Raw genomic sequence first — 40,769 nt, 5'->3', positions numbered from 1 at the left:
TGGTGTTCGTGGGCTGCGTCTTTTGTGAATATGAGCCTGGAGCCTTGGTCGGGGGGGCGGCGCGGAGGTTGGCTCAATCGCTCTAATCCCACGAAATCTCTCTCGTGTAGATACAAGGTGGCGCTGCGAAGCCGAGACGGAGTGGGGGAAGCCGGTTCTTAAGGGCAAAGCCGCTGATAAGTGAGCGCGACCATGCTGGTCCGATATCGGGGAGTGGTCGGAAGCGCAGACAATTGCTCCAGACGGCCAGCCTCCCGAATTCTCGAACGATCTCAGGGTTCGAGTTCGACATCCCAGTACAGATAATCCATCCAGCTCTCATGCAGATGGTTGGGCGGGAACAGGCGGCCATTGTTGTGCAGATCGTGCACCGTCGGCTGGAAAGGCTTCTGCAGCGGCCACATCTTGGCATGCGCCGGCATCATGCCGCCCTTCCTCAGATTGCAGGGCGAGCAGGCGGCAACGACATTCTCCCATGTCGTCGCACCGCCGCGATGGCGGGGGATGACGTGATCGAAGGTCAGGTCCTCCGGCGTGCCGCAATACTGGCACTGGAAGCGATCGCGCAGGAAGACGTTGAAGCGGGTGAAGGCCGGGTGCCTGGAGGGCTTCACATAGGCCTTCAGGCTGACCACGCTCGGCAGCTTCATCGAGAAGGTCGGCGAGGAGACGGCGTGCTCGTATTCGGCGACGATGTTCACCCGGTCGAGGAACACCGCCTTGATGGCATCCTGCCACGACCAGAGCGACAAGGGGTAATAGCTGAGCGGACGGTAATCCGCATTCAGCACCAGTGCTGGAAGCCCATCCGGAGATACGGCAACCGTCACGTGTTCACCTCCTTGGTTCTAGACCCGAACGGCGCGGATACTGTAAGCCCGACATGACAGGGATGTGAAGCGGATTGTCGCGTCGCTGAAGCGCCAAAAATGCATGATTTTTATGATTTTTCGCGGATTCAAGCCGGCGGCGCGGCGTCCCGCCCCCTGGTTTCACGATAATAGGACCAGAAAAGCCGCGATGCGACACCTCGCCACGGGCTCCATGATTCGGCCAATGCGATCAGGGTTTTCTCCGGCGGACGCGGCTCGATGCCAAGCGCGTGGCCGACCGCGCTCTGCAGCGCGACGTCGCGCGCGGGGAAGATGTCGGGATGCCCGGCGGCGAATAAGAGATACACTTCCGCCGTCCACGGGCCGATGCCGGACACCGCCGTCATCGTCGTGATCGCCTCCTGGGCATCGAGCGAACAGAGGTGATGCAGGTCGAGGCCGTCGACCACGGCCTGGGCAACAGCGATCAGGCCGCGCTGTTTGGGCCGCGACAGGCCGGCTTCGCGAAACATGTCCTCGCCGGCGGCCAGGATCGACTGCGGCGTCAGCGGATCGACGAGTTTGGTCAGCCGGCCGAAGATCGCATCGGCACTGGCGCGGGAAACTTGCTGCGAGACGACGATCGACGCCAGGCTTCGAAAGCCCGGCTCGGACAGCCGCAGCGGCACCTCGCCGGCCATGCCGCGCACCTTTTCCAGGCGCGGGTCGATCACGCAAAGCGCATCGAGCCCCCGGGCAATGTCGTCTGATGTCACGATACGGCGCATGCTTTCTTGTTCCTCGACCGTCGACAGGGTAGCAATTGGCGAAGCGCCGCAAAACATGATTGCCGCCTGAGAGATGACACTCCTGACATTCCGCTTCGCGCCCAGCCCCAACGGCGACCTGCATCTCGGCCACGCCTATTCGGCGCTGCTCAACCAGAAGCTGGCGGCACGGGCGGGCGGACGCCTGCTGCTGCGCATCGAGGATATCGACACGACGCGCTGCACGCCGCAATTCGAGGCCGGCGTGCTTGCCGACCTGAAATGGCTGGGGCTTGGCTGGGAAGAGCCGGTGCGCCGCCAGTCCGAGCATTTCGCCGAATACCAAGCGATGCTCGAGCGGTTGATCGCGGAGGAACTCGTCTACCCCGCCTTCATGAGCCGTGGCGAGATCCGCGCCTTCATCACCGACAGCGAAAAGCGTGGGCGCGACTGGCCGCGCGATCCCGATGGCGTGCCGCTCTACCCCGCCGTGGACAAGGCGCTGCCGCTGAAGGAACGCCAGCGGCGGATAACCGAGAATGCGCCCTTCGCCTGGCGGCTGGATGTCGAGGCCGCCATGGCGCGTGTCGGCAAGGACCTGTCTTGGACAGAGTATTCCGACGAGACGCTTTCCACGACGCGCTCCGTCGAAGCCCGCCCGCAGGACTGGGGCGACGTGATCTTGGCGCGCCGTGACATCCCGACCAGTTACCACCTCGCCGTCGTCATGGACGATGCGCTGCAAGGCGTCAGCCACGTCGTACGCGGCCAGGATCTGTTTTCCGCCACCGGCGTGCAGCGCCTGCTGCAGCGACTCCTGGGGCTGCCGCAACCGGCCTATTTCCATCATCGCCTCATCCTCGGGCCCGACGGACGAAAGCTGTCGAAGAGCCTGGGCGATACCGGCCTCGCCGCGCTGGGTCACGCCGGCGCATCACCTGATGACATCAGACGGACGGTCGGGCTTTGACCAGGCGAGATCACCTGCCAAATGCGCCGGCCGTTGAATTTCAGTGATGTATGGATCAATGGTTTCGCTTTGCGCGTCGGGTTGAAGCGCATTAGAGCAGCGCCACGGTCAACTCTCCCCAGTACGGCGGCCTCCGGAACATGCACAGCATCAAGCGGTTCATCCCCGCCACCTTCGTCGTCTTGTGGGCCACCGGCTTCATCGGTGCGCGCTACGCCATGCCGTGGGCGGAACCGTTCACCTTCCTCGCCGCGCGTTTCGTCCTCGCTGCTATCCTGCTGGCCGTCCTGATGCTTGTGCTTGGCTCGAAAAGAGCCACCCGCCAGGAGGCGCTGCATGCCACCGGCGCCGGCATCCTGATGCATGGCGTCTATCTCGGCGCCGTCTTCTGGGCCATCCACAGGGGCATGCCGGCCGGCTTTTCAGCCCTCATCGTCGGCCTGCAGCCACTGATCACGGCGGTGCTTGCCGGTAAGTTTCTCGGCGAGGCGATCCTGCCGCGCCACTGGCTTGGCCTTGGCATCGGCCTCATCGGTATCGTCATCGTGCTGTGGCCGAAGCTCGGCGCGCTGGGCGGCGGCGTGACCGCGGCGACATTGACCGCCTCGCTGGTCTCGGTACTTGGCATGAGCGCCGGCACCATCTGGCAGAAGCGCTTCGCCTCCGGCGGCGACCTCGTCGCGGCGACCATGTGGCAATATGTCGGCGGTGGTTCGCTGATGCTCCTCGCCTCGCTCGCTTTCGAAACCCACACCGTCGTCATCAATGGCGAGCTGATCTTCGCCATGGCCTGGCTGGTGCTGGTGCTGTCGCTCGGCGCCATTTTCCTGCTGATGGTCATGATCCGCGACGGGGAGATGTCGAAAGTGGCCTCGCTGTTCTACCTGGTACCGGCGGTGACGGCGGTCATCGCATGGGCCCTGTTCGACGAGCAGCTCAACGCCCTGCAGATCGTCGGCATGGCGATCACGACCTTCGGCGTTGGCTTGGCAACAGCGCGGCAGACGAAGGGAAGAACTGTGGAATTGAGGAATTGAGGAATTGAGGAATTGAGGAATTGAGGAATTGAGGAATTGAGGAATTGAGAAAGAAGCACAGACAGCGCCGGATATGGCCCGCTTTTTCTCCAATTCTTCAGTTCTTCAATTCCTCAATTCGACCTGTCATCCCACCCGCGCACGTGCCTCCAGATAGCGGCTGATCGCGGCATTGAGCTCGCCGCCAAGGATGAAGATCGCCGAGACCATGTAGAGGAAGACCACGGCGATCATGATCGAGGCCAGGCCGGCATAGGTCGTCACATAGGACGAGAAGTGGTCGAGATAGGTGGCGAAGATGGTCGAACCGATAAGCCATGCCGCCAGCGTGAAGACGATGCCCGGCACCAGCGAGACGAAGCGGCGCTTGCCCGCCGGCAGCCAGAAATGCACGGCAAACAATCCGCCGACAATGACCGCCGAAGCGATGACGTAACGCCACAGCGTGATGGTGCCCATATAGGGCTTGATCCAGTCGATATGGGCTTCGGCGATCCGCGCCAGCAGCGGCGCGAACACCAGGAGCACGCTGATCGCCAGGAAACCGGCCGTGGCGATGAGAACGAAGATGATGCTCTGCACCCGGCGGTAGATGATGCCGCGCGTTTCCGAAACGCGATAGGCGCGGTTGAGCGACGTGCGCAGCGCCTCGATGCCGTTCGACGCAAAATAGGCAGCAAGCACCACACCATAGGTCAAAAGGTCGGTGCGCCGGACGGTCAGCACATTGAGCACTTCGCGCGCGATCGGCTTGGCGATCTGTTCGGGCCAGGTGTCGAAGACCAGATGCACGGCGGTGTCGGAGAACGCCTGCGCGCCCAGGAAGCTCGCCAGCGTCGTCGCGAAGATCAGGAACGGGAACAGTGCCATCAGCGATGTGATCGCCAGATGGCTGGCCATCGCCCAGCCGTCATCGGTGTTGAAATGGCCGAGCGCGTCGTAGAGGACCCGCTTGAGGGCTACGATCTTCCGCAACAAGAACCGCGCCCTCCAATTGTCTCCACGCCGGGAATATGGGAAGGGATTGCGGCAAATGGCAACCCTTGGCGAAACCACGAACAGTCCGGCGCAGAAGTTGCGCTCGATTATCATCACCGGTGCGTCTTCGGGAATAGGCGCGTACTGCGCCCGCGCGTTGAAGGCGGAAGGCTGGCGGGTGTTCGCAACGGCGCGCAGGCCGCAGGATATCGCCGCGCTCGAAGCCGATGGCATCGAGGCCTTCTATCTCGATTATTGCGAACCGGACTCCATCGCCGCGCTGGTGACGGCGGTGCTCGACCGCACCGGCGGCCGGCTCGACGCCCTTTTCAACAACGGCGCCTATGCCCAGCCTGGCGCCGTCGAGGATCTGCCCGTCGCGGCGCTCAAGCAGCAGTTCGAGGCGAATTTCTTCGGCTGGCATGATTTGACCCGCCGACTGGTGCCGGTGATGCGCCGCCAGGGTGACGGTCGCATCGTCCACTGTTCGTCGATCCTTGGCCTCGTGCCGGTGCGCTTTCGCGGCGCCTATTCAGCGTCGAAGCACGCACTCGAGGCCTTGATGCTCTGCCAGCGCCAGGAACTGGCCGGCAGCGGCGTCCACGTTTCGCTGATCGAACCGGGGCCGGTGAAGTCGAAGATCGCCAGCAATGGCCTCATTTGGTTTCTCGGCAACATCGACCACGAGAATTCCGTGCACCGCGTGGACTATGCGGCGCAACTCGAGCGGCTGCGGGCCGGCGGCAGCCAATCGGCCTTGAAGCCAGGGCCGGAAGTCGTTCATGTGGCGCTGCGCCATGCACTTCTGTCGCGGCGCCCGCGACCGCACTATGTGGTAACATTGCCGGCCAGGATCGGTGCGGTGCTCAAACGCATCCTGCCGGCATCGATGCTTTACCGCCTGATGGCCAAACGCGCCTGAACGCCAAAACAACTGGAACGAAACAATGGCAACCGTCTTCAACATTCTCGCCATTCTGGTCATGGTCGCCGTTGCGGTCGTGCTTGTTCGTGGCCTCATCAATATGATGCGCGGCGGCTCCGGCGTCACATCGAACAAGCTGATGCAGGCGCGCGTCATGCTGCAGGCCGTGGCGCTGGTGCTGATCCTGCTTGCGGTGTATTTCACCCGCAAGTGAGGGATGTCGGCGGGGAGGCGAAATGGTCAAGCTCAACAAGATCTACACCCGCACCGGCGATGATGGCACCACGGGTCTCGGCACCGGCGAGAGGCGGCTGAAATCCGACCTGCGGGTAGACGCCTACGGCACGGTCGACGAAGCCAATGCCTGCATCGGCATCGCCCGGGTCCACACGGCCGCGATCCATCCCGCGATCGACGCCATGCTTTCCCGCATCCAGAACGATCTGTTCGATCTCGGCGCCGATCTCGCCGTGCCCGACGACGGCAAGCCGCTCGGCTATGAGCCGCTTCGCATCGTCGCCGTGCAGACCGACCGGGTCGAAAAGGACATCGACCTTCTCAACAAGGAGCTTCAGCCGCTCAAATCCTTCGTGCTCAATGGCGGCACGCCGGCAGCGGCGGCACTTCACCTTGCCCGCACCGTGGCGCGGCGGGCCGAAAGGCTGATCGTGGCCCTTGCCCAGGATCCGGACGAGCACGTCAACCGCGACGGTCTGAAATACATCAACCGGGTCTCGGATTTCCTGTTTGTCGCCGCCCGGGCGGTCAATGACAACGGAAACGCCGACGTGCTATGGGTTCCCGGCAAGAACCGCTGATTGTCGAAAGCGGAAGAGGGCCTGGGGCATGTTCATCCCGCTTTACGACACCAACAGGCTGCGGCACATCAGGCTGCAATATGTGACCATCGGGCTGATCGTGGTCAATGCCCTGGTCTACCTTGCCACCGCGCTCGGCGGCGAGAGTTTCTCCAATGCCGCCGTGCTTGGCCTCGGCTTCATCCCGTCGGTCGTCCATGACACCGCCGAGCTTGATCCGCGTTTCATCGTCATCCCCGAAAGCCTGAGCTACCTCACCTATTCCTTCCTGCATGCAGACATCTTCCATCTCGGCGGCAACATGCTGTTCCTGTGGGTGTTCGGCGACAATGTCGAGGATGCGCTCGGCCACATCCGCTACCTCATCTTCTACCTGTTGTGCGCGATCGCCGGCGCCGCCTTCCAGGGCCTCGTTGCCTGGGATTCGCAGGCGCCGCTGATCGGTGCCTCCGGCGCCATCGCCGGAGTGGTCGTCGCCTATCTGATCCTTTATCCCAGGGTGAAGGTCTGGGTGCTGGCCTTTGCCCGCATCCCGCTGCGCATCCCGGCCTTCATCCCGCTCATCTTGTGGGTGCTGTTCCAGGTGGTGATGTTTGCCGCCGGCGGCGAGGACCAGATTTCGTGGGCCTGCCATATCGGCGGCATCATTGCCGGAGCCGTTCTTGTGCTCGTCCTGCGCAGCCGCGGCGTGCCGCTGTTTGCCGGCGCCGACGAGGACGTCGCGCCCACCGCTCCCGACCAACCGCCGGTTGCCACGGAACCGCTGATCCCCGACCCGCCCGCCGCGACGCCGCGCTGGGGGCGAGGAAACACTTCCAGTTCGGACTGAACCGATTTGAGCCGCTTGCAGCGTATTGACGTGCAGGGTTGCCGCAACTACGGAAACGTCACCGCCGCAACCTAAGGCGGGCAAACACCAGAATTTCCATCCGGCCGGAATTCCATCCGGCCAAAATTCAGTCAGGAATGTCGGCTTTCGACAACTCAGAACGGGCGCAGGCTGCTATAGCGCGCCCAACTAGCGTGAAGAGGTGACAGGCAAATGAAGATCCTTGTGCCCGTGAAGCGGGTTGTGGATGCGAACGTCAAGGTTCGCGTGAAGGCTGATGGTTCGGCGGTGGAGCTCGCCAACGTCAAGATGGCGATGAACCCGTTTGACGAAATCGCGGTGGAAGAAGCAATCCGGCTGAAGGAAGCCGGCAAGGCTGAAGAAATCATCGTCGTCTCGATCGGCCCGCAGCAGGCGCAGGAAACACTGCGCACCGCGCTCGCCATGGGCGCCGACCGCGCCATCTTGGTCAAGACCGAGGAACAGACCGAGCCGCTCGGCGTCGCCAAGGTGCTGAAAGGCGTCGTCGACGCCGAGCAGCCCGGCCTCGTCATTCTCGGCAAGCAGGCCATCGACGACGACTCCAACCAGACCGGCCAGATGCTGGCCGCACTGCTTGGCTGGGCGCAGGGCACCTTCGCTTCCAAGATCGTGCTCGACGGCGACAAGGCCAAGGTGACGCGCGAGGTCGACGGCGGCCTGCAGACCGTGGAACTGAAGATGCCGGTGATCGTCACCGCCGACCTTCGCCTTAACCAGCCGCGCTATGCCTCGTTGCCCAACATCATGAAGGCCAAGAAGAAGCAGCTCGACGAGAAGACCCCGGCCGACTACGGCGCCGACGTCAAGCCGCGGCTGAAGGTCATCAAGACCGAGGAGCCGAGCGGCCGCAAGGCAGGCGTCAAGGTCAAGAGCGTCACTGAGCTGGTCGACAAGCTCAAGAACGAAGCCGGCGTGTTGTAAGCGATCGGGAAAGGAACAGAAAAATGGCTATTCTCCTCATCGCAGAACACGACAACGCAACGCTTTCCGACCAGACCGCCAAGGCGCTGTCGGCGGCGCTGCAGATCGGCTCGGACGTGCATGTGCTGGTTGCCGGCAAGGGCGCCAAGCCGGCAGCCGACGCTGCCGCCAAGCTGAAGGGCGTGAGCAAGGTGCTGCTGGCCGAGGCAGACGAACTTGCCGAGCGCCTGGCCGAACCGACGGCAGCGCTCATTGTGTCGCTGGCGGGCGCTTACGACACCATCATCGCGCCGGCGACCTCGTCGGGCAAGAATGTCGCGCCGCGCGTGGCTGCGCTCCTCGATGTCGCGCAGGTGTCCGAGATCATCGAAGTCGTATCGACCGACACCTTCAAGCGGCCGATCTATGCCGGCAACGCCATCCAGACGGTGCAGTCGAGCGACGCCAAGAAGGTGATCACGGTGCGCACGGCCTCGTTCCAGGCAGCCCCCGAGGGCGGCTCGGCGGCGGTCGAGACCGTCAAGGCCGCGGCCAATCCCGGCCTGTCCACCTTCGTCGAGAACAAGCTTTCCGAGACCGACCGTCCGGAGCTGACCTCGGCCAAGATCATCATCTCGGGTGGTCGTGCGCTGGGTTCGGCGGAGAAGTTCCAGGAGGTCATCCTGCCGGTCGCCGACAAGCTCGGTGCAGCCGTCGGCGCCTCCCGCGCCGCGGTCGATGCCGGCTATGCGCCGAACGACTGGCAGGTCGGCCAGACCGGCAAGGTGGTTGCCCCCGATCTTTACATCGCGGTCGGCATCTCCGGCGCCATCCAGCATCTCGCCGGCATGAAGGATTCGAAGGTCATCGTCGCCATCAACAAGGACGAGGAGGCGCCGATTTTCCAGGTTGCCGACTACGGCCTCGTCGGCGATCTCTTCGTCATTCTGCCGGAGCTGCAAAAGGCGCTTTGACGCTTTCTGCCAAAGCGTATTAAATGGTGAGGGTGGGGTAGACGAAGTCGCCCCGCCCTTTTAGTTTGCACCGCACAAAAAGCAGGCCGCAAAGGCGAAAAGCAATCCAGCAAAAGTGCGCAGCGGTTTTGCGTCCGGAATTGCGGTAAAATAAAAGGTGGAGCGCTTTCGCAGTTCAAGCGGAAGGGCTCAGGACGGGATCGGTGTAATGAGCAAGATCGAGACGATCGGCATCATCGGCGCGGGCCAGATGGGCGGCGGCATCGCCCATGTCTCCGCGCTTTCGGGCTACAAGGTGCTGATCTACGATATTTCGCCCGACCGCATCGAGAAAGGCATCGCCACAATCAGCGGCAACATGGCCCGCCAGGTGGGGTCCGGCAAGCTCGACGAGAAGGTGCGCAACGACGCGATGGGCCGCATTTCGGCCGCGCCCGCGATGGCCGATCTTGCCGGCGCGGATCTGGTGATCGAGGCGGCGACAGAGGACGAGACGGTCAAGCGCAAGATCTACGCCCAGCTTTGTCCGCAGCTCAATCCCGAAGCCATCCTGGCGACCAACACCTCGTCGATCTCGATCACGCGGCTTGCCGCGCAGACCGACCGGCCTGAGCGGTTCATCGGCATACATTTCATGAACCCGGTGCCGCTGATGAAGCTGGTCGAGCTGGTGCGCGGCATCGCCACCGAGGACCAGACCTTCGAGGCTGCCAAGACCTATGTGAAGCAGCTCGACAAGACGATCACGGTCTCGGAGGATTTTCCGGCCTTCATCGTCAACCGCATCCTGTTGCCGATGATCAACGAGGCGATCTACACGCTCTATGAGGGTGTCGGCTCGGTCGACGCCATCGACACCGCCATGCGGCTCGGCGCCAACCATCCGATGGGGCCGCTGCAGTTGGCCGATTTCATCGGGCTCGATACCTGCCTGTCGATCATGCAGGTGCTGCATGACGGCCTGTCGGACTCGAAGTATCGCCCTTGCCCGCTGCTGGTGAAATATGTCGAGGCCGGCTGGCTCGGCCGCAAGACCGGGCGCGGCTTCTACGACTATCGTGGCGAGCATCCCGTTCCGACGCGCTGAGCGCATCGTCGACGCAAATCAGGGACAAGCCTTCGGATCGGCGGTTGACAGGCTCGATCAGGAGGCCGCCGCCAGCGGCTCTGTCCGGCCCTCCACGATCCGTGCGTCGGACGCCACGGAGACACAGCCGCGGCCGGCCGCCTTGGCCGCATAGCAGGCCGCATCGGCTCTCGCGATGATCTCGTCGACCTCGCCGCAATTGGCATTGATCGCAGCCAGTCCGATGCTGGCGCCGATCACGTGAAGACGGCCGTCCCAGGTGAAGTCCAGCCCGCCGATCGCATCGATGATGGAGCGTGCCGCGATCTTGGCGCCGGCTGCCGAACCCGATTTCAGAATGACCGCGAATTCGTCGCCGCCGAGGCGAGCGACGATATCGTCTGGACCAAGCACGCCGCGAATCGCCTCGGCAACCCGCTTCAGCAGCGCGTCTCCCGCCGCGTGTCCGCCGGTGTCGTTGACCAGTTTGAAGTGGTCGAGATCGATGAACATGAACTGATGTCCGGCGCCTCCGACCGACTTCGTCGTGTCGGCGGTGCCATCCTTGCGGGCCTGGCCGACCAGGTCTTCCATGGCGCGGATGAAGCTCGAGCGGTTGGCAAGGCCGGTCAGCGCATCGTGTGCCGCGGCATGCGCCAGCTGGCGCTGCAGCGCGCGCGCATCGGTAAAGTCCTGGAAGACGATGACCAGCCCGCAGAATTCGTTCCGTTCGTTGATGATCGGCGACACCACCTGGCGGATGCTGCAGCGCGTGTCGTCGCGCCGGATCAGGACGGCGCGGCTGTTCTGGTCGGCGGGCGCATGAACGCCAACCGCGGGCCGGGTGACGCCGATCCTGTGCCCCGTCTCCTCGTCGACCGCCCAGTAGACATGGCCAAGCATCTTGCCGAGAGCCTCGCCGCCGGCAATCCCGGTCAGCTTTTCGGCGACCGGGTTCATGAAGGTGATACGGTTTGCGGCATCGGTGCAGATGACGGCATCGCCGATCGATTGCAGCGTCACCCTCAGCCGCTCCTTTTCGTCGGCAAGCATTGCCGCCGACACAGTAAGGCGCTCTTCGGCCTCCTTGCGACGGGTGATGTCGGTCAGGCTGCCGATGGCCCTGATCAGCCGTCCATTCTCGTCGCGTTCGATAGCCTTGCCGCGGTCGAGTATCCACATCCAGTGGCCATCCTTGTGGCGCATCCTGAACTCGGCCTCAAAGAACGGTGTCTTGCCCTCGAGATGGGCGCGATCGGCTTCGGCGACAGTCTCGCGATCGTCGGGATGAATCATCTCCAGCCAGCGGTCGGTGTCGCCATCGAGCTCGCCATCCGCATAGCCCAGCATCTTGACCCAGGTCGAGGAATAGGTCGTGCCACCCTTGCGCATGTCGAGGTCCCAGACGCCTTGGCCGGCACCGGCGAGCGCGAAATTCCAACGCGTCTCCGCCTCGGCAATGCGCGCCTCGGCCTGCTTGCGCGCGTCGATGTTCTCGATTTGCGAGACGAGATAGAGCGGGCGGCGGCTGGTCTCATCGCGAATGACCGAACCGGCAAGATGGGCCCAGACGGGCGTTCCGTCCTTCCTGAGATAACGCTTCTCGAAGTGGAAGGAATTGACCGTGCCCGCCTTCAGATCGTCCATCGTCTCCCGCCCGATCAGCAGATCGTCGGGATGCGTGATCTGGAAGAAAGTCAGCGCCTCGATCTCTTCGCTCGTGTACCCAAGCATGGCGGCGAAGGCCGGATTGGTCTGGCGGATGCGACCGTCGAGACCGACAACCACGATGCCGATCGCCGAATCCTCCATGGCGCGGCGGAAGCGCAGCTCGCTCTCGGCGATCTGCTGGCGATCCCTGCTGATCCTGCGGATAGACAGGGCGGCGAGGAACAGCGCGCCCGCCGCCACCGCCACCGCGATCTGCAGGCAGAGCCTCAACGCTTCGGTGCCGAATTCCAGGCTCGACAGCAGGATCGAGGTCGCCAGCACGCCCAGGCCGGCGACGAGCAACGCCAGCCCTGCATGCCCAAGAGATTTTCGGCTGGTCAATCCTCGCCACATCACGATACGTGCCACCCCCGTGCGCAAACGCATGTTCTCGCATCAACCTTGGCGGATCGATTTTAAGGAAAGGTTGCGTCCGGCATGCCGGCGTGGTCGCTAACCGGCAAACAATTGCCGGCATGATTAAGGATCGGTGCACGGGTCCGCGATCGTTACGAAACGCTACCAGCGTATCAAAAACCGTCCGCCGAGCGCACCGAGCAATGCGAGCCCTGCGATCGCTGCCGTGTACCAGGTGGCGACGAAAAGCGGCGAGTCGTCGAAGCAGTGCGCGGCATAGAAGGTTGCCGCCAGCCCGCCGGCGAGCAGACCCGCCACCGCACCGGCAAGCACCGGCCGTGTCGGCGCGCCATAGCGCAGCATCCACAGGAAGATGGCAAGCGGGCCAATACCGATCAGCGGGATAAAGCCCATGCAGAGCATCATGTTGGAGCCGACCATCCGTGTACCCCACAGCGCCTCCGGCACCATGAAAAGCTCAAGAAGCACCGCCACGGCGACCAGCACCGGCGCCGCAGCCATCCAGGCCATTGCCCGGCCCGTCGAGGCGCCCGGCGTCGACAAGGCGCGGATCAGGGCGAAGGCGCTGACGGCCAGCACGATGGTGAAGACGAATTTGGAGAGGAAGCGCATCGTGTGAGCGGCCGCCACGAAGTCCGGGCGCGGACCGATGGTCAGCAGGAATACGACGGCCGCGATCACCGCCCCCGCACCGGCGGCCAGCCACCAGGCCGACAGCAACGGGATTGCCTTGCTGCTTGCGTCGGCGTCCAGCGCCTTGATGAGATCATCCGTCCTCATGTCATTCCCGCCCGAACCGCCCCTGCCCGAATCGCTTGGCTATCGCGGCAAGTCCGCGATGCAGCGACACACGCACCGCCGTCTCGCTGATGCCGAACTTCGCCGCCGTCTCACCGATGGACCGCCCTTCCACCGACACGGCCGAGACCACGGAGCGCTGTGCCGGCGACAGGCTGTCCAATGCCCGGTTGATGTCTCGCTCGCTGACGGTCTCGGTTTCCGGCTCGGCGAACGTCTCGGCGATATCGTCGACATCAATCTCGATGCGCCGTCCTCGCCGCCGGAACGCATCGATCAGCTTGAAGCGGGCGATCGCGTAGATCCACGGCAACACCGGCGCATCCTGACGCCAGGTATGTCGTTTTACATGAATAGCCAGCAAGGTTTCCTGCACGACATCCTCGGGATCGACCCCGCCCTGCACGATCTTGCGCCTGGCAAAACCGCGAACCAGCGCGGCAATCCGGTGCAGAAAGTCGGCGTAAGCCCTTTCATCTCCCGCGATCGCGGCCCGCATCAGCCGGGAAAGTTCGGCCTCGTCCTTGCCGCTCACAAGAGTTCACTCCCCCGAATTTCGCGTCTCGGCACTGATTTGTTACGTGGCCGGCGAAATAATGTCCAAGCCAAACTATCGGCAAATCACGAAAGATTGCGGCACACCGCGCGCCGATCGCCAGTGCGATATTGCCCCGCGCTCTTGTTCGAGAAATCAAGGCTTGGCGCCGAACATGGCGTCCCGGAAAGACCTGAAGCCCTTTCGAACGGTCAGCTTCATCCGTCTGCGACGGTACTTGTTTTTCAGGCGGCCCAAGATCTGGAGATGTGTCTCATCGATAACCGGAGTGGATAGGGGATCGTTAGCATACGGCAGCTGTGCCAAGGCATCTGCATGCATGTTGGCGTAAGGCAACGAATCGTATCTGTCGAAGGGTGTGGGCGGGTCGTTCAATACAGTGGGATTGGTGTTGATCTCGAAAACCTGGATACGACCATCGACAATGGTGTAGTCGATCCTGCCATATGAGATCCCCGCCTTCTCGAAAATCGGCATCAGCTCTACCGCATGCGGATTGTCGCGCACAAAGGCGGTATGCTCGACCCGATGTCGCCCCGACATGCCGCCTCCCTGTACCTTTATGAACCACTCCTTGCTGGCGAAGCAGTGTTGCGCATAACTGCGCTCGCCGATCCGATATGCCGAGTATTTTCGGTAGCTGCCATCGGCACCAGCCTTTGCTCCAAACTCCACCACCATGGGGCGAACAAAATTCATCGTACCCAGGTTCGAGAGCGCCTCGCCGAGTTCCGCCGGCGATTGCAACAGCGGCGGCACTTTATAAGCGGCGCCCGTCTCATCACGCAGAAAGACAGGGAAACGCATTCCCGCCGGCAGACTTTCGGGTCTGTATACATTGAAATCATTGATGCCGTCCGCGAACAGCATGCGCAATAGATCGAAACGCTGAAGGCTTTTTCGGGGATGGTTGAGTTGAAACAGGTCAGGCTGCTGCGACTTCATCCGCTGGCTGAGATTGGAGCATGCTTCAATCTCTGCTTCGCTCAGTCGGTCCAAATCCGTCCAAAGAACGGTGCCTCTGGAAATCTCAAGCAGATGCTCCCGTTCGTCATAGGGGACAAAGCGCACAGAACCCTGCAAATCTGTTCGAAAATAGAGTAGCAGGCTTGCCAGGGTATAGGCATGCAAGCGATGGCAAACATAGAAGATCATGAGACAACCCGCCCCTACTCATGCACTCATCAACAGCTGGTATCAGAAAATTATCGATTCGATATCGCAATTACGAGCCGCCTTTCGACGATGAAGATGATCGTATTTCAACAACTTATGGCAGACGACGTTCCGGGCATGGCCGCGATGGAGGCCGCGGCCTGGGGAAGACTCGGTGCCAGCGAAAAAACAATTCACCACCGGCTTTCGCTCGGGCATACAATGATCCTGGCCATGGTTGAGAACCTTGTTGCCGGCGCGATCTGCTTCGTGGAAACCAGCCAAGATCCGCACGATACGGGAAGGTTCCCCAAGACCTTCTCCGCCTACTCTTCGCTTGCCAGGAGCCAACCTGCACGGTCACTCTACGTGTACAATCTTGGTGTGCGACCCGAATTCCGCGGCACCGACATGGCACGCCGCCTGTTGTCGCAAATGTCTGACTATGGACGGCAGGTCGGTGCGCGTTGGTTGGTCGGCGACGGACGTTGCCCGTCCTACGCGGGAGCACAGGACGAGTTGCCCGACAAGGTTCGGCCGGATCCGGAATTTCGTCGGACCATCGACGATTGGCATCGGACCGGTGTCATGCCTTCGGTGGAATCCATAACGAGGGATCCGCTACTGCGGTTCTATAACCGTGTTCTCCGGTGCGAATTTCTACATCTCGCGTCCGATTTTCTACCTGAAGACATGAGTTCCGGCGGATTTCGCGTTATCTTTGCTGTCGATCTTGCCCGATGACAGATCAGGCTGATCTATTTGACCCCATCGCCCATGGCAGCGATGCGTTTCCCGAATTCGCCCGTCGTCGGAGTTCAGGAGGCGCCAGTTGGGGCAAACCTCCTTATCCCGAGGTCGGTGAAGCCTTCTACGTGTTCAGCCATGCGCTTGTTTCCCAGGCCTTGAAACACCCGCTGTTGCTGCAGGCACCGCCGGGCGCCTATCAGGAGGTCAGGCAAAAGATCAGCGCCAATCCGGCCCTGGACCTGTTGACCCGTTCCATGCTGCTGTCCGACCCGCCACGGCACATGCGCCTGCGCCGCCCATTGGCTGGTTCGCTAAGCTTTTCCTCCAGCAACGGGCTATTCGACCGGCTTGCGGCCAAAGCGTCGGAACTTACGCAGGCAGCTGTACAAAAACCGGAGTTCGACGCGGTTCGTGATATAGGCCTGCCGCTATCGTTTTCAGCCCTGGAACAGATCCTTGGTATCGACATGGACGATCCCTGGCGGATTGGCGCCGACGCACAGCTTATGGCCAACGCCCTGGAAATAAGGGCCGGCGGCGTAGACGAAGACGCAAACGATGCCTGCCGCCGGTTGGAGGCATGGGTATCCAGCGTGATAGAACACGGTACTGTGCGCCCAAACGGTATTTCAGCTCAGATGCTTGCCGAAGTCGAGGCTGGCCGCTGGCTGAGAGACGATGCCGTTGCAAACATCGTATTCCTGCTCTTTGCCGGGCAGGCGACAGTCGTCGATACCTTCGGCAATGCGCTGGTCGCGCTTGCACGCTTCCCAGAACAGCTTTCGCTGCTTGAAGATGGGAAAGTCAGTTGGTTTTCAGCAGCCGAAGAGCTGCTCCGTTTTTGCGCTCCAGTTCACTATGCCGGAGCGCGCATCGCCGCGGAAGATATGCAATTTGGTGGCGCAACCATAAAAGCCGGGCAGGCCGTCGTACCCGTGCTGGCGAGCGCCAATCGAGACATTTCTGTTTTTCCGGCGGGCGACCGGTTGGATTTGGGTTCCGGCATTTCGTCGGCCCTTGCCTTTGGCACCGGACTGCATGCCTGTCTGGGTCAACACGTCGCCCGGTTAGAAATAGCTGTACTGCTGGAGGCCTTGTTCACGCAGGCCAAAGGCTGGTGCTTGGACCTTCCCAGGGTCGTCAGGCGGCATTCGGTGCTTTTCCACGGTCTGCAAGCCGCCCCATTCATCCGGCCCGCGGATCAACCATCGGTTTGAATTCGGCACGCCATTCGGGTCCCTTCATCACTTGGAATTGTGAGCCCGATATCAAGCGTTTGTGCTTCAGCGACCGATTGAAGCAGATCACCAATGTTGACTAAGCCTGTCAGGTATCGGTAGGTGAGCCGGTGCCAACCCGAACTTTAGGACAATGTCATGAAATATGCTCTTTCCACCCTCGCCGGCGCCACGGCGCTGGCAATCATGCTGATCGCCAGCCCATCGATGGCCGAGGATGCCGGCATCATTGTCTATAACGCCCAGCACGAAAGCCTGACCAAGGCGTGGGCCGAAGGCTTCACCAAGGAAACGGGCATCAAGGTCACGGTGCGCAATGGCGGCGACAGCGACTTCTCCAATCAGATCGTCGCCGAGGGCACTGCTTCACCCGCAGACGTGTTCCTGACGGAAAACTCACCGGCCATGGCGCTGGTCGAGAGCGCCGGCCTGTTCGCGCCGGTCGATGCCGACACGTTGGCACAGGTTCCGCAGGATTATCAACCGGCCAGCGGCAAATGGGTCGGCGTCGCCGCGCGCAGCACGGTCTTTGCCTACAACAAAACCAAGCTGACCGCCGACCAGCTGCCCAAGTCGATGCTTGACCTCGCCGATCCGAGCTGGAAGGGCCGTTGGGCCGCCTCCCCGTCGGGCGCCGATTTCCAGGCCATCGTCAGCGCCCTGCTCCAGCTCAAGGGCGAAGCCGCTACCGCCGACTGGCTGAAGGCGATGAAAACCAACTTCACCGCCTACAAGGGCAACAGCACGGTGATGAAGGCGGTCAATGCCGGCGAGATCGAAGGCGGCGTCATCTATCACTATTACTACTTCGGCGATCAGGCCAAGACCGGCGAAAACAGCAAGAATGTCGAGCTGCACTATTTCAAGAACCAGGATCCGGGCGCCTTCGTCTCGATCTCCGGCGGCGGCGTGCTGGCCTCGAGCAAGCATCCCAAGGAAGCCCAGGCGTTCCTGAAATGGCTGACCGGCAAGGGCGGTCAGGACGTGCTGAAAACAGGCGATTCCTTCGAATACGCGGTCGGCAAGGGTGCGGACTCCAACCCGAAGCTGGTGCCACTCGCCGATCTGCAGGCGCCGAAGGTCGATGCCACGACGCTGAACTCCAAGAAGGTCACCGACCTGATGACGGCAGCCGGCTTGCTTTAGTTGCCATTCGTCCTAAAAGGACACCCGACCACGCTCCCGCGGGAATTCGCCTTCCGCGGGAGTGATTTTGTTTTTCGAGATGGCATTCGTCGATGACGACACGCTGTGTTCCCGACCGCGATCGCGGTCCTTCAATTGCTGCCGCTGGACGGCAACGGCACGGCGTCTGACCTGATGCAGTCCGCGGTCGATCTCGCGCGTTCGGGCCTGCCTTCGGGCACAGGCCGAAGGGCCCGGCGACGCGCACCGCTGTGGCTGGTCCTCGCCGCCATCTTCGTTGCGCTGCTGGCGCTGGTGCCGCTCGCCTTCATCATCTGGATCGCGGTGCAGACCGGCTGGGAAACCGTCGCGGCGCTGGTCTTCCGGCCGCGTGTCGGCGAGCTTCTGGTCAACACTGTCCTGCTGGTCGCGCTCTCGGTGCCGATCACCATCGTGCTGTCGGTTGCGCTGGCCTGGCTGACCGAGCGCAGCGACCTGCCGGGCGACCGGATCTGGTCCTGGCTGTGCGTGGCGCCACTCGCCATCCCCGCCTTCGTGCACAGCTACGCCTGGATCACCATGGTGCCGGGACTGCACGGCCTGTGGGCCGGCGTGCTGGTTTCCGTTATCGCCTATTTCCCGTTCCTGTATCTGCCGGTGTCGGCGGCATTGCGCCGTCTCGATCCCGCCCTCGAGGACGCCGCCGCCGCACTCGGCCTTGGACCCCGACGCGTGTTCTGGCGGGTCGTGCTGCCGCAATTGCGGCTCGCCATCTGCGGCGGCTCGCTGCTGGTCGGCCTGCATCTGCTGGCCGAGTACGGCCTCTATGTCTTCATCCGCTTCGACACCTTCACCACGGCGATTGTCGACCAGTTCCAGTCGACCTTCAATGGACCGGCCGCCAACATGCTGGCCGGCGTGCTGGTCAGCTGCTGCTTCGTGCTGCTCGGCCTCGAAGTGCTGGTGCGCGGCGAGGAGCGCTATGCCCGCGTCGGCTCGGGTGCGGCGCGCCATCAGCAACGCGCAAGCCTCGGGCGCGCCACCATTCCGAGCCTGCTTTTGCTTGTCGTCACCACGCTTTTGGCGCTCGGCGTGCCGTTCGTCACCATCGGCGGCTGGCTTGTCGCCGGCGGCGCCGCTGTCTGGCGCCTGGACGAGATCGGCCTGGCGCTTGGGCAGACGCTGTTCCTGGCGCTCGCCGGCGCCTTGCTCGCCACCGTCGCCGCCATGCCGATGGCCTGGATCTCGATCCGCGCCCCGGGGCCATTGCAGCGCCTGCTGGAGGGCTGCAACTACATTGTCGGCTCGTTGCCGGGGGTTGTCATTGCGCTGGCGCTGGTCACCATCACGGTGCGCATCGCGCTGCCGCTCTATCAGACCCTGTTCACCATCCTGGTGGCCTATGCGCTGATGTTCCTGCCGCGCGCGCTCGTCAGCCTGCGGGCGTCGATCGCACAGGCGCCGGTCGAACTCGAACGCGCCGCTTCCAGCCTCGGCCGCCCGCCGCTGCAGGCGTTGTGGTCGACGACGATCCGGCTGTCGGCGCCAGGCGCCGCGGCTGGCATGGCGCTGGTGGCGCTCGGCATCATGAACGAACTGACCGCCACCCAGATGCTGGCGCCCAACGGCACCCGCACGCTGGCGATGGCGTTCTGGTCCTACAGCGGCGAGATTGATTATGCCTCCGCGGCACCTTACGCCTTCATCATGGTGGCGATGTCGCTGCCCTTGACCTGGCTGCTCTATGTCCAGTCGAAACGGATGGCCGGACGATGAGCTTTCTCGAAATCGGTGGCTTGCACAAGCAGTACGGCCCGGTGGCCGCCCTTGCCGGCGTCGACCTGAACGTCGCCAGCGGCAGCCGCACGGCGATTGTCGGTCCTTCCGGCTGCGGCAAGACGACCCTGCTGCGGCTGATTGCCGGCTTCGAGGCGCCGGACCAGGGGCACATCACGCTCGACGGTACGATATTGGCCAATGGCGGCGCTGCGGTGCCGGCATATCGGCGAGGCATCGGCGTGGTGGCGCAGGATGGTGCCCTGTTTCCGCATCTGACCATTGGCGACAATATCGGTTTCGGCATGGGTCGCGGCGAGGACAAGCGCACCGAGCGCATCGTCGAGCTCGCCTATATCGTCGGGCTGGACAAGGCGATCCTCAAGCGCCGCCCGCACGAGCTCTCCGGCGGCCAGCAGCAGCGCGTGGCGCTGGCTCGCGCCATGGCGATGAAGCCCCGGCTGATGCTGCTCGACGAGCCGTTCTCGGCACTCGATACCGGCCTGCGCGCCTCGATGCGCAAGGCGGTGGCCGAGCTTCTGGAAGCTGCCGGCATCACCACCATCCTGGTGACGCACGACCAGGCCGAGGCGCTGTCCTTCGCCAGCCAGGTCGCGGTGATGCGCGACGGCAAGTTCTCGCAGATCGGCACGCCGCGCGAGCTCTATCTCAAGCCGAAGGACAGGATGATCGCCGAATTCCTTGGCGACGCCATCATCCTGCCGGCCAAGATATCGGATGGCTTCGCCAACTCTCCGCTCGGCCGCATCGCGGTCGACACCAATGACAGCCGCGATGTCGCCCGTATCATGCTTCGCCCGGAGCAGATCGCGCTGAAGAGAACGTCGCGCGAGGGCATGTCCGGCACCTCGGACATGCTGTTCGGCGAAGTGACGGAATCCGAATTCGCCGGCTCGATGTGCACGGTCGCGGTGCGGCTCTTGAACAATGCCGATCCGCCCGATGCGGCAGCGATCGGCAACACGCCGCTGGTCCTGCGCAAACCGGGCATGGACGCGCCGGCGGTCGGCGAGATCGTCCGGCTGACCGTATCGGGAAAGGCGCATGTCTTCGCCTGAACACCGTATGCTGGAGCAATTCTAGGAAACTGTGAAGCGGGTTTCCGTCTGGAATTGCGTCAAAACAAAGAGTTAGAGCAGCTCGCCGTTTCCGTGAAACGGTGAAACGCTCTGGGCATCTTTTGGATTAGCCGACGCGCTTTCCTGCCTGATCGAACCAGTGCAGCTTTTCTGCCTTGGCAACCACGCGCAATTGGTTGCCAACCGTGGCGGTGGCGCGACCCGCGACACGCACGACGATACGGTTGCCGCCTGCCGCACAGTGAAGGAAACTTTCGGCGCCTACCGGTTCGACTGCCTCGACCAGCGCCGGCAGGACGAGGGCGCCGGGCGGCGCCTCCGCATTGAAGGTGACGTCGGCATCCTCGGGCCGAAAACCGAGGGTCGCAGCTCTTGCCTCCCGAGGTGCGAAAGCGATCGCCGTGCCGTCTGCGAGCACCGCGCCCGAGGCGCTTTCGGTCAGTGCCAGGAGATTCATCGGCGGCGCGCCAATGAAGGAAGCGACGAAGGTCGAGGCCGGCCTTTCATAAATGTCGAGCGGCGCCCCCATTTGCTCGACCAGTCCGCCGTTCATGACGACGAGGATGTCGGCCAACGTCATCGCCTCGAGCTGGTCATGCGTGACATAGACCGACGTGACGCCAAGCGAGCGTTGCAGGTTCTTTATCTCGACGCGCATCTGGCCACGCAATTTGGCATCGAGATTGGAGAGCGGCTCGTCGAACAGGAAAACCCTCGGGTTGCGCACAATGGCACGACCCATGGCGACACGCTGGCGCTGGCCGCCGGAAAGCTCGCGCGGGCGGCGGTCGAGCAGCGCCGAAAGTTCGAGTATTTTCGCCGTCGCGCGGACCCGGCTGTCGATCTCATCTTTCGGCGTGCCGCGGTTGCGCAGCCCATAGGCCATGTTGTCGTAGACTTTCATATGCGGATAGAGCGCATAGTTCTGGAACACCATGGCGATGTCCCGCTCGGTCGGACCGATTGAGTTTACGATCTTGCCGTCGATCGCAACTGTTCCCGAGGAGATGGTTTCGAGCCCGGCGATCATCCTGAGCAGCGTGGACTTGCCGCAGCCCGATGGGCCGACCAGCACGCAAAGCTGCCTGTCGGGAACTGCGATTGAAACGCCCTTCACGGCCTCGAAACCGCTGGGGTAGACCTTCTTCACATCCTTCAGATCGACGGTCGCCATCAGCTTCTCACTTTTCGGAATCGACCAGGCCGCGAACGAACCAGCGTTGCATCAGCACCACGACCAGGATCGGCGGCACTATGGCCAGCATCGCTGTGACCATGACCAGGTGCCATTGCGTATCGGCATCGGCGAAGGAGACCATCTTTCTCAACGCGATGACGATCGTGTTCATGTTGCTGCTGTTGGTGACGAGCAACGGCCACAGATACTGCGTCCAGCCATAAATGAAGAGGATGACGAACAGCGCCGCGATATTCGTCCGCGACAGCGGCAACAGGATATCGAAGAAGAAGCGCCACGGCCCCGCACCGTCAACACGCGCCGCCTCCACCAGCTCACCTGGAATGGTCATGAAAAACTGTCGAAACAGCAATGTGGCGGTGGCGGAGGCGATCAGCGGGATGATCAGGCCGGCATAGGTGTCGATCATGCCGAGATCGACCATCACCTTGTAGGTCGGCAGGATGCGCACCTCGACGGGAAGCATCAAGGTGATGAAGATCAGCCAGAAGAAGGTCATGCGCAGCGGAAAGCGGAAAAATACGATCGCGTAGGCCGACAGGATCGAGATGAAGATCTTTCCCACCGCGATGCCGAGCGCCATGATCGTCGTGTTGAGCAGCAGCCTGCCGACGCTGACGCCGCCGATACGGCCGACACCGCCGAACAGCGCTTCGGTGTAATTGTTCCAGAACTGATCGCCGGGCAGGAGCGGCAATGGCGGCCTGAGGATCGTTTGCAGCGTCTGCGTCGAGGCAACGAACGTGTAGTAGATCGGGAAAGCAACGATCAATATGCCGAGGATCAGCACGGCGTGGGCGATGACGGTGCGGAGCGGTGACTGGCCGATCATCGCTCGCCTCAGCCGTAATGGACTTTGCGTTCCACATAGCGGAACTGGATGGCCGTGAGCGAGATGACGATGACCATCAGGATGACCGACTGCGCCGCCGAGTCACCGAGGATCAGATTGACGAAGCCGTCATTGTAGACCTTGTAGACCAGCGTTTCAGTCGTCTTGCCCGGACCGCCCCCGGTGACGGCATGGACGATGCCGAACGTGTCGAACAGGGCATAGACGGTGTTGACGACCAGCAGGAAGAAGGTCGTCGGCGCAAGCAGCGGGAAGACGATGGTCCAGAATCGCTTGGTCTCGCCGGCGCCGTCCATGGCCGCCGCCTCGATCAAGGCTTTCGGCACCGCCTGCAGGCCGGCGACGAAGAACAGGAAATTGTAGCTGATCTGCTTCCAGGCAGCGGCGGACACCAGCAGGATCATGGCGTGGGTGCCGTTGAGCAGTGGATCCCAGGCGATGCCGAAACTTCTCAGCATGTAGGCCAGCGACCCGATCGACGGGTTGAAGAGGAACAGCCACAGCATACCGGCGATCGCCGGCGCCACCGCGTAGGGCCAGATCAAGAGCGTGCGGTAGAGACCTTTGCCGCGCACCACCTTCTCTGCCATGACCGCAAGCAGGAGCGCCACGCACATGGCGACGATGGCGGTCGCAAGGGAAAACACCACCGTGACCTTGATCGAGTTCAGGTAGGCCGGATCGGCAAGCACTTTCCTGAAATTGGCGAACCAGACGAACTTGGTCCTCAGTCCGAACGGATCCTGCCTGAGCATGGATTGGTAGAACGCCTGACCGGCCGGCCAGTAGAAAAACACGAGCGTGATGGCCAGTTGCGGCGCCACCAGCAGGTAGGGAAGGATCTTGTTGGGAAACACGACGCGAGGGGTCATGGAGCCACTCCGAGGTGATGAGGCGGGCGGCACGATGTAGCATCCCTCTTCGCCAAGATGGCTTTGACGAGCGTTTCGGATTCATCGACCGTTGGCGAAATCGCAAAGGACGGCAAAACTCCCCTCGCCGAGGGGAGATGCCTGGCAGGACAGGTGGATGCGCCGTAGAGCAAGGACCTGCGCTCGCTCTAATTCCCCAGCGCTTCCTTGATCGCCGCATTGCCACGCGTAACCGCATTGTCGAGCGCCTGCTGCGCGGTTTGCTGGCCGGCGAGCATCTTTTCGAACTCCTCGTTCTGGATATCGCGCACCTGCGGCAGGTTCGGCAGACGTACGCCCTTGGAATTGTCGGTTGGCGCCTTACCCGTCATCTGCAGGATCGGGGTCTCGCGACCGACGTTCTTGTCATAGAAACCGGACTTCTTGGTCGCTTCATAGGCGGCAAGCGTTACCGGCAGATAACCCGATTTCTGGTGCAGGTATTCTTGCACCTCGGTCTTCGACAGGTAGGCGAAGAAGGCCGCGACGCCCTTGTATTCCTCGTCGGATTTATCAGCGAAAATCCACAGGCTGGCGCCACCCGGCGTCGTGTTCTGCGGTGCGCCCTTGGCGTCGCTGTCATAGGGCAATTGGCCGATGCCGTAATTCATGCCGGACTTGACGATATCGCCAAGGCCGCCGGAGGATTCGGTCATGATCCCGCATTCGCCGGCGAGGAAGATCTGCTTGGCTTCGGAGGTGCGACCGCCATATTTGAAAGTGCCGTCCTTGGCGAGGTCCGCCAGCGCCTGGAAGTGGTTGACGAAAATCGGCGCATTGATCTTGAGCTCGACATCGCCGCCGGCCAGACCGTTCTGCTGGGTGGCCCATGACACGTCATTCCAGGCCGCGAAATTCTCCAGATGGATCCAGGTCAGCCAGGTCGAGGTGTAGCCGCAGGCGGCCGCGCCGCTCGCCTTGATCTTCTTGGCGTCTTCCCACACCTCGTTCCAGGTCTTGGGTGGGCTGTCGACGTCGAGACCAGCCTTCTTGAAGATATCCTTGTTGTAATAAAGGATCGGCGAGGAGGAGTTGTAGGGGAAAGAGAGCATGGTGCCGTCAGGCTTCGAATAATAGCCGACTATGCCTGGCAGATACTGGCTCTTGTCGAAGGTCATTCCAGCGCTGGTCAACACATCGGCTGCCGGCTTGATTGCGCCTTCGGCTGCCATCATCACGCCGGTGCCGACGTCGAACACCTGCATGATGTCGGGCGCCTGGCCGGCGCGGTAGGCGGCGATGCCGGCATTCAGCGTCTCGGGATACGTGCCTTTGAACACCGGAACGAGTTCATAGTCGCTCTGGCTGGCGTTGAAATCTTTGGAGATCTTGTCGACAACTTCGGCATTGGCGCCAGTCATGGCGTGCCACCAACTGATCTGCGTGACAGCAAAAGCGGAGGTTGAGGAAAGCAGCATAAAGGTGGCGGCAACACCGGCCGCGAAGCCGAAGGACTTCATGTTTCATCTCCCGTTTGTCATTGGCGAAAGGGGCACTCCCGCAAAGGCAATATGTGTCGCTCATGACAATCAGACAACGGTTTTGTTGCAGATCGACGAACTTCACCCCTTTACCTCACGCCACCTCGCCCCCGCTTGGACGCATGGAAAGCCACACGGTTAGCCGGCTTAGCGCGACGACAAGCGCCAGGAACCACCGTCGTAACTGCCAAGCTGCCTTTCGGGGTGGCAGCCTTGATTGCAGCCGCTGCAACCCGAAGAGACACGCCAAGGTTGCAGGCGACTTTATCGATCCCTCAACGGCAACGCGCTACTCAATCCTGCTGCCCTGTTTATTTCCAAAGATCAGGTGAAATAAAATGCTGACGGTCTACAATTGTATCGTCAACGAACACGATCTGAGACTGGTCGCACTCGCCGCGCTGATCTGCGGAATTTCCTGTTTCTCTGCCGTCAACCTGCTTCATCACATAAGCCGCTCCACCGATCGGAACCGGCTTGCCTGGCTGATGATCGCGGCCACTTCGACCGGCTTCGGCATCTGGGCAACGCACTTCATCGCCATGCTCGCATTCACACCGGGCATACCCAGTGCTTACGATCCCGCACTTTCCGTGCTTTCGCTCGCTGCTTCGGTCACTCTGACGGCAGCCGGCATGTGGATCGCCACCTTGCGGAATGAGTTCGACTATCATCTCGTCGGCGGCGCCGTGCTGGGCGGCGGTATCGCGGCCATGCACTACATCGGTATGGCGGCGTTCGAGGTTCAGGGCCGCATCGAGTGGAACCTGTTGCTTGTCGCCGTTTCCCTTCTGGCCGGCGTGACGCTCGCGGCGCTGGCGCTGCGTGTCGTGCAGCGCCGTCCCTCCTTGAAGGCGACATCCGGCGGCGCGGTGCTGCTGACGCTGGCAATCTGCACCCTGCATTTCATCGGCATGGGTGCTGTCTCGATCTTCCCCGATCCCTCGATCGTCATATCCGAATACACGATCGAGCCGACCTCGCAGGCTTTCGCCGCCGCTGCCGCCACATTGGTGATCCTGGTCCTGTCGGCATCGGCGCTGTGGATCGATTTGCGCTTCCGTCGCCAGAAGCTCGAGGTCGACCGCATGCACGGTCTGGCCAATGCCGCCGTGGAGGGGCTGATCGTCTGCGACGGCCACCGCATCATCAGTGCCAATGACAGCATGGCGACATTGACGGGCATCGCAACAGCGACGCTGAACGGAATGCAGCTTGGCGATCTCTTCGGATCCGACATGTCGGGCTTCGGCGAACAGCCGCAGGAGGCCGAATTGAGCGGCCGCGATGGCACGAGCATTCCTGTCGAGCTGATCGCCAGGAGCATCGACTATTGTGGCAAGCCTCACAACGTGGTTGCGGTCCGCGACATTCGCGAGCGCAAGAAGGCGGAACAGGAGATCCTGCGCCTTGCCCATTTCGATCCATTGACCGGACTGGCCAATCGCCGCAGCTTTTCCGGCCGGCTGGAGACGGAAATTGCTGCGATGGGCCGGACCAGGAAAGGCGGTCAGCTTGCGCTTCTGCTGCTCGATCTCGACCGGTTCAAGGAGGTCAACGATCTGTATGGGCACGGCGCGGGCGACGCCATGCTGCAGAAGGTTGCGCATTGCGTTACCGGCATTCTTCGTCAAGGACAGATGGTGGCGCGGCTGGGCGGCGACGAATTTGCCATCGTCGCGCCGAACCTGACCGACCCGTTGGAGGCGGGCCGTATCGCCAACGCCGTGCTGACTGCCATGCGCGAGGAAAACCGGCTCTCGGTCGGCGGCGGCCTTGTATCGGCCAGCATCGGCATTGCGCTGTATCCATCGGATGCCGAAAACCAGGCCAGCCTGATAAGCCACGCCGATACCGCGCTCTACCGGGCCAAGACCGAAGGCAAGGACACCTACCGCTATTTCGAAGCTTCGATGGGGGCCGAGGCCCGCGACAAGCGCGTGATGGAGCACGAACTGCGCCAGGCGGTCGCGCGCCAGGAGTTCTACCTCGTCTACCAGCCGCAGAAGGAGATCAGCAGCGGGAAGATGGTCGGTTTCGAAGCGCTGGTCCGCTGGCGGCATCCGACGCGCGGCGATGTCTCGCCGAGCATATTCATCCCGGTCGCCGAAGACAGCGGCGCCATTGGCCAGATTGGCGAATGGGTGCTGACGGCCGCCTGCGAGGAAGCCGCCCGCTGGGAAAATCCGCTGACGGTGGCCGTCAACGTTTCGGCGGTGCAGCTCCACAACACGAATTTCAGCCGCAAGGTCCACGAAACCTTGCTGAATTCCGGCCTGGCGCCCGGCAGGCTCGAGCTTGAGATCACCGAGACGGCGCTTGTCAAGGACATGCCGCGGGCATTGGCCACCTTGCGGCAGGTCAAGGCGCTGGGCGTGCGCGTCGCCATGGACGATTTTGGAACCGGCTATTCCTCGCTCTCCAACCTTCGCGCCTTTCCCTTCGACAAGATCAAGATCGATGGCTCATTCATCAAGTCCGTCGACAAGAACGGCCAGGTCGCGGCGATCGTGCGCGCCGTCCTGGGACTTGGACGCGGGCTCGGCCTGCCGGTTCTGGCGGAGGGTGTCGAGACGCTCGGCGAACTGAAGTTCCTGGACGCCGAAGCCTGCGAGATCGGCCAGGGCTACTATATCGGCAAGCCGGCTCTCATCGAGGAATTCGGCGATCTGACCGGCGTCGTCGCACCCGCTGCCGGCAGCAAACCCGCCAGCCTGCGCGACAGAAGCGTTCTGGCCTTCGCGCCCGCACCCGCGCTAGCCACACGCTAGACTACAGGCTCTCGGGCTTGAGTGCCGTCTCGACCAGCCGCCTGGCGTCCGGCCCCGACCATTCGGCCGGGCCGTTCATGTGGGCGATCAGGCAGCCCTCGCCGTCGATCAGCATGGTGACGGGAAGGCCTAGCGCCAAGCCGCGCTTCTTGAGGTCGTTGAACAGCGTCATCGTCGAATCCCGGTAATAGCCGAGCGTCGCGACGCCGGTATCGCTGAGGAACTTCTTCGGCTTCACATCGTCGCCGGCATCGACGTTGACGGCGACCACTTCAAAGGAGTCGCTGCCCTTTTCCTTCTGCAGCGCATCGAGCGCCGGCATTTCGGCACGGCACGGCGCGCACCATGTCGCCCACAGATTGAGCAGCACCGTCTTGCCGGCATGATCGGCAAGCGTCATCGGCTTGCCGTCCGGACCATTGAAGGCAAGGCTCTTCAGGGATTGAGGCGGATCGGCCGGCAAAAGTGCCGCAACCTCACCGGTGGCCGACGCCGCGACTTTCTTGGCGCGGTCGCTCTTGGCCGCGCAAGTCACGTCGTCCCTGCTGTCACCCACGGCAGCTTGTGCCGGTGCATTGTTGCCAGACCGGCTCTCGCTGACATATACCGCGACCGCGCCCGCCAGCGCGCCCGCCACCAAGGCGGCGAGGATCAGGCGCGGGGCCGGGAAGAATCTACTACCGTCTGCCATTTTCTCAAAACTGCTCCGAAGCACGGGTTATAGCCATGAGCGACAAGAAAACCAGCAACCAGATGTGGGGCGGACGTTTTGCCTCGGGTCCGGCCGCGATCATGGAAGCGATCAACGCGTCTATCTCCTTCGACCGCAAACTCTATGCGCAGGACATCAAAGGCTCGATCGCCCATAGCGAGATGCTAGCGCAAACGGGCATTATTTCGGCGGCCGACCAAGAAAAAATCGCTGACGGGCTGAACACGATCCTGAAAGAGATCGAGGCCGGCAGCTTCGAGTTTTCGACACGGCTCGAAGACATCCACATGAACATCGAGGCGCGCCTCGCCGATCTGATCGGCCCGGCGGCCGGCCGGCTGCACACCGCCCGCTCGCGCAATGATCAAGTCGCGGTCGATTTGCGGCTGTGGGTCAAGGATGAATGCTTTCGCGTCGCCGAGGCGTTGAAAGGGCTGATCGAGGCGCTGCTGGAGCGGGCCGAGGAGCATGCCGCGACCGTGATGCCGGGCTTTACCCATATGCAGGCGGCCCAGCCGGTGACCTTCGGCCATCACTGCATGGCCTATGTCGAGATGTTTTCGCGCGACCTGTCGCGCGTGCGCGATGCGATCGAGCGGATGGATGAAAGCCCGCTCGGTGCCGCCGCACTTGCCGGCACCAGCTTCCCGATCGACCGCCACCGGACCGCCAAGGCGCTCGGCTTCCGCGAGCCGATGCGCAATTCGCTCGACAGCGTCTCGGATCGCGATTTCGCGCTCGAGTTCCTCGGCGTGGCGGCGATCTGCGCCACGCATCTGTCACGGCTGGCCGAAGAGATCATCATCTGGTCGACGCCGCAGTTCGGCTTCGTCAGGCTGTCGGACTCGTTTTCCACCGGCTCCTCCATCATGCCGCAGAAGAAGAACCCCGATGCCGCCGAACTGGTGCGCGGCAAGACCGGCCGCGTCACCGGTCATCTGGTCGGCCTGCTGACGGTGATGAAGGGCATGCCTTTGACCTATGGCAAGGACATGCAGGAAGACAAGGAATCGGTGTTCGACGCCGCCGAGACGCTCGACCTGATGCTGGCGGCGATGACCGGCATGGTCTCGGACATGACGGTCAACGCGGCCGCGATGAAGAAGGCCGCCGGCTCCGGCCACGCGACAGCAACCGACCTTGCCGACTGGCTGGTGCGCACGCTCGGCCTGCCGTTCCGCGAGGCGCATCATGTCACCGGCCGGGCGGTGGCGCTGGCCGAAGACAGGAAGGTGGGGCTGGAGAAGCTTTCACTGGAGGATTTGCAGGCGATCAATTCCGGCATCACGGCCGACATATTTTCGGTGCTGGCGGTGCAGAACTCGGTCAAGAGCCGCACCAGTTTCGGCGGCACGGCGCCGTCGGAAGTGAGGAAGCAGATCCGCGCCTGGAAAAAGCGGCTGGCGAAAGCGTAATGCCGGATATTGCGAGCAGTAATATCCCGGATATTGCGACGGGCAATATCTCGGATATTGCGACGAGCAATATCCGGGGTGCAATGCGCCGAGAACTCGGCTAAAAGCGGCGGCTGACAAACGTTTCGGACGGATGGATCGATGACCGGAAGCAGGATTTTGGTGACGCTGACGCTGCTGGTTGCGATCGCGGCCGTTTCGGCCTGCGGCAGGAGGGGCGCTCTCGACACGCCCTATGAGGCGGCCGTGCAGGCGCGCAAGGATGCCTCGAAGGCCCACCAGCCCGTGCCGCCGGAGCCGGAAAAACCGGTCAAGGACAAGAAATTCATCCTCGACCCGCTGATCTAGAGCCGACGAGAGCCGGGCCTTTCAACCCGATCTCATCGCGCCCCAACTTCCGGAACCACTCTCGTGAACCATTTCGACTACCGCGACGGCGTGCTCCATGCCGAGGACGTGGCGATCCCCGACATCGCCGCACAGATCGGCACGCCATTCTACTGCTATTCGACGGCCACCCTGACCAGGCACTACCGGGTGTTTGCCCAGTCCTTTGCCGGGCTCGACGCGCTGGTCTGCTACGCCATGAAGGCCAATTCCAACCAGGCCGTCCTGCGGACGCTGGCCAAGCTCGGCGCCGGCGCCGACGTGGTTTCGGAAGGTGAATTGCGCCGGGCGCTGGCCGCCGGCATTCCGGCCGGCAAGATCCTGTTTTCGGGCGTCGGCAAGACCTCGCGCGAAATGGACTTTGCCCTTGCCGCCGGCATCCTCTGCTTCAACGTCGAGTCCGAGCCCGAACTCGAGCTGTTGTCGGCGCGAGCCACCGCCCTTGGCAAGGTGGCGTCGATCTCGCTGCGCATCAATCCCGACGTCGACGCCAAGACCCACAAGAAGATCTCCACCGGCAAGGCCGAGAACAAGTTCGGCATCCCGTGGCAGCGGGCGCGGCAGGTTTATGCCCGCGCGGCAAAGCTTCCCGGCATCAGGATCACCGGCATCGATACCCATATCGGCAGCCAGATCACCGAGCTGCAGCCCTTCGACGATGCCTTCGCCCTGCTTGTCGATCTGGTCGGTGCGCTGCGGGCGGACGGCCATGCCATCGAGCATATCGATGTCGGCGGCGGGCTCGGCATTCCCTACCGCATCGACAACAACCCGCCGCCGCTGCCCGACGCCTATGCCCAGATCGTCAGGAAGCATGTCACCAAGCTCGGGCTGAAGGTGATGTTCGAGCCTGGCCGGCTGATATCGGGCAATGCCGGCATCCTTGTCTCGGAAGTGATCTTCGTGAAGGAAGGCGACGCCAAGAACTTCCTCGTCGTCGACGCCGCAATGAACGATCTCATCCGGCCGACGCTCTACGACGCCTTCCACGACATCCGTCCGGTCGTGCAGCCGCCGGCCGACACGCCGCGCATGATGGTCGACGTGGTCGGCCCGGTCTGCGAGACCGGCGACTATATCGGCCTGGACCGCGATCTGCCCAGGCTGAAGGCCGGCGATCTGATTGCCGTCTCCACCGCAGGCGCCTATGGCGCGGTGCAGGCCGGCACCTACAACACCCGCCTGCTGGTGCCGGAGGTGCTGGTCGACGGCGACCGGTTCCACGTCGTGCGCCCACGCCCGACCTATGACGACCTGATTGGGCTGGATTCGATGCCCGACTGGCTTGCATAGGAGCGCCGGAAACACACCTACCCGTCCCAGGGAGCAATCATGACGAATGGCATCACCGTCACACGCGAGCGCATTGCCGCGATGGAACCGCGCATCCGCCCCTATATCAGGCACACGCCGGTGCTGCGCGTCGACATGGCCGACTTCGATCAGCCGCCGCTGGCCGTCGACCTGAAGCTCGAATGCCTGCAGCATTCCGGCTCGTTCAAGGCGCGCGGCGCCTTCACCAATCTCCTGGAGCGGCCGGTTCCCGACGCCGGTGTCGTAGCGGCATCGGGCGGCAACCATGGCGCGGCCGTCGCCTATGCCGCCATGCGGCTCGGCCACAAGGCGACCATCTTCGTTCCCGAAGTGAGCCCGCCAGCCAAACTGGAGCGAATCCGCTCCTACGGCGCCGAACTGATCGTCGGCGGCGCCCGCTACGCCGAGGCGCTGGCGGCCAGCGAACGGTTCGCCGAGGAGACCGGCGCCTTGCAGATCCATGCCTTCAACCAGGAGGAAACGCTCGTCGGCCAGGGCACGCTCGGGCTCGAAATCGAGAGCGATTTGCCTAAGATCGACACGCTGCTGGTCGCTGTCGGCGGCGGCGGCCTGATCGGCGGCATCGCTGCCTGGTTTACCGGCCGCATCCGTATCATCGCCGTCGAGCCGGAAGGAGCGCCGACGCTTCATCGCGCCTTCGAGGCCGGACACCCCGTCGACGCGCCGGCCGAGGGTATCGCCGCCGATTCACTGGCGCCAAAGCGCGTCGGCGAAATGATGTTCCCGATTGCCGAAGCCTTTGTCGAACGCTCGATCCTGGTCAGTGACGACGACATCATCGCCGCGCAGAAGGCGCTGTGGAACCGGGCCCGCATCATCTCCGAGCCGGGTGGCGCCGCCGCCTTTGCCGCGGTCCTGTCGGGCCGCTATGCGCCGGCGGCGGGCGAACGGGTCGCCGTGCTGGTCTGCGGAGCGAATGCGGACCCCGCTACCTTCTAAAGGGCCTGCTGCCTTCTAAAGGGTATGCAGGATGGAACTATAACGGTCCACTTCACGTTTTTCCGAACTGCCTCGCCTTTGCCGTGTTTGCTGGTATTCTTTGAGTCGTGAGGCGTCGGGCTATCCTGCCCGCTCCACAGCATGATCCCGAAAAGTGAAATCCCTTTCGGAACAGATCATGCTCAAAGGGATAAGGCCGCATCCCGGTTTTCGGGATAGGCTCAAGGAAGGGCCGATGACGCAACGACCCACCTTCAGCAGTGATCGCGGCCTGGCCGGACGCCTGGCCTTGAGCCGGTTGGCGACGCGGGTCTCGATGATGGTCGAGCGCGGCTGGCCGTTGCTGCTCCCGCTCGTCATCGTCGCCAGCCTGTTCCTCAGCATCTCCTGGCTGGGGCTGTTCTCCCGGCTGCCGGATATGGCGCGCATCGGCCTGATCGCTGCTTTTGCCATCGGGGCACTGGCGGCGCTCTATCCTCTGCGCTTCTTCCGCCTGCCGGGCGCCGGCGAAATCGACCGCCGCATCGAGGCCGCCAATCAACTGTTGCACAGCCCGGTGCTGGTGCAGACCGACCGGCCCAGCGGCCGGGAAAGCAGTTTCTCGCAGGCGCTGTGGCGCGAACACCAGAAGCGTATGGCTGGAAAGCTCGACAACCTTGGCGCCGACCTGCCGCGCACGCGCGTGCCGGAGCGCGACCCCTGGGGGCTGCGCGCGGTGGCGGCCCTTTTGCTCGTTACCGCCTTCGCCTTCTCCTTCGGGCCGACGGGCGGCAGGATCAGCGACGGCTTCAATGCCCATGGCGCGCGCGATATCGTGCCGCCGCGCATCGATGCATGGGTGACGCCACCGGCCTATACCGGCAAGCCGCCGATCTTCCTGACCGCCGACGCCAACCAGGCGATCCCGACCTTTACCGTTCCCGAAGGCAGTGACGTTTCGCTGCGCGTGACGGGCGGCTCGGGCGAGGAAACGCTCGGCTTTGCCGACAAGAATGGCAACGCCCGCGCCATCGATCCCGCTGCGCCGCAAGCCGCCGCCAAGCCGGCCGCAAGCCCGGCGGCGCCGTCCAAGCTGCGCCAGTTCACCAGCAAGCTGACCGGCGACGGCACGCTGACGCTGACGTCGGGCGAGGAACAGCTCGGCCGCTGGGCCTTCGCGGTCATATCGGACAAGCCGCCGCAGATCCGCTTCGTCGGCGAGCCCAAGCGCGCCGCAAACGGCGCCTTCGAGCTAAACTACCAGATCGACGACGACTATGGCGCCGCCACCGCCAAAGCGGTGTTCGCGCTCGCCGATCCGCAGGCGCCCAATGCGCGCCCGCTGTACGGTGCACCTGAAATGCCGCTGACGCTGCCGCGCCGCGGCGGCAAGTCGAACGCCGCCAAGACCTCCAAGGACCTGACCGAGCATGTCTGGGCCGGCAGCAGCATCAAGCTGACGCTGGTCGCCACCGATGATGCCGGGCACACCGCATCGAGCGAAACCAAGACGCTGCTGATGCCGGAGCGGCCTTTCACCAATCCGCTGGCACGCGCCGTGATCGAACAGCGCCGCCTGCTGGCGCTCGACGCCAACGCCAAGCCGCGCGTGCTCGACCTGATGGACGCCATCACACTGCGGCCGGAAGATACGTTCGACAACATGTCCCACTATCTCGCCATCATGAGCGCCCGCACCCGGCTGAAGATGGCCGAGAGCGACGATCAATTGCGCAGCGAGGTCTCCTATCTCTGGGAAATCGCGCTCGGCATCGAGGAAGGCAATCTTTCGGCCGCCGAAAAGCGGCTGCGCCAGGCGCAACAGGCGCTGCAGGACGCCATCAAGAATGGCGCCAGCGACGCCGAAATCGAAAAGGCGATGAAGGAACTGCGCGAGGCGATGAACCAGTTCCTGCAGGAATTCGCGGAGCGCGCCAAGCAGAATCCCAACGCCCCGCAGATGCAGCAGAACGGCCAAGAACTGCGCCAGAGCGACATCGATCGCATGATGGACCAGATCGAAAACCTGGCGAAGTCCGGAGATCGCGACAAGGCCCAGCAACTGCTGTCGCAACTGCAGGACATGATGAACAATCTGCAAGCCGGCCGTCAGCAGCAAGGCGGCCAGCAGGACAGCGAGATGCGCCAGCAGATGGACAAGCTGGGTGAGATCCTGCGGCGTCAGCAGGAGATGATGAACGACACCTTCCGCATGGATCAGATGCAGCGCGGCGAGCGCCAGCGCGGGCAGAACCGTGACGAGCAGCTCGGCGAAGGCGGCCAAGATGAGGACAGACCCGGCGTCGGCGAAGACCGCGATCCGCTCGCCCGGCAAAAGCCGATGACACCCCAGGAATTCGCCGATGCGCTGAAACAGCTGCAGCAGGGCCAGGGCCAGCTGCAAAGCGACCTCGATCAGCTGAAGAAGGGCCTCGAAGGCATGGGTATGGAGCCCAATGAAGGATTTGGCGAGGCCGGCAAGTCCATGGGCAATGCCGAACAGGCACTCGGCGAGGGTGAAGGCGATGCGGCCGTCGGTCATCAGGGCCGGGCCTTGGAAGCGCTGCGCAAGGGCGCCAAGGACATGATGAAGCAGATGCAGGCCATGCAGGGCGACCAGGGCGGCGGCGAGGAAGGCGGCCGCCAGCAGAACGCCGATCGTGATCCGCTCGGCCGGCCGCGCGCCAGCCAGGGCCCGGATTTCGGCGATTCGGTTAAGGTGCCCGACGAGATCGACGTGCAGCGCGCCCGCCAGATACTGGAAGCGATCCGCAAGCGGCTCGGCAATGCGCTCAGCCCTGACATCGAACGCAGCTATCTGGAACGGCTGCTCGAGCTGAAATAGAGCAATTCCAGGAAAATTGTGAAGCGGTTTTCCGTCCGGAATTGCGAAAAAACAAAGGGATTGCCGCCCGCGTCCATCCCACCTGAAAACCTCTCGCACGGGTGCACCACCATGCCCAGACTTGGCGCTGTCACACCCATCCTGCGCATCTTCGACATTGCCAAGGCGCTTGAATTCTATGTCGGCTTCCTCGGCTTCGAGGTGCAGTGGGAACATCGCTTCGCCGACGACGCGCCGCTTTACATGGCGGTCGGCCGCGACGGCTGCGTTCTGCATCTCAGCGAACATCATGGCGACGGTGCACCCGGCATCGCCCTGCGCATCGAGGTCGAGGACATCACCGCTCTTCATGGCGAACTGATCGGCAAAAACTACCGCTTTGCCAGGCCGGGCCTGGAAGAAACGCCGTGGAAGACCCGAGAGGTATCGGTCGCCGATCCGTTCGGCAACAGGCTGCATTTCTACGAGGATGTCGCTGGCTGACTGAGCCTGTTGACGAAGGCTTCGCGGATCGCATCCTGCATGCCGTCGATCGCCTCACCTGACGCATTGGGGTTGCGGTGCATCACCACGTTGGAGGAATCGATGGCGCCGAATCCGTCCGCTATGGTCAGTTCACGACAGCCGTCCGGAATGTTGCTGCGCGAAATCGGCGCGATCGCCAGTCCGGAGGTGACGGCGAGCTTGAGGCCGCCGGTGGTGTCGCTGGTATAGGCGACACGATAGGCAAGATCGCGCTGCTCCAGTGATTTGATGGCGAAGTCCTTGCACCAGCCGGCCCGGTTGTAGAGCGCGATCGGCACCGGCTGTTCCTCATGCATGTGATGCAGGGTCGACGTCACCCACACGGTCGGGTCGTGCATCAGCACTTCGCCGCCGGCGGGATCCTGCCATTCGAACACCACGCACAGATCGAGTTCGCCGGCAGCGAGCGCCGCCATCTGTGCCCCGGAATGGGCATAGCGCACGGTGACCTCGACCTGTGTATGACGCTTCGAGAAGGCGCCGAGCGCGCGCGACAGGATGGCGTGGCCATATTCCTCCGGAATGCCGATGCGCACCGGCCCGCCAAGCGGCGCTGCCGCCATCGATGCCGACGTCTCGTCGAGCAGCGAGACAATGCGGCGGGCGTTGACGATGAGTTCGCCGCCGCGCCGCGTCAACGCGACGCCGCGCGAACCGCGCTCGAACAGGCTGGCGCCGATCAGCTCTTCGAGCTTCTTCATCTGCATTGACACCGCGGATTGGGTGCGGCCGGCCTGCTCCGCCGCCTTGGTGAAATTGCCGGTCTCGGCAATCGCCACGAAGGTTCGCAGGAGGTCGCTGTCGAGGGTCGGCCGCATGAAATCCGCCATAAGAGAATTTGATTGCTGGTATCATTCCAATTCGTTTGCAACATGTCAAATGGCGGACGATAGTCGCTATACCCATTGGATATGCGGCTGCGAAATCAGCCGCGGACCAATCAAGAGTCCTCACTCGTGCCCGCTGCCCGAAACGGTGGCGGGTTCTTTTTACCCCGCCGGCGGCAGCTTCGGGTCGTGCGCGCAGGAGCCTGGATGCAGATGCAGAATCGGATGGTGGGCGGCATCCTGAGCCTGTGCCTCGGCGTGCTGGTCTTTTCGCTGCAGGATCCGCTCGTCAAAGCCGTGTCGAGCGGCTATCCGGTGACCGAGGTGATGGCGATCCGCTCGATCGTCGCCCTGCCTATCCTGATCGTTCTGGTCCATGCCGATGTCGGCTTGCGGGCGATCCTTTCGAAGCGATTCGGCATGCTGACGGTGCGCGCCTTCATCCAGTTCACCTCCTATACGATGTACTACCTGGCCATCGCCGCTTTGCCGCTCGCCGATGCGGTGGCGCTTTATTTCATGGCGCCGCTGTTCATCATGGTGCTGGCCGGACCGTACCTTGGCGAGCGCGTCTCCTGGCAGACACTGGCAACCGTGCTGATCGGCTTGTTCGGCGTCCTCGTGATGCTGCGCCCCGGCGCAGGGCTGTTCGACTGGGCAGCGCTGCTGTCGCTGGGCTCGGCGGCGCTCTATGGTTTTTCGCAGCTGATGGCCCGCAAGATCGGCGATACTGAATCGTCCACCGTCATGGCCTTCTATCAGAACGGCGCCTATCTGGTCGGCGCCGCCGTGGTTGCCGGGGCGTTTCACCTGGCCGGCATCACACACGCCGTTCACCCGAGCCTGGAATTCCTGGTACGGCCATGGCTTTGGCCGACGCTGCCAGATTTTCTCAAGATGGCGGCCTGCGGTTTCGTCGCCTCCGCCGGCATGATCCTGCTGTCGCAGGCCTACCGGATGGCGCCGGCCAACCGCGTTGCCACCTTCGAATACACCGGCATCCTGTGGTCGCCGCTGTGGGGTTTCCTGTTCTTCGCCGAGGTGCCGCGGTCGACGACGGTGATCGGCGCTGCGTTGATTATCGGCGCCGGTCTGCTGGCGCTCAACACCGAACGGCGCAAGAATGTTCCACCCGTGCTCGCTGCCGCCGACCCAGCCTGATCAGGCGAAGCAGATCAGCGCCCGCTCGACTCGCGAACGGATTTCGGCCAGCGTGAAGGGCTTCTGCACGACATCGAGGATGATGCCGTTCAATTCCTCGGCGCGCTCGCGCTGGTCGGCATAGCCGGTCATCAGCACGATCTTGATCGACGGAAACAATGCAGCAGCCGCGATCGCCATCTCGATGCCGTCCATCTCCGGCATGCGGATATCGGAGACGACGAGATCGTAGCCGCCACGCGCCGCCTGGATCAGCGAAAGTCCCTGCGCGCCGTCCGCCGCGATATCGATTGTGTGCCCGGCGCGTTCAAGCGCGCGGGCGGCCAGGGTGCGGACGGACTCATCGTCCTCGACGATCAGAAGCTTTGCCATGGCCGGCATATTTGGCCGCCAAAAGTTGACTTTTCCTGAAAGCGCGCAGCGTCAGCAAACCTTTTTGTTGCCGCTCAGACATCCCCTTTGACGACACCGACAAACGGCAACTCGCGAAAAGCATGGGCTACATCCATGCCGTAGCCGACGACGAAATAGTCGGGGCAGTCGAAGCCGACATAATCGGCATTGAGCTCGGTCTGGCGGCGCATGCGCTTGTCGAGCAGCACGGCGATCGAACAGCTCTTGGCGCCCCGCGACAACATCAGCTCGCGGGTAAAGCTCAGCGTCTTCCCCGATTCGAGAATGTCGTCGATCAGCAGCACGTCGCGGCCGGCGACCTCATTGTCGATGTCGCGCAGCACCCTCACCTCGCCGCTGCTGGTGCCGGCGCCATAGCTGGAGATGAAGATGAATTCGACCTCCGGCGACAGGCCGACATCGTGCATGGCCCGGATAAGATCGGCGGCGAAGATAAACGAGCCCTTCAGCACCGAGATCACCAGCAGATCGTGATAGTCGTGTCCGGCAATCTCCTTGGCGAGCTCGAGATTGCGCCGCGCGATCGCCGATGCTGAAAACAGAACCTCGATGTCCTTGCCGCGTACGATGGGCATTGATGGTCTTCCCCGGTGATCGCCTATTCGGCGAAAGTGACCGACACGGTCTTCACACCGTTTCTAGGCACGTCGAGCCGGCTGGCAAAGCCGAATCTTTCGCCAGACGCCAGCGAACGGCCGGATGTCCCCAACGTATAGCGGGTAGTCTGCCCGTCATTGCCGGTCACCCGGATTTCGAGCGGCGGCAACTCCGTCGGTTTCGCACCATCATTGACGGCCTCGCCATCGACGAACAGTGCGGCGTTCGGCCCGGTAGCGTCGACGCGTGACGTGACGCCCGAAATGCTGAGCGCCGACGCCTGCGCGCTGGACAGGAACGGCGCCTGGCGCACCAGCGCGTGCCCGCCGGAGACCCAGAACGCGGCCAAGGCAGCGCCGATGCCAGCGACCCAGAAGATCGGCCCGCCGCGCGAGGCTGGTAGCCGCTCCGGCGGGGCCTCGGGCTTGCGCAGCATGTCCATGCCCGCGACGGGTGGCATGACGATCGCGCGCGGCAGCGGCGAAACGCTCTCCACGGCAGGCGCAAGGCGCGGCATCACCACGTAGTCGGCATCGACGATGTCGGCGGCCGAACCACGCATGAACCGGTCCGCTGCGGCAATTGCCGCCGGATCGGTCATGATTTCGCCGGAAACCGGGCGCGCGGTTCGATCGTCAGCCATCATGGCCCCAGCATTGCAGCACGTGTTCGCTTTTCGTTTCTTTGCGTAAACACAAATGGTTAACGCTTCCCCACCGGAGCCCTCGTGACGAGCCGAAAGAGCCCAGAAATTAACCGCCGGTTAACCATGCCGGCCGATGGTCTTTACCCAGAACAGGCCGGCTCGCCGCCGTGCCGAAATTCAGGTCGTCGAAATTGATTCGTTTCGAAAATGTCGGCCTCCGCTATGGCATGGGTCCGGAAATCCTCCGCGACATCTCCCTGCACATCCCGGAGCGCTCCTTCCAGTTCCTCAGCGGGCCTTCGGGCGCCGGCAAGACGACCTTGCTGCGCCTGCTGTTCATGTCGCTGAAGCCGACGCGCGGGCTGATCACCATCTTTGGCAAGGACCGTTCGCGCATCTCGCGCACCGAATTGCCGCATCTGCGCCGCCGCATCGGCGTGGTCTTCCAGGATTTTCGCCTGCTCGACCACATGACCACCTACGAGAACGTCGCGCTGCCGCTGCGCGTGCGCGGGCGCGAGGAGGCGAGCTACCGCACCGATGTCACCGAACTGTTGAAGTGGGTCGGGCTGGGCGAGCGCATGCACGTGCTGCCGCCGGTTCTGTCCGGCGGCGAGAAGCAGCGCGCGGCGATCGCGCGGGCGCTGATCGAGCAGCCGGAAATCCTGCTCGCCGACGAACCGACCGGCAATGTCGATCCGCCTCTGGCGCGACGCCTGCTGCGGCTGTTCATCGAGCTCAACCGGCTCGGCACCGCGGTGGTGATCGCCACCCACGACCTTGGCCTGATGGAACAGGTCGACGCGCGCCGCATGATCCTGGCCGGCGGAAGGCTGGACATCTATGACTGAACTGTCCGCCGAACATTTTGTGGAACGGGAGCAGGACGCCGAGGCGACCGAGGCAAAGCCCCGCGCCCAGCGCAGGATGGCGCCGATCGTGCCGGCGCAGAACATCGCCGGCCGGGCACTGGTCCTGGTGATCGCCATCATGACCTTCCTGTCCTGCCTGACTTTCGGCGCAGTGACGCTGGTGCGCGACACAGCGTCCGTCTGGGAGAACCAGATTT

40 protein-coding genes (1 of these 40 cut by a window edge) are annotated in these 40,769 nt (G+C 63.0%); 24 read left to right on the top strand and 16 right to left on the bottom strand.

All coding sequences use genetic code 11. The features are described from left to right. Positions 1-272: 272 nt before the first annotated feature. Positions 273-830, bottom strand: a complete 558-nt coding sequence (locus NKJ67_RS17715) for an HNH endonuclease (protein ID WP_006328497.1) — start codon at positions 828-830, stop codon at positions 273-275. Between the two features lie 128 nt (positions 831-958). Further along, positions 959-1,600 carry a DNA-3-methyladenine glycosylase family protein gene (locus NKJ67_RS17710; RefSeq protein ID WP_352582069.1) on the bottom strand — a complete coding sequence of 214 codons (642 nt, stop codon included), beginning with the start codon at positions 1,598-1,600 and terminating at the stop codon, positions 959-961. Positions 1,601-1,673: 73 nt separating this feature from the next. On the opposite strand from NKJ67_RS17710, the gene gluQRS reads away from it, so the two are divergent. Both gluQRS and NKJ67_RS17700 read left to right on the top strand, forming a co-directional pair. Further along, the gene (gluQRS, locus tag NKJ67_RS17705; protein ID WP_352582068.1) at positions 1,674-2,549 is read left to right on the top strand and encodes a tRNA glutamyl-Q(34) synthetase GluQRS; all 876 of its coding nucleotides are present in this window, start codon (positions 1,674-1,676) and stop codon (positions 2,547-2,549) included. A 140-nt stretch (positions 2,550-2,689) separates the two neighbouring features. After that, on the top strand, positions 2,690-3,586 hold the full coding sequence (locus tag NKJ67_RS17700; protein ID WP_127272487.1) for a DMT family transporter: 897 nt from the start codon (positions 2,690-2,692) through the stop codon (positions 3,584-3,586). A 126-nt stretch (positions 3,587-3,712) separates the two neighbouring features. Here NKJ67_RS17700 and NKJ67_RS17695 read toward each other — a convergent pair whose 3' ends face one another. Continuing rightward, on the bottom strand, positions 3,713-4,564 hold the full coding sequence (locus NKJ67_RS17695; protein WP_127270626.1) for a YihY/virulence factor BrkB family protein: 852 nt from the start codon (positions 4,562-4,564) through the stop codon (positions 3,713-3,715). Between the two features lie 55 nt (positions 4,565-4,619). Here NKJ67_RS17695 and NKJ67_RS17690 point away from each other — a divergent pair, with 55 nt between their 5' ends. The 7 genes from NKJ67_RS17690 (at position 4,620) to NKJ67_RS17660 (ending at position 10,139) form a co-directional block, all read left to right on the top strand. After that, complete coding sequence (locus tag NKJ67_RS17690) at positions 4,620-5,486, top strand: SDR family oxidoreductase (protein ID WP_352582067.1); 867 nt, start codon at positions 4,620-4,622, stop codon at positions 5,484-5,486. 25 nt (positions 5,487-5,511) lie between these two features. Next, the gene (locus tag NKJ67_RS17685) at positions 5,512-5,703 is read left to right on the top strand and encodes a twin transmembrane helix small protein (RefSeq protein ID WP_013529428.1); all 192 of its coding nucleotides are present in this window, start codon (positions 5,512-5,514) and stop codon (positions 5,701-5,703) included. Positions 5,704-5,725: 22 nt separating this feature from the next. After that, positions 5,726-6,307 carry a cob(I)yrinic acid a,c-diamide adenosyltransferase gene (locus NKJ67_RS17680; RefSeq protein ID WP_127270629.1) on the top strand — a complete coding sequence of 194 codons (582 nt, stop codon included), beginning with the start codon at positions 5,726-5,728 and terminating at the stop codon, positions 6,305-6,307. Between the two features lie 28 nt (positions 6,308-6,335). Continuing rightward, entirely contained in the window at positions 6,336-7,136 is an 801-nt protein-coding gene (locus NKJ67_RS17675) for a rhomboid family intramembrane serine protease (RefSeq protein WP_127272488.1), read from the top strand. 213 nt (positions 7,137-7,349) lie between these two features. Further along, positions 7,350-8,099: an electron transfer flavoprotein subunit beta/FixA family protein gene (locus tag NKJ67_RS17670; protein ID WP_292655954.1), complete on the top strand. Its 750-nt coding sequence runs from the start codon at positions 7,350-7,352 to the stop codon at positions 8,097-8,099. Positions 8,100-8,122: 23 nt separating this feature from the next. After that, the gene (locus tag NKJ67_RS17665; RefSeq protein ID WP_352582066.1) at positions 8,123-9,052 is read left to right on the top strand and encodes an electron transfer flavoprotein subunit alpha/FixB family protein; all 930 of its coding nucleotides are present in this window, start codon (positions 8,123-8,125) and stop codon (positions 9,050-9,052) included. 208 nt (positions 9,053-9,260) lie between these two features. After that, positions 9,261-10,139 carry a 3-hydroxybutyryl-CoA dehydrogenase gene (locus NKJ67_RS17660; protein ID WP_013529423.1) on the top strand — a complete coding sequence of 293 codons (879 nt, stop codon included), beginning with the start codon at positions 9,261-9,263 and terminating at the stop codon, positions 10,137-10,139. Between the two features lie 57 nt (positions 10,140-10,196). Here NKJ67_RS17660 and NKJ67_RS17655 read toward each other — a convergent pair whose 3' ends face one another. The 4 genes from NKJ67_RS17655 to NKJ67_RS17640 all read right to left on the bottom strand — a co-directional run bounded on the left by NKJ67_RS17655 (position 10,197) and on the right by NKJ67_RS17640 (position 14,715). After that, on the bottom strand, positions 10,197-12,215 hold the full coding sequence (locus tag NKJ67_RS17655) for a PAS domain S-box protein (RefSeq protein WP_352582065.1): 2,019 nt from the start codon (positions 12,213-12,215) through the stop codon (positions 10,197-10,199). Positions 12,216-12,347: 132 nt separating this feature from the next. Continuing rightward, positions 12,348-12,986 carry an NrsF family protein gene (locus NKJ67_RS17650; RefSeq protein WP_352582064.1) on the bottom strand — a complete coding sequence of 213 codons (639 nt, stop codon included), beginning with the start codon at positions 12,984-12,986 and terminating at the stop codon, positions 12,348-12,350. Between the two features lies 1 nt (position 12,987). Further along, positions 12,988-13,539, bottom strand: coding sequence for a sigma-70 family RNA polymerase sigma factor (locus NKJ67_RS17645; RefSeq protein ID WP_127379999.1), 552 nt, complete (start codon positions 13,537-13,539; stop codon positions 12,988-12,990). 156 nt (positions 13,540-13,695) lie between these two features. Continuing rightward, a complete protein-coding gene (locus NKJ67_RS17640) occupies positions 13,696-14,715 on the bottom strand; it encodes a hypothetical protein (protein WP_352582063.1) in 1,020 nt (339 codons plus the stop codon). A gap of 90 nt (positions 14,716-14,805) precedes the next feature. On the opposite strand from NKJ67_RS17640, the gene NKJ67_RS17635 reads away from it, so the two are divergent. The 5 genes from NKJ67_RS17635 to NKJ67_RS17615 all read left to right on the top strand — a co-directional run bounded on the left by NKJ67_RS17635 (position 14,806) and on the right by NKJ67_RS17615 (position 20,683). Then, positions 14,806-15,459 carry an N-acetyltransferase gene (locus NKJ67_RS17635; RefSeq protein WP_127318816.1) on the top strand — a complete coding sequence of 218 codons (654 nt, stop codon included), beginning with the start codon at positions 14,806-14,808 and terminating at the stop codon, positions 15,457-15,459. Further along, on the top strand, positions 15,456-16,682 hold the full coding sequence (locus NKJ67_RS17630) for a cytochrome P450 (RefSeq protein WP_127271208.1): 1,227 nt from the start codon (positions 15,456-15,458) through the stop codon (positions 16,680-16,682). The genes NKJ67_RS17635 and NKJ67_RS17630 overlap by 4 nt, the downstream gene beginning before the upstream one ends. A 159-nt stretch (positions 16,683-16,841) precedes the next feature. Then, positions 16,842-17,849 carry an iron ABC transporter substrate-binding protein gene (locus NKJ67_RS17625; RefSeq protein WP_127268508.1) on the top strand — a complete coding sequence of 336 codons (1,008 nt, stop codon included), beginning with the start codon at positions 16,842-16,844 and terminating at the stop codon, positions 17,847-17,849. Between the two features lie 174 nt (positions 17,850-18,023). After that, on the top strand, positions 18,024-19,604 hold the full coding sequence (locus tag NKJ67_RS17620; protein ID WP_127328001.1) for an ABC transporter permease: 1,581 nt from the start codon (positions 18,024-18,026) through the stop codon (positions 19,602-19,604). Next, the gene (locus NKJ67_RS17615) at positions 19,601-20,683 is read left to right on the top strand and encodes an ABC transporter ATP-binding protein (protein WP_127318804.1); all 1,083 of its coding nucleotides are present in this window, start codon (positions 19,601-19,603) and stop codon (positions 20,681-20,683) included. Before NKJ67_RS17620 ends, NKJ67_RS17615 begins: the two co-directional genes overlap by 4 nt. Before the next feature lie 127 nt (positions 20,684-20,810). Here the strand turns inward: NKJ67_RS17615 and NKJ67_RS17610 are convergent, their stop codons facing one another. From NKJ67_RS17610 to ugpB, 4 genes are all read right to left on the bottom strand, one after another. Further along, complete coding sequence (locus NKJ67_RS17610; protein ID WP_127268505.1) at positions 20,811-21,878, bottom strand: sn-glycerol-3-phosphate import ATP-binding protein UgpC; 1,068 nt, start codon at positions 21,876-21,878, stop codon at positions 20,811-20,813. A gap of 7 nt (positions 21,879-21,885) precedes the next feature. Then, entirely contained in the window at positions 21,886-22,734 is an 849-nt protein-coding gene (gene ugpE / locus NKJ67_RS17605) for a sn-glycerol-3-phosphate ABC transporter permease UgpE (RefSeq protein ID WP_127268504.1), read from the bottom strand. An 8-nt stretch (positions 22,735-22,742) separates the two neighbouring features. Then, the gene (ugpA, locus tag NKJ67_RS17600) at positions 22,743-23,627 is read right to left on the bottom strand and encodes a sn-glycerol-3-phosphate ABC transporter permease UgpA (protein ID WP_023811118.1); all 885 of its coding nucleotides are present in this window, start codon (positions 23,625-23,627) and stop codon (positions 22,743-22,745) included. Positions 23,628-23,815: 188 nt separating this feature from the next. Next, entirely contained in the window at positions 23,816-25,126 is a 1,311-nt protein-coding gene (gene ugpB, locus NKJ67_RS17595; RefSeq protein ID WP_352582062.1) for a sn-glycerol-3-phosphate ABC transporter substrate-binding protein UgpB, read from the bottom strand. A gap of 359 nt (positions 25,127-25,485) precedes the next feature. On the opposite strand from ugpB, the gene NKJ67_RS17590 reads away from it, so the two are divergent. Next, positions 25,486-27,918, top strand: coding sequence for an EAL domain-containing protein (locus tag NKJ67_RS17590; RefSeq protein ID WP_352582061.1), 2,433 nt, complete (start codon positions 25,486-25,488; stop codon positions 27,916-27,918). A 1-nt stretch (position 27,919) separates the two neighbouring features. Here NKJ67_RS17590 and tlpA read toward each other — a convergent pair whose 3' ends face one another. Beyond that, on the bottom strand, positions 27,920-28,609 hold the full coding sequence (gene tlpA, locus NKJ67_RS17585) for a thiol:disulfide interchange protein TlpA (protein ID WP_127318796.1): 690 nt from the start codon (positions 28,607-28,609) through the stop codon (positions 27,920-27,922). A gap of 35 nt (positions 28,610-28,644) precedes the next feature. Between tlpA and argH the strand changes: the two genes are divergently transcribed. From argH to NKJ67_RS17555, 6 genes are all read left to right on the top strand, one after another. Further along, positions 28,645-30,045 carry an argininosuccinate lyase gene (gene argH / locus NKJ67_RS17580; protein ID WP_127271598.1) on the top strand — a complete coding sequence of 467 codons (1,401 nt, stop codon included), beginning with the start codon at positions 28,645-28,647 and terminating at the stop codon, positions 30,043-30,045. 141 nt (positions 30,046-30,186) lie between these two features. After that, positions 30,187-30,393, top strand: coding sequence for an LPS translocon maturation chaperone LptM (gene lptM, locus NKJ67_RS17575; protein ID WP_023811112.1), 207 nt, complete (start codon positions 30,187-30,189; stop codon positions 30,391-30,393). Between the two features lie 63 nt (positions 30,394-30,456). After that, positions 30,457-31,725: a diaminopimelate decarboxylase gene (gene lysA, locus NKJ67_RS17570; protein ID WP_352582060.1), complete on the top strand. Its 1,269-nt coding sequence runs from the start codon at positions 30,457-30,459 to the stop codon at positions 31,723-31,725. 39 nt (positions 31,726-31,764) lie between these two features. Beyond that, positions 31,765-32,706, top strand: coding sequence for a threonine/serine dehydratase (locus NKJ67_RS17565; RefSeq protein WP_352582059.1), 942 nt, complete (start codon positions 31,765-31,767; stop codon positions 32,704-32,706). Between the two features lie 235 nt (positions 32,707-32,941). Further along, positions 32,942-35,530: a TIGR02302 family protein gene (locus NKJ67_RS17560; protein ID WP_352582058.1), complete on the top strand. Its 2,589-nt coding sequence runs from the start codon at positions 32,942-32,944 to the stop codon at positions 35,528-35,530. A gap of 111 nt (positions 35,531-35,641) precedes the next feature. Next, complete coding sequence (locus tag NKJ67_RS17555; protein WP_352582057.1) at positions 35,642-36,013, top strand: glyoxalase superfamily protein; 372 nt, start codon at positions 35,642-35,644, stop codon at positions 36,011-36,013. Here NKJ67_RS17555 and NKJ67_RS17550 read toward each other — a convergent pair. Next, positions 35,992-36,873, bottom strand: coding sequence for a LysR family transcriptional regulator (locus tag NKJ67_RS17550; protein ID WP_352582056.1), 882 nt, complete (start codon positions 36,871-36,873; stop codon positions 35,992-35,994). The two genes, NKJ67_RS17555 and NKJ67_RS17550, sit on opposite strands and share 22 nt — an antisense overlap. Before the next feature lie 222 nt (positions 36,874-37,095). Between NKJ67_RS17550 and NKJ67_RS17545 the strand changes: the two genes are divergently transcribed. After that, on the top strand, positions 37,096-38,043 hold the full coding sequence (locus NKJ67_RS17545) for a DMT family transporter (protein ID WP_164753801.1): 948 nt from the start codon (positions 37,096-37,098) through the stop codon (positions 38,041-38,043). Here the strand turns inward: NKJ67_RS17545 and NKJ67_RS17540 are convergent, their stop codons facing one another. From NKJ67_RS17540 to NKJ67_RS17530, 3 genes are all read right to left on the bottom strand, one after another. Next, entirely contained in the window at positions 38,044-38,415 is a 372-nt protein-coding gene (locus tag NKJ67_RS17540; RefSeq protein WP_027038124.1) for a response regulator, read from the bottom strand. A 74-nt stretch (positions 38,416-38,489) separates the two neighbouring features. Continuing rightward, positions 38,490-39,032 (bottom strand): hypoxanthine phosphoribosyltransferase, encoded by a 543-nt coding sequence (hpt, locus tag NKJ67_RS17535; RefSeq protein ID WP_023811104.1) that lies wholly within the window; start codon positions 39,030-39,032, stop codon positions 38,490-38,492. 23 nt (positions 39,033-39,055) lie between these two features. After that, on the bottom strand, positions 39,056-39,700 hold the full coding sequence (locus NKJ67_RS17530; protein ID WP_127271081.1) for a hypothetical protein: 645 nt from the start codon (positions 39,698-39,700) through the stop codon (positions 39,056-39,058). Positions 39,701-39,891: 191 nt separating this feature from the next. Between NKJ67_RS17530 and ftsE the strand changes: the two genes are divergently transcribed. Both ftsE and NKJ67_RS17520 read left to right on the top strand, forming a co-directional pair. Beyond that, positions 39,892-40,551, top strand: a complete 660-nt coding sequence (ftsE, locus tag NKJ67_RS17525) for a cell division ATP-binding protein FtsE (RefSeq protein ID WP_010911739.1) — start codon at positions 39,892-39,894, stop codon at positions 40,549-40,551. Beyond that, positions 40,544-40,769, top strand: partial view of a cell division protein FtsX gene (locus NKJ67_RS17520; protein WP_027038121.1) — the 5' end (the start) only. Its footprint extends 770 nt past the window's final position; only the first 226 of its 996 coding nucleotides appear in the window; it begins with the start codon at positions 40,544-40,546; its stop codon lies beyond the right edge, outside the window. Before ftsE ends, NKJ67_RS17520 begins: the two co-directional genes overlap by 8 nt.

It is taken from the genome of Mesorhizobium sp. M0088 (assembly GCF_040322895.1).
Lineage (GTDB): Bacteria > Pseudomonadota > Alphaproteobacteria > Rhizobiales > Rhizobiaceae > Mesorhizobium.
The sequence above is the reverse complement of the archived record's forward strand: the minus strand, read 5'-3'. Positions and strand labels throughout refer to the sequence as shown.

Excerpts from the sequence above, each read along its gene's own strand:
- NKJ67_RS17710 (WP_352582069.1), bottom strand. The coding sequence starts at position 1,600 with ATGCGCCGTATCGTGACATCAGACGACATTGCCCGGGGGCTCGATGCG.
- NKJ67_RS17550 (WP_352582056.1), bottom strand. The coding sequence starts at position 36,873 with ATGCGGCCGACCCTCGACAGCGACCTCCTGCGAACCTTCGTGGCGATT.
- NKJ67_RS17670 (WP_292655954.1), top strand. The coding sequence starts at position 7,350 with ATGAAGATCCTTGTGCCCGTGAAGCGGGTTGTGGATGCGAACGTCAAG.
- NKJ67_RS17665 (WP_352582066.1), top strand. The coding sequence starts at position 8,123 with ATGGCTATTCTCCTCATCGCAGAACACGACAACGCAACGCTTTCCGAC.
- NKJ67_RS17565 (WP_352582059.1), top strand. The coding sequence starts at position 31,765 with ATGACGAATGGCATCACCGTCACACGCGAGCGCATTGCCGCGATGGAA.
- NKJ67_RS17610 (WP_127268505.1), bottom strand. The coding sequence starts at position 21,878 with ATGGCGACCGTCGATCTGAAGGATGTGAAGAAGGTCTACCCCAGCGGT.
- NKJ67_RS17685 (WP_013529428.1), top strand. The coding sequence starts at position 5,512 with ATGGCAACCGTCTTCAACATTCTCGCCATTCTGGTCATGGTCGCCGTT.
- NKJ67_RS17650 (WP_352582064.1), bottom strand. The coding sequence starts at position 12,986 with ATGAGGACGGATGATCTCATCAAGGCGCTGGACGCCGACGCAAGCAGC.
- hpt (WP_023811104.1), bottom strand. The coding sequence starts at position 39,032 with ATGCCCATCGTACGCGGCAAGGACATCGAGGTTCTGTTTTCAGCATCG.
- NKJ67_RS17675 (WP_127272488.1), top strand. The coding sequence starts at position 6,336 with ATGTTCATCCCGCTTTACGACACCAACAGGCTGCGGCACATCAGGCTG.
- NKJ67_RS17655 (WP_352582065.1), bottom strand. The coding sequence starts at position 12,215 with ATGCGTTTGCGCACGGGGGTGGCACGTATCGTGATGTGGCGAGGATTG.
- tlpA (WP_127318796.1), bottom strand. The coding sequence starts at position 28,609 with ATGGCAGACGGTAGTAGATTCTTCCCGGCCCCGCGCCTGATCCTCGCC.
- ugpA (WP_023811118.1), bottom strand. The coding sequence starts at position 23,627 with ATGACCCCTCGCGTCGTGTTTCCCAACAAGATCCTTCCCTACCTGCTG.
- NKJ67_RS17625 (WP_127268508.1), top strand. The coding sequence starts at position 16,842 with ATGAAATATGCTCTTTCCACCCTCGCCGGCGCCACGGCGCTGGCAATC.
- NKJ67_RS17660 (WP_013529423.1), top strand. The coding sequence starts at position 9,261 with ATGAGCAAGATCGAGACGATCGGCATCATCGGCGCGGGCCAGATGGGC.
- ugpE (WP_127268504.1), bottom strand. The coding sequence starts at position 22,734 with ATGATCGGCCAGTCACCGCTCCGCACCGTCATCGCCCACGCCGTGCTG.
- NKJ67_RS17700 (WP_127272487.1), top strand. The coding sequence starts at position 2,690 with ATGCACAGCATCAAGCGGTTCATCCCCGCCACCTTCGTCGTCTTGTGG.
- ugpB (WP_352582062.1), bottom strand. The coding sequence starts at position 25,126 with ATGAAGTCCTTCGGCTTCGCGGCCGGTGTTGCCGCCACCTTTATGCTG.
- NKJ67_RS17615 (WP_127318804.1), top strand. The coding sequence starts at position 19,601 with ATGAGCTTTCTCGAAATCGGTGGCTTGCACAAGCAGTACGGCCCGGTG.
- NKJ67_RS17545 (WP_164753801.1), top strand. The coding sequence starts at position 37,096 with ATGCAGAATCGGATGGTGGGCGGCATCCTGAGCCTGTGCCTCGGCGTG.
- NKJ67_RS17555 (WP_352582057.1), top strand. The coding sequence starts at position 35,642 with ATGCCCAGACTTGGCGCTGTCACACCCATCCTGCGCATCTTCGACATT.
- NKJ67_RS17560 (WP_352582058.1), top strand. The coding sequence starts at position 32,942 with ATGACGCAACGACCCACCTTCAGCAGTGATCGCGGCCTGGCCGGACGC.
- NKJ67_RS17540 (WP_027038124.1), bottom strand. The coding sequence starts at position 38,415 with ATGGCAAAGCTTCTGATCGTCGAGGACGATGAGTCCGTCCGCACCCTG.
- NKJ67_RS17690 (WP_352582067.1), top strand. The coding sequence starts at position 4,620 with ATGGCAACCCTTGGCGAAACCACGAACAGTCCGGCGCAGAAGTTGCGC.
- argH (WP_127271598.1), top strand. The coding sequence starts at position 28,645 with ATGAGCGACAAGAAAACCAGCAACCAGATGTGGGGCGGACGTTTTGCC.
- lptM (WP_023811112.1), top strand. The coding sequence starts at position 30,187 with ATGACCGGAAGCAGGATTTTGGTGACGCTGACGCTGCTGGTTGCGATC.
- NKJ67_RS17620 (WP_127328001.1), top strand. The coding sequence starts at position 18,024 with ATGCAGTCCGCGGTCGATCTCGCGCGTTCGGGCCTGCCTTCGGGCACA.
- gluQRS (WP_352582068.1), top strand. The coding sequence starts at position 1,674 with ATGACACTCCTGACATTCCGCTTCGCGCCCAGCCCCAACGGCGACCTG.
- NKJ67_RS17630 (WP_127271208.1), top strand. The coding sequence starts at position 15,456 with ATGACAGATCAGGCTGATCTATTTGACCCCATCGCCCATGGCAGCGAT.
- NKJ67_RS17530 (WP_127271081.1), bottom strand. The coding sequence starts at position 39,700 with ATGATGGCTGACGATCGAACCGCGCGCCCGGTTTCCGGCGAAATCATG.
- NKJ67_RS17590 (WP_352582061.1), top strand. The coding sequence starts at position 25,486 with ATGCTGACGGTCTACAATTGTATCGTCAACGAACACGATCTGAGACTG.
- NKJ67_RS17680 (WP_127270629.1), top strand. The coding sequence starts at position 5,726 with ATGGTCAAGCTCAACAAGATCTACACCCGCACCGGCGATGATGGCACC.
- NKJ67_RS17640 (WP_352582063.1), bottom strand. The coding sequence starts at position 14,715 with ATGATCTTCTATGTTTGCCATCGCTTGCATGCCTATACCCTGGCAAGC.
- NKJ67_RS17635 (WP_127318816.1), top strand. The coding sequence starts at position 14,806 with ATGAAGATGATCGTATTTCAACAACTTATGGCAGACGACGTTCCGGGC.